61 protein-coding genes are annotated in these 55,393 nt (G+C 72.1%); 43 read left to right on the top strand and 18 right to left on the bottom strand.

Translation table 11 applies throughout. The annotated features are described in order from the left end of the window. Positions 1-121 precede the first annotated feature (121 nt). Together SM450_RS27710 and SM450_RS27705 are read left to right on the top strand one after the other, a co-directional pair. Positions 122-1,447, top strand: coding sequence for an AAA family ATPase (locus tag SM450_RS27710; protein WP_474622719.1), 1,326 nt, complete (start codon positions 122-124; stop codon positions 1,445-1,447). Next, a complete protein-coding gene (locus tag SM450_RS27705) occupies positions 1,434-2,084 on the top strand; it encodes an RloB family protein (protein WP_474622718.1) in 651 nt (216 codons plus the stop codon). The genes SM450_RS27710 and SM450_RS27705 overlap by 14 nt, the downstream gene beginning before the upstream one ends. A 184-nt stretch (positions 2,085-2,268) precedes the next feature. Here the strand turns inward: SM450_RS27705 and SM450_RS27700 are convergent, their stop codons facing one another. Together SM450_RS27700 and SM450_RS27695 are read right to left on the bottom strand one after the other, a co-directional pair. After that, the gene (locus SM450_RS27700; RefSeq protein ID WP_474622717.1) at positions 2,269-2,463 is read right to left on the bottom strand and encodes a DUF397 domain-containing protein; all 195 of its coding nucleotides are present in this window, start codon (positions 2,461-2,463) and stop codon (positions 2,269-2,271) included. A gap of 8 nt (positions 2,464-2,471) precedes the next feature. Next, positions 2,472-3,299 carry a helix-turn-helix domain-containing protein gene (locus SM450_RS27695; RefSeq protein WP_474622716.1) on the bottom strand — a complete coding sequence of 276 codons (828 nt, stop codon included), beginning with the start codon at positions 3,297-3,299 and terminating at the stop codon, positions 2,472-2,474. A 217-nt stretch (positions 3,300-3,516) separates the two neighbouring features. Here SM450_RS27695 and SM450_RS27690 point away from each other — a divergent pair, with 217 nt between their 5' ends. From SM450_RS27690 to SM450_RS27680, 3 genes are read left to right on the top strand one after another with little or no spacing between them, the layout of a single operon-like run. Next, positions 3,517-3,687 (top strand): hypothetical protein, encoded by a 171-nt coding sequence (locus SM450_RS27690; protein WP_474622715.1) that lies wholly within the window; start codon positions 3,517-3,519, stop codon positions 3,685-3,687. After that, entirely contained in the window at positions 3,674-4,846 is a 1,173-nt protein-coding gene (locus tag SM450_RS27685; protein ID WP_474622714.1) for a helix-turn-helix domain-containing protein, read from the top strand. The genes SM450_RS27690 and SM450_RS27685 overlap by 14 nt, the downstream gene beginning before the upstream one ends. 2 nt (positions 4,847-4,848) lie before the next feature. Continuing rightward, the gene (locus tag SM450_RS27680) at positions 4,849-5,034 is read left to right on the top strand and encodes a hypothetical protein (RefSeq protein WP_474622713.1); all 186 of its coding nucleotides are present in this window, start codon (positions 4,849-4,851) and stop codon (positions 5,032-5,034) included. Between the two features lie 81 nt (positions 5,035-5,115). On the opposite strand, the gene SM450_RS27675 is transcribed toward SM450_RS27680, so the two are convergent. After that, positions 5,116-6,366, bottom strand: a complete 1,251-nt coding sequence (locus tag SM450_RS27675; RefSeq protein ID WP_474622712.1) for a glycosyltransferase — start codon at positions 6,364-6,366, stop codon at positions 5,116-5,118. Between the two features lie 24 nt (positions 6,367-6,390). On the opposite strand from SM450_RS27675, the gene SM450_RS27670 reads away from it, so the two are divergent. The 5 genes from SM450_RS27670 to SM450_RS27650 all read left to right on the top strand — a co-directional run bounded on the left by SM450_RS27670 (position 6,391) and on the right by SM450_RS27650 (position 11,745). After that, on the top strand, positions 6,391-7,251 hold the full coding sequence (locus SM450_RS27670) for an Fpg/Nei family DNA glycosylase (protein WP_474622711.1): 861 nt from the start codon (positions 6,391-6,393) through the stop codon (positions 7,249-7,251). A 281-nt stretch (positions 7,252-7,532) separates the two neighbouring features. After that, on the top strand, positions 7,533-9,041 hold the full coding sequence (locus tag SM450_RS27665; protein ID WP_474622710.1) for a sugar transferase: 1,509 nt from the start codon (positions 7,533-7,535) through the stop codon (positions 9,039-9,041). Positions 9,042-9,050: 9 nt separating this feature from the next. Further along, entirely contained in the window at positions 9,051-10,274 is a 1,224-nt protein-coding gene (locus SM450_RS27660) for a sensor histidine kinase (protein WP_474622709.1), read from the top strand. A 2-nt stretch (positions 10,275-10,276) separates the two neighbouring features. Then, positions 10,277-11,032: a LytR/AlgR family response regulator transcription factor gene (locus SM450_RS27655; protein WP_474622764.1), complete on the top strand. Its 756-nt coding sequence runs from the start codon at positions 10,277-10,279 to the stop codon at positions 11,030-11,032. 50 nt (positions 11,033-11,082) lie between these two features. After that, entirely contained in the window at positions 11,083-11,745 is a 663-nt protein-coding gene (locus SM450_RS27650; protein ID WP_474622708.1) for a DUF5701 family protein, read from the top strand. Positions 11,746-11,789: 44 nt separating this feature from the next. Here the strand turns inward: SM450_RS27650 and SM450_RS27645 are convergent, their stop codons facing one another. Next, positions 11,790-13,004, bottom strand: a complete 1,215-nt coding sequence (locus tag SM450_RS27645) for a sialidase family protein (RefSeq protein WP_474622707.1) — start codon at positions 13,002-13,004, stop codon at positions 11,790-11,792. Next, complete coding sequence (locus SM450_RS27640) at positions 12,991-13,530, bottom strand: RNA polymerase sigma factor (protein WP_474622706.1); 540 nt, start codon at positions 13,528-13,530, stop codon at positions 12,991-12,993. Before SM450_RS27640 ends, SM450_RS27645 begins: the two co-directional genes overlap by 14 nt. Before the next feature lie 200 nt (positions 13,531-13,730). Here SM450_RS27640 and SM450_RS27635 point away from each other — a divergent pair, with 200 nt between their 5' ends. From SM450_RS27635 to SM450_RS27615, 5 genes are read left to right on the top strand one after another with little or no spacing between them, the layout of a single operon-like run. Continuing rightward, on the top strand, positions 13,731-14,168 hold the full coding sequence (locus tag SM450_RS27635; protein ID WP_474622705.1) for a hypothetical protein: 438 nt from the start codon (positions 13,731-13,733) through the stop codon (positions 14,166-14,168). Next, the gene (locus tag SM450_RS27630; RefSeq protein ID WP_474622704.1) at positions 14,168-15,808 is read left to right on the top strand and encodes a sodium/solute symporter; all 1,641 of its coding nucleotides are present in this window, start codon (positions 14,168-14,170) and stop codon (positions 15,806-15,808) included. The genes SM450_RS27635 and SM450_RS27630 overlap by 1 nt, the downstream gene beginning before the upstream one ends. 31 nt (positions 15,809-15,839) lie before the next feature. Next, positions 15,840-16,604: an ABC transporter ATP-binding protein gene (locus tag SM450_RS27625; RefSeq protein WP_474622703.1), complete on the top strand. Its 765-nt coding sequence runs from the start codon at positions 15,840-15,842 to the stop codon at positions 16,602-16,604. After that, entirely contained in the window at positions 16,589-18,283 is a 1,695-nt protein-coding gene (locus tag SM450_RS27620) for an ABC transporter permease (protein WP_474622702.1), read from the top strand. Before SM450_RS27625 ends, SM450_RS27620 begins: the two co-directional genes overlap by 16 nt. Further along, positions 18,283-18,771: a type II toxin-antitoxin system RatA family toxin gene (locus SM450_RS27615; RefSeq protein WP_474622701.1), complete on the top strand. Its 489-nt coding sequence runs from the start codon at positions 18,283-18,285 to the stop codon at positions 18,769-18,771. Before SM450_RS27620 ends, SM450_RS27615 begins: the two co-directional genes overlap by 1 nt. A gap of 61 nt (positions 18,772-18,832) precedes the next feature. On the opposite strand, the gene SM450_RS27610 is transcribed toward SM450_RS27615, so the two are convergent. The 3 genes from SM450_RS27610 to SM450_RS27600 are packed head-to-tail and all read right to left on the bottom strand — an operon-like array spanning position 18,833 to position 20,080. Continuing rightward, positions 18,833-19,090: a hypothetical protein gene (locus SM450_RS27610; protein WP_281585885.1), complete on the bottom strand. Its 258-nt coding sequence runs from the start codon at positions 19,088-19,090 to the stop codon at positions 18,833-18,835. 19 nt (positions 19,091-19,109) lie between these two features. Beyond that, on the bottom strand, positions 19,110-19,298 hold the full coding sequence (locus SM450_RS27605; protein WP_474622700.1) for a DUF397 domain-containing protein: 189 nt from the start codon (positions 19,296-19,298) through the stop codon (positions 19,110-19,112). After that, positions 19,295-20,080: a helix-turn-helix domain-containing protein gene (locus SM450_RS27600; protein WP_474622699.1), complete on the bottom strand. Its 786-nt coding sequence runs from the start codon at positions 20,078-20,080 to the stop codon at positions 19,295-19,297. The genes SM450_RS27605 and SM450_RS27600 overlap by 4 nt, the downstream gene beginning before the upstream one ends. A gap of 304 nt (positions 20,081-20,384) precedes the next feature. Here SM450_RS27600 and SM450_RS27595 point away from each other — a divergent pair, with 304 nt between their 5' ends. The 12 genes from SM450_RS27595 (at position 20,385) to SM450_RS27540 (ending at position 32,414) form a co-directional block, all read left to right on the top strand. Further along, positions 20,385-21,125: a flavin reductase family protein gene (locus tag SM450_RS27595; RefSeq protein WP_474622763.1), complete on the top strand. Its 741-nt coding sequence runs from the start codon at positions 20,385-20,387 to the stop codon at positions 21,123-21,125. 242 nt (positions 21,126-21,367) lie between these two features. Beyond that, positions 21,368-21,736, top strand: a complete 369-nt coding sequence (locus SM450_RS27590; RefSeq protein ID WP_474622698.1) for a DUF485 domain-containing protein — start codon at positions 21,368-21,370, stop codon at positions 21,734-21,736. Then, the gene (locus tag SM450_RS27585; protein ID WP_474622697.1) at positions 21,714-23,387 is read left to right on the top strand and encodes a solute symporter family protein; all 1,674 of its coding nucleotides are present in this window, start codon (positions 21,714-21,716) and stop codon (positions 23,385-23,387) included. The genes SM450_RS27590 and SM450_RS27585 overlap by 23 nt, the downstream gene beginning before the upstream one ends. 81 nt (positions 23,388-23,468) lie before the next feature. Continuing rightward, complete coding sequence (locus SM450_RS27580) at positions 23,469-24,449, top strand: NAD-dependent epimerase/dehydratase family protein (RefSeq protein WP_474622696.1); 981 nt, start codon at positions 23,469-23,471, stop codon at positions 24,447-24,449. A gap of 74 nt (positions 24,450-24,523) precedes the next feature. Continuing rightward, positions 24,524-25,774 carry an LCP family protein gene (locus SM450_RS27575; protein ID WP_474622695.1) on the top strand — a complete coding sequence of 417 codons (1,251 nt, stop codon included), beginning with the start codon at positions 24,524-24,526 and terminating at the stop codon, positions 25,772-25,774. Positions 25,775-25,938: 164 nt separating this feature from the next. Beyond that, positions 25,939-27,198 carry an LCP family protein gene (locus SM450_RS27570; protein ID WP_474622694.1) on the top strand — a complete coding sequence of 420 codons (1,260 nt, stop codon included), beginning with the start codon at positions 25,939-25,941 and terminating at the stop codon, positions 27,196-27,198. 184 nt (positions 27,199-27,382) lie between these two features. After that, positions 27,383-28,300: an LCP family protein gene (locus SM450_RS27565; protein ID WP_474622693.1), complete on the top strand. Its 918-nt coding sequence runs from the start codon at positions 27,383-27,385 to the stop codon at positions 28,298-28,300. Between the two features lie 26 nt (positions 28,301-28,326). Next, positions 28,327-28,662, top strand: coding sequence for a rhodanese-like domain-containing protein (locus SM450_RS27560; protein ID WP_474622692.1), 336 nt, complete (start codon positions 28,327-28,329; stop codon positions 28,660-28,662). Between the two features lie 14 nt (positions 28,663-28,676). After that, positions 28,677-29,456: a glycerophosphodiester phosphodiesterase gene (locus SM450_RS27555; protein ID WP_474622691.1), complete on the top strand. Its 780-nt coding sequence runs from the start codon at positions 28,677-28,679 to the stop codon at positions 29,454-29,456. Positions 29,457-29,532: 76 nt separating this feature from the next. Next, positions 29,533-30,987: a sensor histidine kinase gene (locus tag SM450_RS27550; protein ID WP_474622690.1), complete on the top strand. Its 1,455-nt coding sequence runs from the start codon at positions 29,533-29,535 to the stop codon at positions 30,985-30,987. A gap of 64 nt (positions 30,988-31,051) precedes the next feature. Further along, complete coding sequence (locus SM450_RS27545; RefSeq protein ID WP_474622762.1) at positions 31,052-31,468, top strand: ATP-binding protein; 417 nt, start codon at positions 31,052-31,054, stop codon at positions 31,466-31,468. Between the two features lie 61 nt (positions 31,469-31,529). Beyond that, entirely contained in the window at positions 31,530-32,414 is an 885-nt protein-coding gene (locus SM450_RS27540) for a DUF5926 family protein (RefSeq protein WP_474622689.1), read from the top strand. Positions 32,415-32,485: 71 nt separating this feature from the next. Here the strand turns inward: SM450_RS27540 and SM450_RS27535 are convergent, their stop codons facing one another. Further along, positions 32,486-33,700, bottom strand: coding sequence for an arginine deiminase (locus SM450_RS27535; RefSeq protein ID WP_474622688.1), 1,215 nt, complete (start codon positions 33,698-33,700; stop codon positions 32,486-32,488). 162 nt (positions 33,701-33,862) lie between these two features. Here SM450_RS27535 and SM450_RS27530 point away from each other — a divergent pair, with 162 nt between their 5' ends. From SM450_RS27530 to pheA, 4 genes are all read left to right on the top strand, one after another. Next, complete coding sequence (locus SM450_RS27530) at positions 33,863-34,597, top strand: hypothetical protein (RefSeq protein ID WP_474622687.1); 735 nt, start codon at positions 33,863-33,865, stop codon at positions 34,595-34,597. Between the two features lie 233 nt (positions 34,598-34,830). Further along, the gene (locus SM450_RS27525) at positions 34,831-35,286 is read left to right on the top strand and encodes a hypothetical protein (protein ID WP_474622686.1); all 456 of its coding nucleotides are present in this window, start codon (positions 34,831-34,833) and stop codon (positions 35,284-35,286) included. An 84-nt stretch (positions 35,287-35,370) separates the two neighbouring features. Next, a complete protein-coding gene (locus tag SM450_RS27520; protein ID WP_474622761.1) occupies positions 35,371-35,916 on the top strand; it encodes a hypothetical protein in 546 nt (181 codons plus the stop codon). A gap of 10 nt (positions 35,917-35,926) precedes the next feature. Beyond that, complete coding sequence (gene pheA, locus SM450_RS27515; protein ID WP_474622685.1) at positions 35,927-36,883, top strand: prephenate dehydratase; 957 nt, start codon at positions 35,927-35,929, stop codon at positions 36,881-36,883. Between the two features lie 42 nt (positions 36,884-36,925). Here pheA and SM450_RS27510 read toward each other — a convergent pair whose 3' ends face one another. The 3 genes from SM450_RS27510 to SM450_RS27500 all read right to left on the bottom strand — a co-directional run bounded on the left by SM450_RS27510 (position 36,926) and on the right by SM450_RS27500 (position 38,658). After that, complete coding sequence (locus SM450_RS27510; protein WP_281585866.1) at positions 36,926-37,651, bottom strand: AIM24 family protein; 726 nt, start codon at positions 37,649-37,651, stop codon at positions 36,926-36,928. Positions 37,652-37,750: 99 nt separating this feature from the next. Continuing rightward, the gene (locus SM450_RS27505) at positions 37,751-38,095 is read right to left on the bottom strand and encodes a metallopeptidase family protein (protein WP_474622760.1); all 345 of its coding nucleotides are present in this window, start codon (positions 38,093-38,095) and stop codon (positions 37,751-37,753) included. Between the two features lie 134 nt (positions 38,096-38,229). Next, positions 38,230-38,658, bottom strand: a complete 429-nt coding sequence (locus SM450_RS27500) for an OsmC family protein (RefSeq protein ID WP_474622684.1) — start codon at positions 38,656-38,658, stop codon at positions 38,230-38,232. 119 nt (positions 38,659-38,777) lie between these two features. Here SM450_RS27500 and SM450_RS27495 point away from each other — a divergent pair, with 119 nt between their 5' ends. The 3 genes from SM450_RS27495 (at position 38,778) to SM450_RS27485 (ending at position 41,307) form a co-directional block, all read left to right on the top strand. Further along, complete coding sequence (locus SM450_RS27495; RefSeq protein WP_474622683.1) at positions 38,778-39,515, top strand: hypothetical protein; 738 nt, start codon at positions 38,778-38,780, stop codon at positions 39,513-39,515. 158 nt (positions 39,516-39,673) lie between these two features. Then, the gene (locus SM450_RS27490) at positions 39,674-40,495 is read left to right on the top strand and encodes an HAD family hydrolase (RefSeq protein ID WP_474622682.1); all 822 of its coding nucleotides are present in this window, start codon (positions 39,674-39,676) and stop codon (positions 40,493-40,495) included. Beyond that, a complete protein-coding gene (locus tag SM450_RS27485) occupies positions 40,495-41,307 on the top strand; it encodes an HAD family hydrolase (RefSeq protein WP_474622681.1) in 813 nt (270 codons plus the stop codon). Before SM450_RS27490 ends, SM450_RS27485 begins: the two co-directional genes overlap by 1 nt. Before the next feature lie 35 nt (positions 41,308-41,342). On the opposite strand, the gene SM450_RS27480 is transcribed toward SM450_RS27485, so the two are convergent. Beyond that, the gene (locus SM450_RS27480; RefSeq protein ID WP_474622680.1) at positions 41,343-41,936 is read right to left on the bottom strand and encodes a bacterial proteasome activator family protein; all 594 of its coding nucleotides are present in this window, start codon (positions 41,934-41,936) and stop codon (positions 41,343-41,345) included. Positions 41,937-41,993: 57 nt separating this feature from the next. Here SM450_RS27480 and SM450_RS27475 point away from each other — a divergent pair, with 57 nt between their 5' ends. Together SM450_RS27475 and SM450_RS27470 are read left to right on the top strand one after the other, a co-directional pair. Further along, the gene (locus SM450_RS27475) at positions 41,994-42,785 is read left to right on the top strand and encodes an alpha/beta hydrolase family protein (RefSeq protein WP_474622679.1); all 792 of its coding nucleotides are present in this window, start codon (positions 41,994-41,996) and stop codon (positions 42,783-42,785) included. Between the two features lie 88 nt (positions 42,786-42,873). Next, entirely contained in the window at positions 42,874-44,097 is a 1,224-nt protein-coding gene (locus SM450_RS27470; protein WP_474622678.1) for an ABC transporter substrate-binding protein, read from the top strand. Positions 44,098-44,152: 55 nt separating this feature from the next. Here SM450_RS27470 and ddaH read toward each other — a convergent pair whose 3' ends face one another. Then, positions 44,153-44,986: a dimethylargininase gene (gene ddaH, locus SM450_RS27465; protein ID WP_474622677.1), complete on the bottom strand. Its 834-nt coding sequence runs from the start codon at positions 44,984-44,986 to the stop codon at positions 44,153-44,155. Between the two features lie 59 nt (positions 44,987-45,045). On the opposite strand from ddaH, the gene SM450_RS27460 reads away from it, so the two are divergent. Then, entirely contained in the window at positions 45,046-45,504 is a 459-nt protein-coding gene (locus tag SM450_RS27460) for an Lrp/AsnC family transcriptional regulator (RefSeq protein WP_474622676.1), read from the top strand. A gap of 56 nt (positions 45,505-45,560) precedes the next feature. Beyond that, positions 45,561-46,517: a zinc-binding dehydrogenase gene (locus SM450_RS27455; protein ID WP_474622675.1), complete on the top strand. Its 957-nt coding sequence runs from the start codon at positions 45,561-45,563 to the stop codon at positions 46,515-46,517. 52 nt (positions 46,518-46,569) lie between these two features. Here the strand turns inward: SM450_RS27455 and SM450_RS27450 are convergent, their stop codons facing one another. Genes SM450_RS27450 through mobA form a run of 3 tightly spaced genes read right to left on the bottom strand, consistent with a single transcriptional unit; the run spans position 46,570 to position 48,687 of the window. Beyond that, on the bottom strand, positions 46,570-47,670 hold the full coding sequence (locus SM450_RS27450) for a T3SS (YopN, CesT) and YbjN peptide-binding chaperone 1 (RefSeq protein WP_474622674.1): 1,101 nt from the start codon (positions 47,668-47,670) through the stop codon (positions 46,570-46,572). 55 nt (positions 47,671-47,725) lie between these two features. After that, positions 47,726-47,983 carry a DUF6457 domain-containing protein gene (locus SM450_RS27445; protein WP_474622673.1) on the bottom strand — a complete coding sequence of 86 codons (258 nt, stop codon included), beginning with the start codon at positions 47,981-47,983 and terminating at the stop codon, positions 47,726-47,728. After that, positions 47,980-48,687, bottom strand: coding sequence for a molybdenum cofactor guanylyltransferase (mobA, locus tag SM450_RS27440; protein WP_474622759.1), 708 nt, complete (start codon positions 48,685-48,687; stop codon positions 47,980-47,982). Before mobA ends, SM450_RS27445 begins: the two co-directional genes overlap by 4 nt. Before the next feature lie 676 nt (positions 48,688-49,363). Between mobA and fdhD the strand changes: the two genes are divergently transcribed. Next, positions 49,364-50,218 carry a formate dehydrogenase accessory sulfurtransferase FdhD gene (gene fdhD, locus SM450_RS27435; RefSeq protein ID WP_474622672.1) on the top strand — a complete coding sequence of 285 codons (855 nt, stop codon included), beginning with the start codon at positions 49,364-49,366 and terminating at the stop codon, positions 50,216-50,218. A gap of 106 nt (positions 50,219-50,324) precedes the next feature. Here the strand turns inward: fdhD and SM450_RS27430 are convergent, their stop codons facing one another. Continuing rightward, entirely contained in the window at positions 50,325-51,488 is a 1,164-nt protein-coding gene (locus tag SM450_RS27430; protein WP_474622671.1) for a DUF4192 domain-containing protein, read from the bottom strand. A gap of 163 nt (positions 51,489-51,651) precedes the next feature. Here SM450_RS27430 and SM450_RS27425 point away from each other — a divergent pair, with 163 nt between their 5' ends. From SM450_RS27425 to SM450_RS27410, 4 genes are read left to right on the top strand one after another with little or no spacing between them, the layout of a single operon-like run. Further along, entirely contained in the window at positions 51,652-52,566 is a 915-nt protein-coding gene (locus SM450_RS27425) for a fructosamine kinase family protein (protein WP_474622670.1), read from the top strand. Further along, positions 52,563-53,579: a GTP 3',8-cyclase MoaA gene (gene moaA, locus SM450_RS27420; RefSeq protein WP_474622669.1), complete on the top strand. Its 1,017-nt coding sequence runs from the start codon at positions 52,563-52,565 to the stop codon at positions 53,577-53,579. The genes SM450_RS27425 and moaA overlap by 4 nt, the downstream gene beginning before the upstream one ends. Beyond that, complete coding sequence (locus SM450_RS27415; RefSeq protein ID WP_474622668.1) at positions 53,576-53,827, top strand: MoaD/ThiS family protein; 252 nt, start codon at positions 53,576-53,578, stop codon at positions 53,825-53,827. The genes moaA and SM450_RS27415 overlap by 4 nt, the downstream gene beginning before the upstream one ends. Before the next feature lie 11 nt (positions 53,828-53,838). Then, positions 53,839-55,281 carry a metallophosphoesterase gene (locus SM450_RS27410; RefSeq protein WP_474622667.1) on the top strand — a complete coding sequence of 481 codons (1,443 nt, stop codon included), beginning with the start codon at positions 53,839-53,841 and terminating at the stop codon, positions 55,279-55,281. The last annotated feature ends 112 nt before the right edge of the window (positions 55,282-55,393 follow it).

Raw genomic sequence — 55,393 nt, 5'->3', positions numbered from 1 at the left:
CCGACGATCGTTCGTCAGGTTGCAACTCAGACGTCGTTGGTGCACCCTCACGGCTCTTCGCGCATACTTTGGTTGTGAAAGCGGCTGAAGGCGCAGCAGGTACGCCAGCTCAGGAGGCAGCATGCTGATCACCTTCCGCGCGGAGAACTACCGATCGCTCCGCGATCTAGCCGAAGTGTCCGCTGTCGTCCCGTCCTGGGTGGAAGCCGACGACGTCACCACTCCGATGGCCGGACACGGCGACATCCGGCTGGGCTCGATCGCCGCCGTCTACGGGTCGAACGCGTCCGGAAAGACCAACGTGCTGCGGGCGATGTGGTCGATGGCGAGCATGGTTTCCAACTCCCATCAGTCATGGAAGCCGTCGTCCAAGATCCCCTACTCGCCCTTCTTCGCCAGCCCGCACAACTCCTTGCCGGTGATGTTCGAGGCGGAGGTCCTACTCGACGGCGAACGACACCAGTACGGCTTCAGATTCGATCACGACAGAATCATCGAGGAATGGCTCTATGTTTTTCCCAAGGGCCGACCCCGGCTGTTGTTCGATCGCGACGTCAACAGAGAGAAGGAGTTCCGGTTCGGTCGCGCGCTACGCGGCCGGCCCCAACTCATCGCGGACCTGACCCGGGGCAACAGCCTCTTCCTCTCCGCCGCAGCCGCCAACAACAGCCAACAACTGACCGAGCTGGCCAACTGGTTCGACACCAAAGTCGAGAGGGCCACCCCCGGCGACCGTGAGGCACACGTCAGGTACACGGTCGCGCAGGTGCGGAACGAACAGAAGAAGGCCGCGATCCTCGACCTTCTGCGTTTCGCAGACCTGGGCATCTCTGATCTACGGATCGTCAGCCATGAGGTCGACGAGGAGCTGAAGAGCCGGTTCAAGACACTCGTGCAGGCGTTGAACCCGGATGCCGAGCCGGATGAGGTCGACTGGTCGGAGATCGCTCAGGGGACTCAGCTTGCCCACCGCATCGGAGACGGCGAGGCGGCGTTCCTCGATCTCGATGACGAGTCGATGGGGACCAGGGCGTGGCTCGGGCTGATCGGCCCCATCATGCGAGCCCTCGAAAGAGGGACGCTGCTCCTGGTGGACGAGTTGGATGCCAGTCTGCACCCGCGGCTCAGCGGCGAGGTGATCCGCATCTTCCACGACCCGCGCCTGAACACACAGGGCGCCCAGCTCATCTTCAACACCCACGACCCCTCTCTCATGGGATCCCTCCTGGGCGATGCGCCACTGCGACGCCACGAGGTGTGGCTGACGGAGAAGGGAAAGGACGGGGCGACCCGCCTGTATCCGCTGACGGAGTTCCGGCCTCGCAAGTCGGAGAACCTGGAACGCGGATACCTCCAGGGGCGTTACGGAGCGGTCCCGTTCGTCGACCGCGACCTGGCCCGATCCGCACTCGTCCGGCCGGAAGGCGAAGCGCTTGCCTCCGCGTAGGCCAACGTCGGCATACAGCCTCCAGAGACGCAGAGGAAACCGCGAGGTCAGGCAGCGCTTCCTTCTGCTCTGCGAGGGAGATGTCACCGAGCGGGAGTACTTCGAACACCTACGCAAGGAGTTGCGCGGCACACTGGTGACGATCGAGATCTCCCGAGACTCGGGCGAGCCGCTCAACCTCGTCAGGGAAGCGTGCCGCATGCTGCGGGATTCCTCACGGCAGGCCAAACGAGCCGGCGATGACTGGTTGCGCTACGACTCGGTCTGGTGCATCTGCGACGTCGACGAGCATCGCCGGCTGGAGGCCGCCATCGAACTCGCCATGCGCGAAGGAGTGAACATGGCGATCTCCAACCCCTGCTTCGAGATCTGGCCCGCGCTCCACTTCGATCCCTGCACGCGCTACATGAGCGCGGGCGACCTCAGGTCGATCATTCGCCAGCACCAGCCCGGGTACGACAAGAGCCTGGATTGCAAAAAGCTGCACGGTCGCCAGGCGGATGCGATCCACCGAGCGATGGCACTCGACAAGCAGCATGAAAGAAACGGGAGCCCGCCATCGTCGAACCCGTCGACCGGCGTGTGGAAGCTCGTACAGAAGCTGACGGAGTCGGCGGGATCACCAGCGGTCAGGTAGCCGTGCGCCGTGCTTGGGCAGCCGGGGACAGGATTATGCCGAGACCGCTACAAACTTGATGTCGCCAACGACTCACCTCGCGCGGGCCGGTCGATCGGGATCCTGGTGAGCCAACAGCGACGCCCCGGCTCCGAGACGGGAGCCGGGACGTTTTGCTGCCTCATCCAGTTACGGAGAGGCAGCGCTAGTTAGTCTTGAGGGAGTCGATGAAGGTACGCCATCCCCGGGCGTCGAAGTCCAGCGTTGGGCCGGTCTTGTCCTTGCTGTCTCGAACGGCCACCCCGTCGCGGAGGTCGGCCACCTCGACGCATGCGCCGCCGTTGGAGTCGCTGCGGGTGGACTTGCGCCACACCACGCTGGCGAGGTCCGGGTTCGACATGTCAGCCTCTACTTCATCTCGTCCGCGATCCGCAGAATGAGCCGGCGGGACTCCGCCGGCCCGAGGGCCGCAGCTTGAAGGCGGCCCCACAGCCGATTGTAGGACCGGAGCGATTCGGGACTGTCGAGGTAATCCGCGTCGGTGAACGTCTCCAGGTAGACGACATCAGAGGCGACCTCTTCCCCGAAGCGGAGGAGGATAAAGTTGTACGAGGCTGTCACGTACGTCTCGGCATCCAGTGTAAAGACCTGGATTGTCACGTTTGGAAGGTTGGCAAGAGCAGCGATATGGGATAGCTGCTCCCGCATTGCTCCCCGATCACCGAGGTCGCGCCGCAGCGCCGACTCGCTCAGGATGAAGCTGAGCTCCGGCCCGTCCGGGCGATCAATGACCTTTTGTCGTTCGAGGCGCACTGCGGTCTGCGCCCCAACGTCCTCGCCTTCGATGATCGCTCGGATGTAGGGCTCGATCTGGAGGATGCCGGGGATGACCTCGGATTGGTACCAGCGGATCTCCGCCGCGTCCGCCTCCAGGTCGAGGTACTGCCGGAACCAGTCCGGCACGACATTCCGGTACCCGCTCCACCGCCCCCGCTGCCGTCCGGCGCGGGCAAGGTCCCGTAGCGGCTCAGCCTCCTCGCCTGTCACGCCGTAGTAGTCGAGCAGCAGCTTCAAGTCGGTCAGCCGGATCCCGGACTGACCCAACTCCAGCCGACTGACCTTGCTCGACGCCGAATCGATGACTTCGGCGGCCTCTTCCTGGGTCTTGCCTGCCGCCTCGCGGGCCCGTTTGAGGGCGTTGCCGAGACGACGCCTCTGGATCGTCGGGGTGACCATGCGGCGAGTATGCCGCTCCTCCGACCGCCGATCGGACGACACGCCGTGAGTTCCCAAATCAGGAACATTTCGCTAGCCTACTTTTCTGGACTTCTAATTTAGGTAACCGGAGTAACCTTCAAGGAGGGTCCATGGCTCGACACGGAATGACCCCGATGCGCCCCGGCCTGCTGCGCTCCCTGCCCCTCGCTGGGCAGCAGCGCGCGGAGGGCTGGTCGTGACGAGGCGGCGGAAGTCCGAGCGCGAGGACCGGGGCGAGCAGATTCAGGCAGCGGAACGGGAGGCCGCACGACAGCGGCTTCTCGCCCAGGCCGAGGCGGAGCGGATACCCGCCGAGGAAACCACTCGGGCGGTCCCGGACCGGCGGTGGCAGCGTGACCAGAAGTGAGCTGCTGCCGATCGGCCGGCGCGTGGCCTACTGGCGGGGGCGACGAAAGTTGTCGCAGCAGGTGTTCGCCGATCGGCTCGGGCGGTCGAAGTCCTGGGTCGACAAGGTCGAGCGGGGTGTCAGGTCCCTGGACAAGGTGTCGACGTTGCGGGACATCGCCGCCGTCCTGAGGATCGACACCGCCGTGTTGCTCGGCCGGGATGCGCAACCTGCTGCGATCACCGAGCGGGCCGAGGGCGTGGAGCGGATCCGGGCGGCCCTTTCGGCGTACGACATCGGGCCGTTGGGTCGCCGCCCGGTGCTGCCGGCGGACCGGTTGGCCCGGGACGTCGAGCATGCCTGGGTGATGTTTCAGCATGCCCGGTATCCGCAGGTGATCGCCGCCCTGCCGGGGGTGCTGGCCGGCGTGCGGCATGTCGACGGGTGGGGGCATCCGCTGCTGGTGGAGGTGTACCGGCTCACCTCCTCACTGCTGGTGAAGCTCGGCGAGGTCGAGTTGGGCTGGCTGGCCGCGGACCGCGCCATGGCTGCCGCGACCGGCGATCCGGTCTTGGTGGCCGCAGCCGCGGTGCAGCTCGGGCAGGTGTTCCGCGCGTCGGGGCGGGCGCGGGAGGCGCAGTCCGCCACGTTGGCGGCGGCATACCGGATCGCCCCCGAGGACGGCTCCCCTGGCGGGTTGTCGTTGTGCGGCACGTTGCTCGTGCAGGCCGCGCTCGCGGCGGCCCGCCGGGGCGACGACCGGGCCGCCGCCGACCTCATCGACGAGGCCGCCGGCATGGCCGCACAGGTCGGCGAGGGACACGACCATCACCGGACCGCGTTCGGGCCGACGGCGGTCGACCTGGCCCGTGGTGTCGCAGCGCTCGACCTGGGCGACGCGAGGGAGGCAATCCTCTGGCACGAGCGGACGACCGAGCGGGACGCTTGGCGGTGGCTACCGCTGGAGCACCGCGCGGCACATCTGGTCGACGCGGCCCGCGCCTACCTCCAGGCCGACGACCCGGCCGGCGCCGGCCGGGTGCTTGTCGACGCGGATCGGATGGCACCCGCTGAGGTACGCCACCGGCCCGCCGCCCGGGAGGTGCTCGCCCAGGTGGCCCGCGACCCGCGTGCTCCCGCCACGATCATCCGACTCGCCGCCGCCCTCGGGGTGAGCTGAGCATGACCGGGCCGTTCCTGTCGTTGGCTCAGATCCGCAACCGGCTGATCCTCACCGCCCGAGCGATCCTCCGTGACCACCGGTCCGACTCGGACGGCCGCTGCCGGGTCTGCCGGATCGCGGACTGTGCGGTGGCGACCGCAGCCCGCAACGTCATCCGCACCGCCAAACAATCCGGCGGTTCGTGAACGACAGCAGCTCTTCAACCGCTAGCTGGTCGGGGTCCAGCGGGCGGCAAACCTCGCAGGCTGGCACCGCGCGGGCGAGGGTCAGGTGAGGGAGGCGTACACGTCCAGCAGGCGCTTGGTGATCACGTCGGGGTGGAACGTGCGCTCGTAGCGGGTGCGGGCCGCGCCAGCCAATACCGCCGCCTCAGCGCCGGCCAGCGGCAGTGCGGCGGCAAGCGCCTCGACCTCCGGCGCCACCACCCAGCCGGCCTCGCCGCGCTGCACGCCGGTCGGCAGCGGGACCCGACCGTCGCCGGGCGCGGCGGTGGCCACCTCGGCCGGGCCGGTGCCGGCGGGCTCGCGGGGGGTGTCCGCGCCGACCAGGTACGGGATGCCGCCGAGCGCGGTGCCGAGCACCGGCCGGCCGGCGGCAAGCGCCTCGATGATCACGGTGGGCAGCACGTCGTGCCAGGTCGAGGTGGCAAGCACCACGGCGCTGTCGGCGAGCGCGGCGCGTACCCCGGGCCGGTCGAGCTGGCCCAGGTAGAGCACGTCGGGCCGCTCGGCGGCGGCTGCCTCGGCAAGCGGGCGCAGCTCGCCGTCGCCGGCGATGCGCAGCGGGCCGAGCGCGCCCACCGGGTGCCGTCGCCACGCCGAGAGCAGCAGGTCCAGCCCCTTTTCCGGGCTGAGCCGGCCCATGAACAGGAAGCCGTTGCCGGGCGGCGCGGGCGTGCCCGGGTCCGGCACCGCGTTGGGCTTGACCACGATCCGCTCGTCCGGGATGCCGTAGTCCCGCAGGTGGTCGGCGACCGCCGTGGTGAGCGCGATGTAGCGGTCCACCGACCGCCAGGTGGGGCGGTGCACGGCGAGGGTGGTGGCCATCAGCGCGCTCTGTGCCCGGGAGTCGCGGTAGCACCTGTGCACGATCGCCGGCACGCCGAACGCGCGACCTCGGCAGTCCTGGCAGATCACGCCGTCGCGGAAGTAGAGGCCGGAGGAGCAGACCTGCCGGTAGTTGTGCACCGTCTGCACCACCGGCACGCCCCGCTTGTGCGCGGTCCGCACCACCCAGGGCGAGAGCAGAGGGTACGGGTTGTGCAGGTGCAGCGCGTCCGGCCGGTGCTCGGCGAGCAGGCGGTCGAGGTCGTGCTGGGCCTTCGGGGCCCAGATCGGCGAGATCGGCAGCAGCGCCTTGGCCGCCTTGGACATCGAGGGGATCTCGTCGGAGCTGCGCAGGAACGGCAGCACCTCCACGCCCGCGGCGGTGAGCTGGGCGATCTCCGCGTCGACGATGGTGTTCTCACCGGAGGGCTGCGCTTCCCGGTACCGGTTGTGTGCCACCACGATTCTCACGGGAAAGAAGGCTACCGTTGTCCCGTGCCTGAACTACCGGAGGTGGAAGCGCTCGCCGGTTACCTGCGTGAGCGGGCGGTGGGCCGGCGGGTCGAGCGGTTCGAGGTGGCCGCGATCAACGCGCTGAAGACGTACGATCCGCCGCCGGGCGCGGTCGCGGGCCGGACGGTCACCGGCGCGGGCCGGCACGGGAAGTTCCTGGATGTCCGGTTCGGTGACGACCTGCACCTGGTGGTCCACCTGGCCCGGGCGGGCTGGCTGCACTACCGGGAGGCGTTTCCCGCCACGGTCCCGCTGCGGCCCGGCAAGGGTCCGATCGCGGTGCGGGTACGCCTCGACGACGGCTCCGGCTTCGACCTGACCGAGGCCGGCACCCAGAAGAAGCTTGCCGCCTACCTGGTCACCGACCCGACCCAGGTGCCCGGCGTGTCGAAGCTGGGCCCGGATGCGCTGGCGGCCGACCTGCCCACCTTCTGCGAGCGGCTGCGCAGTCGCCGGGGTCAGGTCAAGGGCGTGTTGACCGACCAGGCGGTGCTGGCAGGGGTCGGCAACGCCTACTCGGACGAGATCCTGCACGCGGCGCGGCTCTCCCCGTTCGCGATCACCGACCGGCTCACCGACGACCAGCTCGCCGGCCTGCACGCGGCGACCCGGACGGTGCTCGGCGACGCGGTCCGGCGGTCGATGGGGCAGCGGGCCGCGGAGCTGAAGGGCGAGAAGCGTTCGGGCTTGAAGGTGCACGCCCGGAAGGGCCTGCCCTGTCCGGTCTGCGGCGACACGGTGCGTGAGGTCTCGTTCGCCGATTCGAGCCTGCAATACTGCCCGACCTGTCAGACCGGTGGTAAGCCGCTGGCTGACCGAAGGTTATCCCGCCTCGTACGCTGAGTAACCAACCTCGTCGGTTACTGAGCGGAATCGTCCGGGGATCGCGGAAGGTCCCATCCCGCGGCTCTACCCGAGCCGTCATCCATCGGTATAGTGGCTCGGTCCCCGGCTTCACATCTGACGCGGAGCCGGCCAGATCTTCGGCGAGCGCGTGGGAGACTGGGACGGTGAGCGACCCGGTTCCTCACGGCGAGTGAGGGCACGGGTCATGCGGGAGGACATGGGTTGAGGTGACGACAAGCCTCCAGCGCCCGGTAACCGATACAGGCCGGAGCAAGAGCGTGCGGCACGTCGACAGCTTTGAGATCCAGCCGCCGACTCCGCCGTCGCACAACGGCGTACCCCGGTCGGCGTGGGCCCGCGCCCGGCGCCGGGTCTCCCGCTGGCACCGTCCCTACATCGCGCTGCTGCTGCTGCTCGACTTCGGCGCGGCGGCGCTCGCGAGCTTCCTGGCCGTGCAGATCTTCGAGCAGGCCGACTCCGGGTTCCGCAATTCGCCCGAGGTGTGGTTCTACACCGTGGCGTTCGTGCTGATGCCGCTCGGCTGGATGCTGTTCCTGTGGGGCAACCGGGCCTACGACCGGCGCTACCTCGGTCTCGGGCCGGACGAGTTCAAGCGGGTGATCCGCGCCGGCGTGGCGGTCACCGCCACCGTCTCCTTCATCGCCTTCGCCACCAAGACCTACTCGTTGTCCCGATGGACCGTCGGTTTCGCGCTGCTCGGCGCCATGATGCTGATCCTGCTCGGCCGGATGATCGCCCGGGGCGCCCTGCACGCGCTGCGCCGCCGGATCGGGCAGGCCGGGCACCGGATGGTGCTTGTCGGCACGCTGCCGGAGTGCCTGGAGGTCTACACCACCGTCACCCGCAACCCCGGCGTCGGTCTGGTGCCGGTGGCGATCCACCTCACCGACGGGTACGCCGCCGCCCGCGGCCTCCAGACCCCGGTGCCGGTGTACGCCGGCCGCGACGTGCTGGCGCTCGTCCGCGAGGTCGGCGGCGACACCATCGCGGTCTGCGGCTCGGCGAGCGCCGAGCCGGGCGAGTTGCGCCGGCTGGCCTGGCAACTGGAGGGCTCCGGCGTCGACCTGGTGGTCGCGCCGCAGCTCACCGACATCGCCGGTCCCCGGGTGCACATCCGCCCGATCGAGGGCCTGCCGCTGCTGCACGTCGAGGAGCCGACGCTCTCCGGGCCGGCGTTGCTGGCCAAGAGCCTGATGGACCGGGCCGCCGCCGGTCTGGGGCTGCTGCTGCTCACTCCGCTCTTCGCCGCGGTCGCGCTCGCCATCCGGATCTCCGACCCCGGGCCGGTGTTCTTCCGGCAGCCCCGGGTGGGGCACGAGGGGCGCACGTTCCGGGTGTGGAAGTTCCGCACCATGTATGTGGACGCCGAGGAACGACTCGCCGGCCTGGTGGATCGGAACGAGACCGACGGCATGCTGTTCAAGATGAAGCAGGATCCCCGGGTCTTCCCGGTGGGTCGCTTCCTGCGGGCGTCGTCGCTTGACGAGCTGCCCCAGTTGATCAACGTGCTCTGGGGCGAGATGTCGCTTGTCGGGCCGCGCCCGCTGCCCGCCGACGACGGCGACTTCCTGGGCGACGTGCGACGCCGGCTGCTGGTGCGCCCGGGCATGACCGGGCTGTGGCAGGTTTCCGGCCGGTCCGACCTGTCCTGGGACGAGGCGGTCCGGCTCGACCTCTACTACGTCGACAACTGGTCACTGACGTACGACCTGAGCATCCTGTGGCGGACCGTCGGGGTGGTGCTGGCGCGCAAGGGCGCGTACTAACCTTCCGGGGTGGGTGGCAACCTCTCGGCGGTCTTCGCCGTCGTCTCGCTGGTCACCGCGTTGGCCGCGGCGCTCTGGGCGGTGCTGCGGCTGCGTGCCAGGCGGGGCATCGCCACCGCGACGCAGCGGGCCACCTACGAGGTGCTGCACACCGCCGGCCTGGCCGCCGAGCCGCTGCGCGCCGGCCTGAGCGCGGCGGACGCGGCGAAGGCCGTACGCCATCTGCGCGCCCTGGTGGGCGCGGTCGGCCTGGCGCTGACGGACCGGGACGCGCTGCTGGCCATCGACGGGCGCGGCGCGCACCACGGCGACCAGTTCGTCGCGGCGGCCCGGCGGGTGGTCGACAGCGGGCGTTCCACCGTGCTGCACGAGTCGGAGTTGCACTGCGACCTGGTCGACTGCCCGGTCCGGGGCGCGGTGGTGGCGCCGTTGGGCGCGGACGGCCGGGTGGTGGGCGCGTTGGTGGCGGTGGCCGACGAGCGGCCGGCGCCGGGCCTGGTGCAGGCGACGCTTGAGACCGCGCACTGGGCGGGTGACCAGCTCGCCCTGGCCGAGCTGGACTCGTCGCGGGAGCGGCTGGCCCGCGCCGAGGTGCGCGCGTTGCGCGCCCAGATCAGCCCGCACTTCATCTACAACGCGCTCACCGCGATCGGCTCGTTCGTCCGGACCGACCCCGACCGGGCGCGGGAGTTGATCCTGGAGTTCGCGGAGTTCACCAGGTACTCGTTCCGCTCGCACGGGGAGTTCACCACGCTTGCCGAGGAGTTGCGGTCGATCGACCGCTACCTGACCATCGAGCGGGCCCGCTTCGGCGAACGTCTCCAGGTGCGCCTCCAGATCGCGCCCGAGGTGTTGCCTGTGACGTTGCCGTTCCTCTGCCTCCAGCCGCTCGTGGAGAACGCGGTCCGGCACGGGTTGTCCCGCAAGCCGGGCACCGGCATGGTGAGCATCGAGGCCCGGGACGCGGGCGCCGAGTGTCACATCACGGTTGAGGACGACGGGGTGGGGATGGATCCGACGACGCTTACCGCGGGTATCGCCGAGGTGTCCGGCGCCGGCAGCGACCCGGCCGAGGACCCGGGGCAGCATGTCGGCCTCTCCAACGTCGACGAGCGGCTGCGGTCGGCCTTCGGGGACCGGTTCGGCCTGGTCGTCGAGACCGGCCTGGGCTCGGGTACGAAGGTCAGCATGCGGGTGCCGAAGTTCCACCCCGGCGTCCGGGTGTCCGGGTGAGCGTGACCGGTTTCCTCCGGGTGCTGGCGGTGGACGACGAGCCGCCGGCCCTCGACGAGTTGGCCTACCACCTGCGCGCCGATCCCCGGGTGGCCCGGCTGCACACGGCCGGCGACGCGACCGAGGCGCTGCGGGTGCTGCGGGACGACGACGTGGACGTGGTGTTCCTCGACATCCGGATGCCCGGGTTGGACGGCATGGAGCTGGCGCGGGTGCTGCGCCGGTTCGCCCGGCCGCCGGCGATCGTGTTCGTCACCGCGTACGACGACGGCGCGGCGGACGCGTTCGACCTGGGCGCCACGGACTACGTCCGCAAGCCGGTGCGGGCCGAGCGGCTGGCCGAGTCGCTGCGCCGGGTGATCGGTTCGCGGGTGGTGCCGTCGCATCCGGCCGCGCTGGCCCGGGCGGAGGAGGATCCGACCATCCCGATCGAGTTGGCCGGCACCACCCGGATGCTGCCCCGCTCGTCGGTGCGCTGGGTGGAGGCGCAGGGCGACTACGCCCGGCTGCACACCGCGGAGGGGTCGCACCTGGTCCGGGTCTCGCTTGCGACGCTCGCGGAGCGGTGGGCGGACGCCGGGTTCGTCCGGGTCCACCGCTCGTACCTGGTGCAGTTGCGGCTGATCGCCGAGCTGCGGCTGGTCAACTCCGGCTACGTGGTGGTGATCGACGAGTCCGAGCTGCCGGTGAGCCGGCGGCACACCCGGGAGTTGAAGGACAAGTTGGTCCGGGCGGCCAAGCAGGACTGGAGCCGCTGACCCGGCGGCGTACAATGTACGGCAGACCGTACGACAGGGTGGAGGACCACATGTCCGACGACCAGTTCGACGCCGCCGCCGAATTCGACCGCCAGCTCGACCGCCTGGCGCACCTCGGTTACCCCGCCCTCGCCGGCCTGGCCGAGGAGGCGTTCCGCGCCCGGCTCACGCCGCTGCGCGACGCGGCGGTCAGCGGAGCCGCCGGCCTGGCCGGCCCCACCGACGCCCGGGTGCCGCTCCTGCTGGTGACCACGCGGGAGCTGGTGCCCGTCCCGGAGCGGATCGCGCTCACCACGCTCGCCGGCAGACGCAAGCCCGGCGTGCTCGACCGCAACTTCCCCGCCGACGACCTGCCCACCTTCCACCCGATCAAGGAGCTGGAGGTGCCGGCCGGTCCGGCGTACCTGCTCTTCGAGGTCGATCGCGGCGAGGAATACCGGAACGTGACGCCGTCCGCCGCGCTCGCCGACATGACCACGCGGGACCGGCTCCCGATCACCATCGACGAGGGCCTGGCCTTCGTCACGCTGCGCCCGGAGGCGCTTGCCAGCAACAGGTGCTTCTCGCTCGTCGGCTCCCGCTGCGGCGACCTGCGGGTGCCGGCGCTGTGGATCAGTCAGGGGGCGCCCAAGCTTGGCTGGTGCTGGTTCGGCAACCCGCACACCTGGCTCGGCTCCGCCACCGCCCACCCGATCCGGGTCGGCCTCGACTGAGGGTGCCGGGGCGGGACACCCTCGTGCCCCGCCCCGACCGGCGGTCACCCCGCGCCCGACAGCCGGGTGGTCGTCCGTCCGTCGGTGGTCAGCACCGCGCCGTCCGCATCCGCGAACAGCACCTGTCCCGGCACCCAACTGAGCACCCCACCACCGGTGGTCACCCACTCCCGGGTGAAGTGCCGGCCCTGGTCGTGGCTGACCCACAGGAACGCCCTGCCGTCGGCGTCCCAGTCGCCGATCAGCAGGCTGCCGTCCCCGCCCACCACCAGGTGGCGATCACCGTTCGTGCCCGCCGGCAGATCGGTCGCGACCGACTGCCAGGAGCGCCCGCCGTCACCGGTTCGCATGATCGAGACGGTGCTGCCGGCCGACGCCGGCCCACCCGTCGGCGAGTACGGCTCCGCCAGCAGGTAGCCGACCTGCCCGCTCCCGGCCGCCACGGATGCCACCGCGCCGCCGGTCGGGGCCGACACCGTCGCCCAGGTGGCGCCGCGGTCGGAGCTGCGGGCCAGCACTGCGGGCTCACCCACGTCCGAAGGTCGGAAGCTGGCCCACAGCACCCCGTCCGGACTCGCGTACAGGCTGTTCATCGGGGAGTCGGTAGGCATCTTGGACCGCAGCCGGTAGGCGGCGCCGGTGTCGGGGTCGACGGCCATCGGCTCGGGCAGCCCGCCCGGGGCCCCCGCGAACGAGACCGGCTGCGCGTGGGCCGGGAAGGCATCCACCGCGACGATGGCGTCGGCGCCGTCCCGCCACGTCCGTCCCTCGTCGGTGGAGAGCCACGACCGCCCGTCGACGCTCACCAGATAGGTACGCGCGCTGAGCGGGACGTATCGAGCCGTCGACCGGACCCGGTCGTTCCCCGCCCGGCACGCCCCGTCGTCGTAGCGCGCCCGGCGGTACGGTGACCAGTTCCGCCCGAGGTCCCGGGTGTTGGTGAAGTCGATCCGGCAGCCGAGATCGGTGACCCGGACGCCGACCACCGACCGGTCCGCCACGAGAAAGAGCTGAGCCCTGGCCTGCGGCGCCGGTCCTCCGGCCGGCTGATCCGAGGGCCGGCCGCCGAGCCCTCCGGCGACCGGGGTCAGCGCCGTACCGGCCAGTGCCGCCACCACCCCCAGCACCAACGCGCCGCGCTGCCGGCGCCGGGACCGCACGCGGGCGCGAGCCCTGGACCGGAGTTCTTCGAGCGGCGGCTGGCGAACGGCCTGGCTGACGGTGCCGACGTCGAAGCCGGACAGGTCATGCTCCGACATTGATCCTCCCGAGGCTGGTGACTGTGACATCTGGCGCGGCGTCGCTCAGGTCGACGTCGACGAGCAGCCGGGCGAGGGCCCGCCGGCCGCGGGAGAGCCGGGACTTGACCGTGCCGGGGGACACCCCGAGCGTGGTGGCGACCTCCTCGACCGGCAGGTCGGCCAGGTAACGCAGGGCCAACGCGTGCCGCTGCCCCGGAGGCAGCTTCCGGAGCGCGGCGAGCAGGGCGAGGTGTTCGGGTGCTCGGTCCGCGACCTCGGGCGGCGGGCCGAGGCGGTGGAGCAGTGTGTCCAGGAGCCGGCGGCGCCGATACCTGCTCCGGGCCACGTTCACCGCCACTCTTCGCAGCCATGCCTCCGGTTTGTCCAGGCCGGCCAACCGCCCGGGCCTCATCAGCGCGCGGGTGAACGCCTCCTGGACCACCTCCTGCGCCTCGTGCAGGTCACCTGTCACCGCGTACAGCTGAACGACGAGCCGGCGGAAGCTGCCGGCGTACAGCTCGGCAATCACATCATCGTCGGGCACCGTCACCTCCTCTCTCTTCACCTGTCCCACTCGTGGGCCGGGAGAAAGGTTCCGGGCGGCACCGAGGAAGCCGAGTTTCCACAACCACACCGCGCTCATCCACCGCGTTGTCCACAGGCACGCGATGTTATCCACAGGTTGTGCACAGGGCTGCCCCCACTGCGCTTGACATTCGCGCCGAGCAGGCGAGACTGCCGGAGATGACCGCAGCCGAGGAACCGCAGCCGGCCGGACGGCCCGTCGAGGCGGCCCCCGTCCCCGGCCCCCGCGCGCCGCAGCGGACCCGGATCGTGCTGGCCGAGGTCTCCCGGACGAGCAGCCGGGCCGACCGCACCCGCTCCGAGCTGGCCCAGCAGACCCGGGTCGGCGAGACGCTCGTGCAGGGCCTGATGCGCGCCCAGCTCTCGCTCGCGCTGCGGCTGAGCCTGCTGGTGCTGATCGGCCTGGGCGGGCTGCCGTGGCTGTTCGCCATCGCGCCGACGGTCGGGCGGGTCACCGTGCTCGGGGTCAACCTGCCGTGGCTGCTGCTCGGGGTGGCCGCCTTCCCGTTCCTGATCGTGGTCGGCTGGGCGTACGTGCGGCTGGCGGAACGCAACGAGCAGGACTTCGTCGACCTGGTCCAGCGGCCGGAGCGCTGATGACCAACGGGTACGTGGTCCCGGCGATCGTGGCGGTCACCCTGGTCACCGTCGGCATCGGCTTCTACGGGCTGCGACTGGCCCGGACCACCTCCGACTTCCTGGTCGCCTCCCGGGCGGTCAGCCCGACCTGGAACGCGGCGGCGATCGGCGGGGAATACCTGTCGGCGGCGAGTTTCCTGGGCGTGGCCGGGCTGATCCTCAAGTACGGCGTGGACGTGCTCTGGTATCCGGTCGGCTTCGCCGCCGGCTACCTGGCGTTGCTGCTGTTCGTGGCCGCCCCGCTGCGCCGCTCCGGCGCGTTCACCCTGCCGGACTTCTGCGAGGTGCGGCTCGGGTCGCGCCGGCTCCGCACGCTCGCCACCGTCTTCGTGATCTTCATCGGCTGGCTCTACCTGGTGCCGCAGTTGCAGGGGGCCGGGCTGACGCTCGCCACGCTCACCGGCTCGCCCTACCCGGTCGGCGCGCTGCTTGTCGCCGTGGTGGTGACCGCGAACGTGGCGCTCGGCGGCATGCGGGCGATCACCTTCGTGCAGGCGTTCCAATACTGGCTGAAGCTCACCGCGCTCGCCGTACCGGCGATCTTCCTGGCGTTGCAGTGGCAGGCCGACGCCCGCCCGGCGGTGACGCCGCCCGACGGGCCGGCGTTCCGGACCGCGACCACAGTGGTGGTCGAGCACCGCGCGACCCTCACCCTCCCCGACGGCCACATCCGGGAGGTACGCCCCGGCGACCGCCTCGACTTCGCCGCCGGTGACCCGGTGCCGGAGGTGTCCGGCGCGGCGATCGGCGCCACCGAGTGGCTGCTGCCGGACACCGCGGGCGACGACGACCGCAGCCTGTTCGGGACATACTCGCTGATCCTGGCCACGTTCCTGGGCACCATGGGGTTGCCGCACGTGCTTGTGCGCTTCTACACCAACCCCGACGGCGCCGCCGCCAGGCGCACCACGCTCGTGGTGCTGGCCCTGGTCGGCGTCTTCTACCTGCTGCCCACGATCTACGGCGTGCTGGGCCGGATCTATACGCCGCAACTGCTTGTCACAGGTCAGACCGACGCCGTGGTGGTGCTGCTGCCCGGCGCGGCGCTCGGCGACGGCACCACCGGCCGGCTGCTCGCCGCGCTCGTCGCCGCCGGGGCGTTCGCGGCCTTCCTGTCCACCTCGTCCGGCCTGCTCACAAGCGTGGCCGGGGTGATCTCCACGGACGTGCTCGGCCGCGGCTCGGTACGCGGTTTCCGGCTCGCCACGGTGATCGCCGGCGCGGTGCCGGCGGTGCTCGCGTTGAACGTCTCCGGGCTCGACGTGTCGCAGGTGGTGGGGTTGGCGTTCGCGGTCGCCGCGTCCAGCTTCTGCCCGCTGCTGGTGCTCGGCATCTGGTGGCGCGGCCTGACCGACCTGGGCGCCGCCGCCGGGGTGCTCGTAGGCGGCGGCGCGGCGATCGGCGCGGTGCTGCTCACCGTGCTCGGTCCGCCGCTAACCGGCTGGCCGGCGACGCTCACCACCCAGCCGGCCGCGTGGACGGTCCCGCTGGCGTTCACCGTGATGGTAGTGGTGTCGGTGGCCAGCCGGCGACGCCTGCCCCGCGACGTCGGCACCACCATGCTCCGCCTGCACACCCCCGAATCGCTCCGACTTTAAGGAGGTGGTCGGAGCGGGCTACCGTCGGACCATGACCGATCAGCACCCGGCCCTGCATCTCCGTGGCCTGGCCAAGCGCTTCGACACCAAGGTCGCGGTGGCCGGCGTCGACCTGGCCGTGCCGACCGGCTCGTTCTACGGCCTGCTCGGCCCGAACGGGGCCGGCAAGACCACGACCCTCTCCATGGCCGTCGGCCTGCTGCGGCCCGACGCCGGCGAGGCCCGGGTGCTCGGGTACGACGTGTGGGCCGATCCGGTGCGCGCGAAGAGCCTGCTCGGCGTGATGCCGGACGGCGTACGCCTCTTCGACCGGCTGAGCGGCGCGGAGCTGCTGGCGTACCACGGTCTGCTGCGCGGCATGGACCCGGCGGTGGTCGACAAGCGGGCGGCGGAGCTGCTCGACGTGCTGGCGCTCACCGACGCCGGCCGTACCCTGGTGGTCGACTACTCGGCCGGCATGAAGAAGAAGATCGGCCTGGCCTGCGCGCTGCTGCACGGCCCGCGCCTGCTTGTGCTCGACGAGCCGTTCGAGGCGGTCGACCCGGTCTCGGCGGCGCTGATCCGGGACATCCTGCACCGGTACGTGACAGGCGGCGGCACGGTGGTCTTCTCCAGTCACGTGATGGAGGTGGTCGAGCGGATCTGCTCGCACGTGGCGATCCTGGCCGACGGCACGATCAAGCGGGTGGGCACGCTTACCGAGGTGCGCGGCGACAGGTCGCTGGAGGAGGTCTTCGTCGAGGTCGTCGGCGGCCGGACCGCGACCGGCGAGGAGTTGTCGTGGCTGTCCCGGTGACCGCGCCGGAGCGGCCGGTCCGGACCGTCTCGCCCTGGCACTTCGTCCGGCTCAAGTTGCGGGTGCTCGGCAACAACTTCCGCGGCCAGGCGTGGCGGGTCGCGTTGTTCGTGGTGGGTGTGCTGTTCGCGCTCTGGTTCGCCGGGACCGGGTTCTTCCTGCTCGCCGCGCCGGGCCTGACCGGCGAGGACCGGTACGCGCTGATGGCCGCCGCGTTCGGCGGGGGCGTGCTGACGCTCGGCTGGCTGCTGCTCCCGCTTGTCTTCTTCGGCGTGGACGAGACGCTTGATCCGGCCCGGTTCGCGTTGCTGCCGCTCTCCCGCCGCACCCTGGTCACCGGCCTGCTCACCGCCGCCCTGGTGAGCGTCCCGGCGCTGGCCACGATGCTCACGGTGGCCGGGCTGGTGGTCACCGCCGGCGTGCTGGGCGGCTGGCCGGCCGCGCTTGTCGGCGCGGTCGGGGTGGCCGTCGGGGTGCTCGTGTGCGTGGCCGGGGCCCGCGCGTTGACAAGCGCGTTCGCCACCATGCTGCGCTCCCGCCGGGTACGCGACCTGGCCGCCGTACTGCTCGCGGTGCTGGCCGCCATGCTCGGGCCGTTGCAGTTGTTCGTGGTCGCGGCCGTGCAGCAGGCCGACTGGGACCGGCTGACCGGGGTGGCCCGGGTGATCGGCTGGACGCCGTTCGGCGCGCCGTGGACGGCCGGCGTCGACGTGGCCGAGGGCCGGGCCGGGGCGGCGGTGGTGAAGCTGCTGATCGGCGTGGCGACGATCGGCGTACTCCTGCTCTGGTGGTCGCGGTCGCTGGAGTCGGCGATGGTCGGCGCGGCAAGCGCCGGGCCGGCACGCACCCCGCGCGGCGTGGTCGGCGGCGCGGTCGCGCAGCTCTTCCCCCGCGCGGTCGGCTGGACCCGGCGGGACCGGTTCGGCGCGCTTGTCGCCCGGGAGTGCCGCTACTGGTGGCGGGACGCCCGGCGGCGGGCCAACCTGATCACGGTCGCCGTGGTGGGCGTGTTCGTGCCGGTGATGGTCAACCTCGGTGGCGCCGGGTTCGTCGTGGAGGGCGGGGCGGCGTTCGGCGAGGCCACCGCCGACGCCTCCCCGGTGCTGGTCAGCACTTCCATGATCGTCGTCGGGGTGCTCGCGTCGGTGACGCTCGCGAACCAGTTCGGCTTCGACGGCAGCGCGTACGCGGCGAACGTGGTCGCGGGCGTGCCGGGGCGGGTGGAGTTGCGCGCCCGGATGGTGGCGTTCTCGCTCTACGTGGTGCCGATCCTCCTCGTGGTCGCGGTCGTGCTGGCGCTTGCGCTCGGCCGGCCCGAATGGCTCGGCGTGATGGCCGGCGGGCTGTTCGGCGCGTACGGCTGCGGGCTGGCGATCAACGGGTTCATCTCGGTGCTCGGCGCCTACTCGCTGCCGGAGACGAGCAACCCGTTCGCCATGAACACCGGGTCGGGGATCGCGAAGAGCCTGCTCGCGCTGCTCTCCATGGTGTCGTCGACGCTTGTCGCGGTGCCGTTGGTGGTGGCCGCGGCCCTGCTCGACGACGTGTGGCTCTGGCTGGCGCTGCCGGTCGGCCTGGCATACGGCGTGGGTGCGGCGATGCTCGGCGCGTACCTGGCCGGGGACGCGCTCGACCGCCGGCAGCCGGAGCTGCTGTCGATGGTCACCCCGAGGCGCTGATGCCTGTCGTCGAGGCGGTCACCACGGTCCCGGTCCCACCGGAGGTGGCCTTCGCCGTCTCCCAGACCGTCGCCCCGGTGCGCTACCGCTGGGACCCGTTCGTCCGCGAGCAGCACTTCCTCGACGGCGCGACCAGGCCGGGCCGGGGCGTGCAGACCTTCACCCGCTCCCGGCACGGCCTGGCGATGGTGAGCGAGTACGTCTCCTGGGCGCCGCCGACGAACGTGGGCATGAAGATGGTGCGCGGGCCGTGGTTCTTCGAGCGGTTCGGCGGCGGCTGGCGCTTCGCGCCCGGCCCGGAGCCGGGCACCACGGTCGCGACCTGGCGGTACAACTTCCGCTGCCGGCCGGCCCTGCTGCGCCCGGTGGCCGAGCGGGTCGGCATCTGGCTGCTCGGCCGGGACATCCGCCGCCGGATCGCCGGTTACGCGGCCGGCTGCGCCGACCCCGAGGTGTTGGCCGCCGCCCGCCGCTCGCTCTCTTCCTGACGGCCGTCAGGCCGTGCGGGCGGCCGTGCCCGTGCGGGCGGCCGTGCCCGTGCGGCGGCCGTCAGGCCGTGCGGCGCATGGCCGCGTAGACGTGGTGGCCGTCGCCGACGCTCAGCACGTTCACCAGCTCCCAGCCGTAGTTCGACAGGTGCTCGACCGCCTCCATGAGCGGCGGGAAGCCGCTGCTGCCCCACTTGTGCCGAGCGATGATCATCAGGTGCCGGTGCGGGTAGGCGCGCAGGTCGACCTGACCGCCGAGGATGGCGTCCGCGGTGATCACGCGGTCCTGGGCGAGCTTCTGCGGGGGTACGAGAGCCATGCCCCGCAGGGTAGGCGGATCAGTCGAGCGACGCCCGGTGGAGGTGCGCGACCAGGGAGCGCCAGGCGTCCGGGGTGAAGGCGAGGGCCGGGCCGGACGGGTCCTTGCTGTCCCGCACCAGCACCACCCCGGGCAGGTTGCCCGCCACCTCGACACAGTTGCCGGCGTTGTCGGACCGCGTCGACTTGCGCCATTCGGGTTGACTCATGGGGTCACCTTCACCTTGTGGATGAGATCGAGCGAGGCACGCTCCGGTAGCGCCTCCCCGAGCAGGATCTCCCACTTCCGCAGCATCACCCGAATCCACTCCGGATGGTCGGCGATCTGTCCTCGGGCCGGATTGTCGAGGCAGAGCATGTGCTCGCCGTCCGGCAACTCGGCGATGGCGAAACCGCCGCCCAACGAGAGGTGCGCGCCGATGTCGAGCGGCAGGACGTGCAGGCGCACCCGCGCATGCTCGGCCACTTCGAGCAACCGGCCGAACTGACCGTTCATGACCGCCGGCCCGCCGATGGACCGCTGCAACGCGCTCTCGTCGATGATGAAGACGCACTCCGGCGGAGCGGCCTTCTCCAGCACCTTCTGACGTGCCATCCGCAGCGCCAGCAACTCCTCCACTCGATCCTGCCGGTACAGGCGGCCCGCCTCGAAGATCGCTCGGGCGTAAGCCTCGGTTTGAAGCAGGCCGGGGACGGCGCAGGGCTCGAAATTCCGCAGCAGCACGGCCTGGTCCTCATATCCCTGCCAGGGCAGGAACCAGGACGGGGAGCGGTTGCCGTCGTGCTCCTTGAGCAGGCTGGCCAGGAGGCCGCCGGTGCGGAGCGCCTGGTCGGCGGCGATCGCGAACTCCATCGTGGGCCGGCGGCGGCCGGTCTCGATGGCGGCGACCGTCGACGGGCTCCACCTGATGGTGGCCGCCAGCGCCTCCTGCGAGACGTCCGCGCCGGCGCGGGCGGCCTTCAGCGCCCGGATCCACACCTCGACGTCCATCCTCACCCCACCGGTAAGTACGCGACCGCGCTCCGTAGTAACCCCTGGCATCCTCCCCTGCCGGCGCGACCACGTCCAGGGTGGAGGCACGCGGCCCGGCCGGTGGAGGCCACGACCCGGCGGTCGGTCCTGCGACGGGTCGCCCCGGCCATCCCCCGGCCGGGGCGACCCCCTTCTCCCCAGGAGGCACCCGATGCGGAGCGAACGAACAGATCTTGGAAGGAAAATGCCCCTGGAGGGGCCCAAATCTTCCAAGATCTGGCCGGGACAGGCGCACCTCCGGCCGGGGCGGGCGCACCTGCCGATGCGGCCGGCGTGGCGGTGTCGGGTGTGCGGGGCACACTGGCCGTGTCAGCCGGCCCGGCTCGGGCTGCTGCGTGAGTTCCGGGAGGATCGGACGGCGTTGCTGTTCCACCTCGGCACACTGCTGGCCGAGGCGAACACGCAGCTCAACGACGCCACGAACCTGCACGAGCGCTTCCTCGGCTGGGCCCGGACCGCAGGCGGCACAATGTTTCACGTGAATCATGAGCCGGGAGCCGAGATCCACCACACCGATCCGTTCGCGGTGCCGGCCGGGCATCGCTCGCCGGTACGCCGCCTGCGCGGCCGGCTGGCCGCCCCGGTGACGCTCTGGACCGCGCCCGGCCCGGCCGGGCTCACCGTGTCCTCCACGCTCGTGGCCGAGGGGGAGCCGGCCCGGCTGCTCGGCCTGGTCGACCCGGAGTCGGAGCTGTGGGCGGCGGTCGAGGAGGCCGGGCGGTTCGCGGTCGCCCCGCTGGGCCCGCGCCACCGGCAGCTCGCCGACCGCTTCGCCGGCATGTTTCCCTCGCCCGGCGGCCTGTTCGCCCTGGACGCCTGGACCGGGACACCCTACGGCCCGGTGCCGACGGACGCGGGCGGCTGGGCCGGATGCCGCCTCGACACCGCCCGAGAGTACGGCTGGGGCCTGCTCGTGGAGGCCATCATCGAGACGGTCGACCTAACCGAGGACGTCACGCCCCTGCTGCACTACCGAGGCCGCTACCACGACCTGACCGACTAGCCCGCACGCTCAGCGCGCGTGATCATGAAGTTGACGGTGCCCGTGGTCCGATTTGTCGCCGCCAAGTTCATGATCATCGCGGGTGGGTGGACCGGTTAGCGGAGTGATCTGGGTCACTGGGCGCAGCGGGGGCGCCGTTGGGCGCACCGGGTGACCGGGATCCGTCCGGGTCTTTCGCGGCGGGTTGTGCACTCCTAACGTGCGCGGAAATCCCCCACGCCTGCGAAGGTGGTGATCCACAGATGTCCACGGACACACCCGCGTCCGCACCCGCCGAGTCGACCGCGGAACGGTATCTAGCCGTCCAGCGGTCCGACGAGTTCGCCGGGTTGCGGCGCACGCTGCGCGGCTTCATCTTCCCGATGACCGTCGCGTTCTTCCTGTGGTACGCGCTCTACGTCATCCTCTCCGCGTACGCGCGGGGTTTCATGGGCACGAAGCTGATCGGCAACATCAACGTCGCCCTGGTCTTCGGTCTGCTCCAGTTCGTCTCGACGTTCGTCATCGCCTGGCTCTACTCGCGGTTCGCCAACCGGCGGATCGACCCGGTCGCCGACCGGATCCGCGCCGAGATGGGGGAGGTGAACCATGAACACGATTCTCGCGGCTGAGGCGGGCAGCACCACCGCCCGGAACCTCACCATCACGCTGTTCCTGATCTTCGTGGCGATCACGCTGGCGATCACCGTGTGGGCCAGCCGGCAGACCAAGACCGCCACCGACTTCTACGCCGGTGGCCGCTCCTTCTCCGGCTTCCAGAACGGCATGGCGATCGGCGGCGACTACATGTCGGCGGCGTCCTTCCTGGGCATCGCCGGCATCATCGCCCTCTACGGGTACGACGGCTTCCTGTACTCGATCGGCTTCCTGGTCGCCTGGCTGGTGGCGCTGCTGCTCGTCGCCGAACTGCTGCGCAACTCCGGCCGGTACACGATGGCGGACGTGCTGGCGTTCCGGATGCGGCAGCGGCCGGTCCGGACCGCGGCGGCGGTCTCCACCATCACCGTGTCGATCTTCTACCTGCTGGCCCAGATGGTCGGCGCCGGCGCCCTGGTGGCGCTGCTGCTCGGCATCAAGCCGGGGACCACGTTCCTCGGCATGGACGCCGACACCGCCAAGGTGGCCACCATCATCCTGGTCGGCGCGCTGATGATCATCTACGTGACGGTCGGCGGCATGAAGGGCACCACGTACGTCCAGATCGTCAAGGCGTTCCTGCTGATGACCGGCGCGCTGGTGATGACGCTGCTGGTGCTCGCCAAGTACAAGTTCAACCTGTCCTCGCTGCTCGGCGACGCGGCCGACGCCTCGGGCAAGGGAGCGGCCTTCCTCGAACCCGGGTTGCGCTACGGCGTGGAGACACCCGGCGACGCGCTGAAGACGTTCTACAGCAAGATGGACCTGCTCTCGCTCGGCATCGCGTTGGTGCTCGGCACCGCCGGCCTGCCGCACATCCTGATCCGCTTCTACACCGTGCCGACCGCCCGGGCGGCCCGTAAGAGCGTGCTCTGGGCGATCGGCATCATCGGCGCGTTCTACCTGCTCACCCTCGCCCTCGGCTTCGGCGCGGCGGCGATCGTGGGCGGGCAGGCAATCACCGCGCAGGACAAGGCCGGCAACACGGCCGCGCCGCAGCTCGCCGAGGCGCTCGGGTTGGACTTCTTCGGCGGGAGCCTGGGCGGGGCGACACTACTGGCGATCATCGCAGCGGTCGCGTTCGCCACGATCCTCGCGGTGGTGGCCGGCTTGACGCTGGCGTCGTCGTCGAGCCTGGCGCACGACTTCTACGCCAACGTCGTCAAGAAGGGGCAGACGTCGGAGCGGCAGGAGGTGAACGTCGCCCGGATCTCCGCGCTGGGGATCGGCGCCGTCTCCATCGTACTGTCGATCTTCGCGCAAAACCTGAACGTGGCGTTCCTGGTCGCGTTGGCGTTCGCGGTGGCCGCGTCCGGCAACCTGCCGGCGATCCTCTACAGCCTGTTCTGGAAGCGGTTCAACACCTCGGGCGCGGTCTGGGCGATCTACGGCGGCCTGATCTCCGCCGTGGCGCTTGTCTTCTTCTCCCCGGTCGTCTCCGGGGCGCCGACGGCCATGTTCCCCGACCACGACTGGCACTGGTTCCCGCTGTCGAACCCGGGCATCATCTCGATCCCGATCGGCTTCCTGTGCGGCTGGCTCGGCACGATCCTGTCCAAGGAGAGCGACGACGAGAAGTACGCCGAACTGGAGGTGCGCTCGCTCACCGGTGCGGGCGCGCACTGACGGGTAGCTGTTAAGCGGGGCCCCCGCCTCTACCGGAGGCGTTAACAGGGGGCCCCGCCTTACCTGTATAGGGTGGCGGGTATGAACGTCGCTCCCCGGTTCGGGTCCGGGCACCGCATCCTTGTCACCGGCGGCGCCGGCTTCGTCCCGTCCCACCTGGTCGACCGGCTCGTCGAGCGCGGCTGCACGGTGGTGGTGCTCGACAACTTCGTCACCGGTTCCAAGGACAACGTGGCCCACCTGCTCGACGAGCCGACGTTCACGCTCGTCGAGGCGGACATCTCCGACGGCCTGCCCACCCACCACCCGGCCATGACCGAGCGGTTCGACGCGATCCTGCACATGGCGTCCCCGGCCAGCCCGACCGACTTCGAGAAGCTGCCGGTGGAGATCCTCCGGGTGGGCTCGGTGGCGACGCTGGCCCTGCTGGAGCGCGCCACCGACGACGGCGCGCGGTTCCTGATGGCCTCCACCTCGGAGGCGTACGGGGACCCGAAGGAGCACCCGCAGCGCGAGACCTACTGGGGCAACGTCAACCCGATCGGTATCCGGAGCGTCTACGACGAGGCGAAGCGTTTCTCCGAGGCCGCCACCATGGCCTACCACCGCAGCCGCGGCACGGACACCGCGATCGTGCGGATCTTCAACACGTACGGCCCGCGGATGCGTCCGGACGACGGCCGGGCCATCCCGACCTTCATCTCGCAGGCGCTGCGCGGCGAGCCGATCACCGTACACGGCACCGGCAACCAGACCCGGTCGATCTGCTACGTCGACGATCTGGTGCGGGGCATCCTGTTGCTGCTCGACTCGACCCAGACCGGCCCGATCAACTGCGGCACCGAGCACGAGCTGTCGATGCGGCAACTGGCTGAGACGATCGTGTCACTCACCGGAAGCACGTCCGAGGTGAGCTACATCACTCGCGCCTCGGACGACCCGGAGATGCGGCGCCCCGACCTGACCCTCGCCCGCGAACTGCTGGGATACGAGCCGACCGTGGCGCCCGAAGACGGCCTCCGACGCACGATCGAGTACTTCCGCGAGCGGCTAGGGTACTGATCCCCGCTGTCCGCCGGCTGAATACCGTGCGCGCCTGAGGACGGCGGTGGACCCGCCGACCTACCCTCGATGACATGTCAGCGACCTCGTCTGCCGGCGCACCCCTGGACCGCCCCCTGCACCGGAGCGCGGGCCGCGCCCAGGTTCCCGGCTCCGGCCGTGGCGCACCCGCGCGTGCCCGCGCCACGGAAACCCGCTGGTACCCGTCGTACGACGAGGCACCCCGCTCGGGCGGACGCGGCGGGCCGGGCGGACCGGGCGGGCCGACCGACCCCGGCGGCCCGGGTGGCGGTTCCGGCGGGCCGGGTCGCCGCCCCCGGCCGCGCTGGAAGCGCATCGGCCTGGTGACCGGCGTCGTGGTGCTCGTGCTGGCGTTGCTCGGCGGCGTCGGCGGCTGGCTCTACGCCCGTAACCTCGACGGCGACCTGGCCCGCACCGATCCGTTCTCGGCGATCACCGGCGGTCGGCCGGCCAAGACTGTCGACGGCGCGTTCAACATCCTGCTCGTGGGCAGTGACTCGCGGGATCCGGACGCCCAGGTCGACAGCGCCGGCAAGTGGCGGGCGGACACCGTGATCGTCATGCACATCCCGGCCGACCACAAGAGCGCCTACCTGGTCTCCATCCCGCGTGACCTGTACGTGCCGATCCCGGAGGGGGCGGGCGCCTCCTGCGACTCCGGCTCGCGCAACAAGATCAACGCGGCGTTCGCGTTCGGCGGGCTCCCGCTCGCGGTGAAGACCGTGGAGTGCTTCACCGACGTCCGCATCGACCATGTCATGGCCATCGACTTCGGAGGCTTCAAGGACGTCACCGACGCGCTTGGCGGGGTCGACCTCAAGGTGGATCGGACCATCAAGTCGATCCACAAGCCGTACCGGACGTTCACCAAGGGTGTGAACCACATGGACGGCGCCGAGGCGCTGGACTGGGTCCGGCAGCGCAAGCAGTTCCCCGAGGGCGACTTCGCCCGGATGCGCCACCAGCAGGAGTTCCTGAAGGCGCTGATGGACAAGGCGGCAAGCACCGGGACGCTGAGCAACCCGAAGAAGCTGAACGACTTCCTCAAGGCGCTGACCGCCGCCGTCACGGTCGACCAGGGCTTCTCGTTGACTGATATGGCGGTGCAGTTCCGCAGCCTGCGCGGCGAGAACCTGACGTTCGTCACCAGCCCGAACCTGGGCGGTCAGACCATCGACGGTCAGTCGGTGGTGGTCTCCGACCGGGAGAAGGCGCTGGCGATGTACCAGGCCATCGCCGGCGACAGGATGGCCGACTGGGTCGGCGCCAACCAGAAGGGGTCGGGCGACAGCGCCGGCGGCTGACGGCACCGGGAGCCAGCCGCCGACCGGGCGCTCAGCCTCGCCCGTTCGGGCACATCTCGAAAACATTGGCCGGGATTGACGGTATTACCCCGCCTCAGAAGGTCGCGAGAACGGGAACAGATCCGTAGAGTGGTCCCGCCCCCGATCACCGAGCTGGAGCACGAATGTCGGTCCAGACCAGTCGTCGCCCGCACTCCCCGGCGCCCGGATCACCCGGGCGGGTCCCCCCGGTCATCCCCACGCAGCCCGGCCCCGGTGGTCGCGGTCCCGGTGGTCGCGGTCCCGGCGGCAGTGGCCCCGGCGGCAGTGGCCCCGGTGGCGGGAAAAAGAAGCGCACCAAGCGCAAGGACCCGCTCTGGGCGAAGCTCACGCTGGTCCTCGGCGCGGTGCTGATGGTGACAAGCGGCGTGGCGATCGTCGGCAGTAAGGCCGTGATCGGCCAGGCGACGAACAACATCGCCCAGCGCAACCTGCTCGGCGACGCCGGCAAGAGCGAGGCCGAGGGCGGCAACAGCCTGGACGGCCCGATCGACATGCTGCTGCTCGGTGTGGACGCCCGCGAGCGCTGGGCCGCCGACGACGTCCGCTCGGACACGATCATCATCCTGCACATCCCGGCCAGCCACGACCAGGCATACCTCGTCTCGATCCCCCGGGACACCGAAGCGCACATTCCGGCGTCCGAGAAGGCTGGCTGGAAGGGCGGCACCGACAAGATCAACGCCGCTTTCCAGGTCGGTGCCCGCAACGGCGGCGGCTGGGAGGGTGGCGCCCAGCTGATGGCCAAGACGATCAAGTCGATGACCGGGATCAGCTTCGACGGCGCGGCGATCATCAACTTCGGCGGTTTCAAGAACGTCATCGACGCGCTCGGCACGGTGCGGATCTGCGTCAGCCACGAGGTCCCCTCCCACCACATGTCGATGGTCGAGGGCAAGCCGATGTGGAACGCGGACGCGAAGAAGACCGGCAAGCCCTACAAGACGGTGGTGCACAAGAAGGGCTGCAAGGAGATGGAGGGCTGGGAGGCGCTCGACTACTCCCGCCAGCGCTACGGCCTGCCCAACAGCGACTACGACCGGCAGCAGAACCAGCAGCAGTTGATCAAGGCGATGGCCAAGAAGGCCACCGAGGGCGGCATGCTCACCAACCCGATCAAGCTGAACGGGTTGATGAAGGCCGCCGGCAAGGCCTTCGTGCTGGACACCGGCGGCGTGCCGATCGCCGACTTCATCTTCACCCTCAAGAACCTCAACGGGAACGACCTGGTCACCCTCCGCACCAACGGCGGGACGTTCGCCGGCAACGCCAACGGCCGGGAGACGTTCAACGAGACGACGATGGAGATGTTCCGGGCCGTCAAGAACGACAAGCTGGCCGACTTCATCGTGGCCAATCCGGCCGTGCTCTCCACCCGTAAGTGACGGAAGCCGGCACCTGCCGGCCGATCCCCCCGTAGCCTGATGTGAGCGGGTCTCATGTCGTCGCGACGGGGGGATCGTCACGTCCAGGCCAGCACGGAACCGACGCGGGCGGGCCCGACCGGCCCGCTGGCCCCGGTTCCTGCTCGGCGCCGGGCTCGCCCTGGTCCTGCTCGCCACGCTCGGCGTGACCGGGCTGCACTGGCTCACCCACAGGTACGACCGCACGGTGACGAAGGAACAACTGCTCGACCCCACCGCCCGGAAAAAGCGGACGGACCTGGACGGGGCACTCAACTACCTGCTGATCGGCTCCGACCACCGGCCCGGCGCGAACCCCGACGACCAGCGCTCGGACACCATCCTGATCGTGCACGTGCCGGCCGGGATGCGGCAGGCGTACCTGATCTCCGTGCCGCGCGACCTGCTGGTGGCCATCCCGGCGGCGGCCGGCTTCCCCGGCGGCCAGGACAAGGTCAACGCGGCGTACGAGCACGGCGGCGGCGGCGAGAGCGGGGCGCGGCTGCTCAGTGCCACCCTCACCCGGCTCACCGGGGTCCGCTTCGACGGCGCGGCGCTCGTCGACTTCTCCGGCTTCACGTCGGTGATCGACCAGCTCGGCGGCATCCGGATGTGTGTGGACACGCCGGTCCGCTCGATCCACACCGGGACCCGGTTCGAGCCCGGCTGCCAGCAGATGGACGGGGCCCGGACGCTCGACTACGTGCGTCAGCGCTACGACCTGCCCGGGGGCGACTACGACCGGCAGCGGCACCAGCAGCAGATGCTCCGGGCGGTGCTCGACCGGGCCGGCGACACGCACCTGCGCGGCGACCCGGTGAAACTGGACCGGGTGCTGCGCTCGGTCGGCGGGGCGATGACCGTCGACACCAACGGCGTACCCCTGGACGAGCTTGTCTTCGCGCTCCGCGCGCTGCCCGCGGACGCCCTGCGCGGGGTCCGGGTGCCCTCCTACCCGCAGACCATCGACCAGGTGTCGTACGTGGTGTTGGACACCGGCGGCGGCGATCTGTTCACCGCCCTGCGGGACGCCCGGGTGCCGGCGTGGGCCGACGCCAACCCCGGCTGGGTCAACCGGCTCTGAGCCCGGCGGGCGACTAGGCTTTCACCGTGTTCGGAGCCCACCTTCCCAGCGTGCCCGCGTCGGCCGTGCCCGACGACGTCTACCTGCTCGACGTCCGCGAGGACGACGAGTGGGCCGCCGGCCATGCGCCGGCCGCCCACCACCTGCCGATGACCGAGCTGCCGGCCCGGCTCGCCGAGGTGCCCGACGACCGCGAGGTGGCGGTGATCTGCCGCTCGGGCGGTCGTTCCGGGCAGGTGGTCGGCTACCTGCTGCGCAACGGTTGGGACGAGGTGCGCAACGTCGAGGGCGGGATGGGCGGGTGGGCCGCCGCCGGTCGTCCGGTGGTCACCGACGACGGGCAGCCGGGTCGGGTCCTCTGAGGCACGTCCCGACCATGACCGCGCCCCTGGTCTTCGCCCACCGAGGGTCCTCGTACGACCTGCCGGAGCACACCCTCGCCGCCTACCTGCGTGCCCTGGACGAGGGCGCGGACGGGCTGGAGTGCGACGTCCGGCTCACCCGCGACGGGCACCTGGTCTGCGTGCACGACCGCCGGCTGGATCGGACCAGCAACGGTCACGGGCTGGTCAGCGCGCGTACGCTCGCCGAACTGGAGGCGCTCGACTTCGGCTCCTGGCACCCGGCCGCGGGCGCCGCGCGGCTGGACGACTCGCACACCCGACTGCTCACGCTGGCCCGGCTGCTCGACGCGGTGCTGGCCGCCGGGCGGCCGGTCCGGCTGCTGATCGAGACGAAGCACCCGTCGCGTTACCGGGGCGACGTTGAGCGCCGCCTGGTCGACCTGCTGCGCCGGCACGGCCTCGCCGAGCCCGGTCCGGACGACCCGGTCCAGGTGACCGTGATGTCCTTTTCACCGCTTGCCGTACGCCGGATCCGCGCGCTCGCGCCAGCGCTGCCCACGGTGCTGCTGCTGGAGGTGCTGCCACCCGGGCTGCCGCTCGGCCGGCTGCCCTTCGGCTGCCGGATCGCCGGGCCGGGGGTGGATCTGGTGCGGGCCCGTCCGCACCTCGTCCCCGCGTTGCGTGCGGCCGGCAACGCGGTCTACGTCTGGACCGTGAACGAGCCGGAGGACCTGGAACTCGTGCTTGCCGCCGAGGTGGACGGCGTGATCACGGACCGGCCCGCCCGCGCGTTGACCCGATTGGGCCGATGATGCCCGTCGATCCGCCTACCGCCCGGTCGACCGGCCGGGGGTGTCCCCGGCGCGGCCGGCGGGGCACACTCGGGACATGCCGGAGCGAACCGACTACCCCGCCCTCATCGCCGGCCACACGACCGCGATCAAGATGATCAACTCGGGCGAATCCGGTCTCGACGTGCTGACCCGCCTGCTCCGCGAGGTCGAACCGGCGGTCGGTGCCACCGGACTGGTCTTCGTGGAGTTCACCCCGGCGGGCGGGCGGGTGATCGCGGCGACCGGCAGCGCCGACTTCGTGATCGGCCGCCCGCTGCCGGCCACCGACCCGGCCACCGTCTGCCTGCTGGCCGGTCCGCCGGTGCGGGAGGTCCGGATCGACACGATCCCGGGCGTGCTCGCCGACGAGGTCGCCGGCCGCGGGCTGCGCCGGATGATCGTGGCGCGGGCCGAGATCGGTGGGCTGACCGTCGGCAGCCTCCACGCCCTCTACCCGACGGACGAGCCGCTCGACGCCTCGCAGCGCGCCGTCGTCGGCTACGTGGCCGCCTGCATCGCGCACATGTACGGCGACCAGACCGGCCTCCCGGTGCACGGCGACGGTCCGGTCGTGGCCGCGCTCGCCGACGGCCTGGCGGTGGTGGACCGGGACAACCGGATCCGGCTCTGGAACCCGGCCGCCGCCCAGGTGACCGGCCGGCCGGCGGACGAGGCGCTGAGCCGGTCGATGCCGTTCCCACTGCCCCCGTCCGGGCAGGTGCTCGACCACCGGCTGCCGGACGGCCGTTGGCTCCGGATCACCTCCGGCGAGCTGCCCGGCCCGAACGCGCTCCGGGTGGTGACCTTCCGCGACATCACCGACCAGCACCGACGCGACCACGACCGGGACCTCTTCGTCGCGGTCACCAGCCACGAACTGCGCACCCCGGTCACCGTGATCAAGGGCTACGCGGACACGCTCACCGACCACTGGGAATCACTGAGCGACCACGACCGGCGGGAGGCCGCCCGGATCATCGGGCAGCGCGCCAACGAACTGGCCCGCCTGGTCGACCGACTGCTCACCGCCGCCACCGAGAACCGTCCCGGCGGGGAACCGGCCGCCCCGTTCGACCTGGTCGACGCGCTCCGGGCGGCGGTGGCCGACCTGCCTGCCGACATCCGGCACCGGATCGTGCTCAACCTCCCCGCCGACCTGCCGAAAGCCGTCGGCGACCGGCACAGCCTGGCCACCGTGCTCACCGAACTGGGCACCAACGCCGGGAAATACTCGCTGCCCGACACACCTATCGAGATCGGCGCCGACGCGAACGAGCGGACCGTCACGTTCCGCGTCTCCGACCGGGGCATCGGCATCCGGCCGGAGCACGTGGAGCGGGCCTTCGACCGGTTCTGGCAGGGCGAGTCCGGCGACCGCCGCCGCTATCCCGGCGCCGGGCTGGGCCTCTACCTCGTCCGGCAGATCGTTGAACAGCAGAATGGATGGGTATCCCTCCGACCGAGATCCGGTGGAGGTACGGTCGCGGAGGTGCGGCTGCCCCGGGGGTGAACCGGGCGTCCACGACTGTGGAAGGAACGACGTGTCGACGGGACCGGCCGAACGGTCGTGGTGCGTGGTGGTGCCCCACCATGCGACAGGCGCGCGCGTGGCGCGGCACCGGCTCGCCGACGAGCTGACCGGCGTCGTACCCCCGGTCCTGCTGGCCGACCTGGTGGCGGTCCTCGCCGAGCTGGTCGGCAACGCGGTCCGGCACGCCGAGGCCCTGCCCGGCGACGTGGTCCGGGTGGCCTGGCGGCTACGCGCGACGGACCGGGGGCCAGGCGTCCAGCTCCGGGTCACCGACGGCGGTTCCGGCGCCGGCCCGCGGATGCGGGTCGCCCCGCCCGACGCGGTGGACGGGCGCGGCCTGCACATCGTCGCCGGCCTCTCCAGCCGTTGGGGCGTCGAGCGGGACGGCCTGGGCCAGAGCGTGTGGGCGGAGTTCGACCCCGCCGGGTCACCCCGGCCGGACCTGGTCGCCACCGGCTGACCCGGCCGGCAGGGCGGGTCCGGCCCCCGGGTGCCCCCGCGGGCATCTAGGCTTTCTCGCCGTGAGCAAGCGTCGAAAGAACCAACGGACCGTCGAAGCCACCCCGAAGCGGGAGAAGGTGCGTGACATCTTCGTCCCCCGACCGTTCGAGGGCCTGGTCGACGAGCCGGAGTGGATCGCCCTGCGCGAGCTGGTGCCGGCCGCGTCCGCGCCGCTGCGGCTGATCCCCGAGCTGGTCGAGGAGTACGGCGACCGGCCGGTCGTCCTGGCCACCGTCCTGCCGATGGCCGCTCCGGCGGTGGCCAAGCCGGACGGGCGGGTCCTCATCGGCCTGCAACGGCACCAGCAGTCCGGCGACGTCTCCCGGGACCTGGCCGACGCGCTGCTCTGCGCGCTGCGCACCGAGCCGGGCGGTCAGGTGAGCGTGCCGCCGCTGCCCGGGGCCGGCCCCCGCCTTCAGGACATCCTGGTGGACGGGCCGCTGGAGATCAGCATGCACGAGGGGTTCGACTTCTGGCTCGACCCGGGCGCCACCGACGACCCGAACGTGCAGGCGTCCCTGGAGCGGGCGAACGCGGCGATCTACCCGACGGTCAAGCTGGACGCGGCGCGGGCGGCGTACTGGTGCCAGGTGCCGGAGAAGGCGCACGTGCGCTGGGTGCTGCCGGACGACGAGGACGCCGCGCTGAACGCCCTGGCCCGGCTGGGCGCGGCCGGTTCGCTGACGCTCGGCGACGACACGAAGTTCGCCGGCATGTTCCGCGCGCACGGCCGCCTGGCGCCGGTCTGGGACCTGCCTGAGGACACCCCGGCCGCCGAGTGGGAGGGCCCGGTCGCCGAGTTCGCCAAGCGCTACGCGGAGGCGCTCGCGGACCAGGATGCGCTGGACGGGGATGCCCGCCGCGCCCGCCAGGGCCTCGTCGGCCGCCAGCTCACCCTGCGCTGACCGCCCGGTGTTAGGCGGGGGCCTTTCTTAACGTTGTGCGTTAAGAAGGGCCCCCGCCTCTACCGAAAGCGTTAAGCGGGGCCCCCGCCTTTCTCGCGGACGAGGGGGCAGGACATGCAGCGGGGGCCGCCCCGGCCGGAGCCCAACTCCGAGCCGGCGATGGCGATCACCTCGATGCCGGCGCGCTCCAACTGCGCGTTGGTCTCCACGTTGCGTTCGTAGCCCACGCAGAGGCGCGGCGCGAGGGCGAGCGTGTTGTTGCCGTCGTCCCACTGCTCGCGCTCGGCGGTGACCGGGTCCAGGCCGGTGTCGATCACCCGGAGTTGGTCGAGGTCCATCGCGTCGGCGGCGGCCCGCAGGAACGGCGCCGGGCCGTCGACCCGCGGCTCGCCGTCCGCGCCGGCGACGACGGTGTACGCGGACAGCTCGCTGGCGATGTTGGGATACATGAGCACGGCGTCCACGTCGACCATGGTGCAGACCGTGTCCAGGTGCATGGTGGCGCGTTCCTGGGCGATCGGGACCACCAGGATGGTGTGCGCCAACCCGGCGGCGAAGACCTGCCGGGCCAGCCGCTCGGCGCCGGCCGGGGTGGTGCGTTCGCCGACGCCGACGGCGAGCACGCCCGGGGCGAGCAGCAGCACGTCGCCGCCCTCCAGGTGCTCCAGCCCGGGGTGGTAGACGAACTCCGTGCCGGCGAAGCGCGGGTGGTAACGGTAGATCGCGTCGGTCAGGGTGGTCTCCCGCCGCCGCGCCGGCATGGCCAGGCTTGTGACGCCGACCCGGTCGCCGATCCACACCGACGAGTCGCGGGTGAAGAGAAGATTCGGTAACGGGTCGATGACGAAGTCGTGCCGGTCCATCAGGGTCCAGACCAGACCGCCGGGCCGCTCGGCGCCGATCCGCAGCTCCTCGTGGGCGAGCCCGGCGATGAACACGTCGGCGAGGGCGGCCGGATCGAGGTACGCCAGGTGGTCGGCGACCCGGGCGCGCAGGGTGTCGCCGAGGCGGCGGGACCGCAGCACCCGCCCGGTCATCTCGGCCCGGGCGTCCGGCACGGCGAGCGTCTCGGCCAGCAGGTCGGCCAGGTAGAGCACCTCGACTCCGCGCGAGCGCAGGGCCGCCGCGAAGGCGTCGTGCTCCTCCTGCGCACGTCCCACCCATGGGATAGCGTCGAAGAGGAGGGAGTCGTTGTTGCGTGGGGTGAGGCGGGCAAGCTCGGGTCCGGGGCGGTGCAGCAGCACCGTGCCGAGTCGGGCCACTTCGCTGTCCACGTAGTGCGTCACCCCCGCAGCCTAGGGCAGGCTTCCGCACCATCCGGAAAAGAAGTGTGAATGAATATGGCATTCATCCACAGTCATTCCGGCGGTCCAACTTGCCGAGCCCCCGGGTGTGCAACGTAGGGTAGTGGAGACATAACTTCGAGAGACCTTTTGCCGGAGGTCGCGATGACTGTCTTTCCCGCTCGTCGAGCCGTACCGAGCCGGGCACTGCCGCCCCGCGCGGCACATCCCCGGGTCGAGGCCGCCCCTGCGCTCGAGCCGGCGCGTCCCACTCCACTGGAGTGGGCCCGCCGCCGTCGCGCCGACCGTGGGGCCCGCCGGTTGGAAGCCGCCGGGGCCCGCGCCCTGGGCCAACTCGACCACCTCGGGCCCGCCTGGCACGTCATCGAGTGGCCACGAACAGACCTGGCCGAGGCGCTGCTCGACCGCGGCCAGGACGACCGGGCCGGGTTCCTCGCGATCGGGCCGAGCGGGCTCTTCGCGGTCACCATCGCCGACCACGGCCGGGCGCGGGTGCTTGTCGCCGGCGACGTCGTGCAGATCAACGGCAAGCGTCCGCCCTATGTGGCCGAGGCGCGCCGCGATGCCAAGCGGGCCAGCAAGGCGCTCTCCGACGCGGTCGGCCTGCCGATCCCGGTGACGCCGGTGCTGACCTTCGTCGGCTCCGGGGTGATCAGCGTCTACGGCCTCCCGAAGGACTGTCTCATGGCCACCCACCGGGAGCTGGACCGGCTGCTCGTGGCCGCCGGCAACCGGATCAGCCCGGCCACCGCCGAGAAGCTGTCCCGAGTCGCCCAGGCGCCGTCGACGTGGCTGAACGGCACTTACCGTCCATCCGCCGACTACCGGTGGTATGACGAGGGCCGAACGGCCGCTGACAAGCGGGCCGCCCGCCGGTAACGTCTCGGACGACGCCACGCGGTCCGCGGCACCGCCCCGACCGGTTCCGTCGTTCCGCGTCGTCGCCGGCCGCCCGCCCCCCGGGGCTCCCGTCGCACCGACGCATGTCCCTCGGTCCCTGCGCCGCCCAGCCTCACGGGTGAGCACCGGTGGCCGGGAGGCGCAGCGCGGCCGGATGGTCGCTGTGCCGACCGGCTAGCGTGGACAGACCGTCGGTGTATATAGGAGGCGCGGTGGCCCACGTCGAGCTCTCACTCTCGGAAGTGTTCGCGTCCCCGACCGAGACACCCACCGAGCAGGAGTCCGACAATTTCGCGCAGTGGTCCGGGACGGTTTCCCGGGCCGCCGAGCCGTGCCTGTTGATCGACGCCGACACCACAGTGGTGGCGATCTCCTCGTCCGGCTGCGACCTGCTCTGCCTGGGCGCGCCGGAGGACGTGGTCGGCCGCCCGCTGCTTGAGGGTGGCCTGCGCCTGGTCGACTTCACCGCCAGCCCGAGCGAACTCACCGAGCAGGAGACCGACAAGATCCCGCCGCTGCTCGCGCTGCTCTCCGGTCGGCTCGCCCGCGGGCTGCTCCGGGTGCAGGGGCCCGGCTCCGACGCCGGGACGACGGTGGACGCCATCTCCACGCCGGTGCTCACCGGCGCCGCGGTGGCCGGCTCGCTCACCTTCTTCTGCGTGCTCTGACCCGCCCGGGGGCAATCCGTCGCGCACCCGGCTTCACCCGAGCGGGCGCGCCTCCTACGATGGGCTCGGCCCCCGGCCGTGATGATGCCCCTCGATGTCGAGGACTGCGCCGTGCCCCGCACCCCACCCCACCGCCGTCCCCTCCTGGCGACGCTGCTGCTCGCGCTGCTCGCGCTCGCCGCCTGCGGGCAACCGCCCGAACTGCGCGAGCCGCCCGCCACCGAGGCCGGCAGCCCGTCCGCCTCGGCGTCGGCGACGCCCACCCCGACCCCGTCTGCGCCGGGCACCCCCGCCACGCCGACCCGGCCCACCCCGGCGCCCGACCCGGTCGCCACCCCCTGCCGGGGCAGACCGTCCGGCGACCGGATCGTCGCCATGCTGCGCGGCTCCGCCGGGGTGCTGCCGCGAGCGGTACGGGTCACGGTCCGGACCGGTCCGCTCTGCGCGGAGGGCTGGCAGTACACCGTGCTGGCGGTCACCGGGCACGAGGAACTCCAGGTGGTCACGCGGGGCCGGTCCGGCACGCCGAAACTGGTGACCGCCGGCACGGACGTGTGCGGCGTCGAGGTTCGCGCCACCGCGCCCACAGGCATCCGTACCCTGGCCTGCGACGGCGCCCCGGGTGCGTAGTGTGGTCGCCATGCCGGGAACACCACCGACCCGCTTCGTCTACCTCGGGCCCGAGGGCACCTTCGCCGAGCAGGCGCTGCGTAGCCTGCCCGCCGCCGAACGGGGGGACCGGACGCCGGCCCGCAGCGTCGGCGAGGCGCTCGACGCCGTCCGGGCCGGGGAGGCGGACGCCGCCCTGGTGCCGCTGGAGAACTCCATCGGCGGCGCGGTCGGGGTGACGCTCGACGAACTGGCCGAGGGTGACCCGTTGATGATCACCCGGGAGGTGGTCCTGTCGGTGGAGTTCGTGCTCGCCGGCCGCCCCGGCGTCACCCCGGACGCCGTGCGCAGCGTGGCCGCCCACCCGCAGGCGTCCACCCAGTGCCGCGGCTGGCTCCGCGACCACCTGCCCGACGCCACAGTGGTCGACGTGCTCTCCAACGGCGCCGCCGCGGCCGGTGCGGCGACAGGCGAGTACGACGCCGCCGTCTGCGCCCCGATCGGCGCCGCCCGGCACCGGCTGACCGTGTTCGCCGACAAGATCGCCGACCACCCCGACGCGGTGACCCGGTTCGCGCTTGTGTCCCGCCCGGGGCCGCCCCCGCCACCGACCGGCGACGACCTCACCTCGCTTGCGGTCTACATCGCGCACGACCGGGTGGGCGCGCTGCTGTCCGTGCTCATGGAGCTGGCCGTGCGCGGGGTGAACCTGACCCGGATCGAGTCCCGCCCCACAGGCGAGGCGCTCGGGCGTTACGTGTTCTTCCTCGACTGCACCGGGCACGTCGCCGACGTCCGTCTCGGCGAGGCGTTGCGCGGGCTGCGTCGGGTCTGCGCCGACGTCCGCTTCCTCGGCTCGTACCCCCGGCACCGCTGGAGCACGGCGGCGGGTGACCTGCCGACGCCCGCGCCGGCCGGTCTCTCCGACGCCGACTACGCCGACGCGGCGGCCTGGCTGGCCCGGCTGCGCGCCGGCGAGCTGACCTGACCGGGCCGGGTGCGTTCCCCAGGAACGCACCCGGCCCGGAGCTCACTGCAGCAGGCCGCCGAGCAGGCCGCCCTGCTGTTGCTGCTGGGCGCCGCTGCCGGCCACCGGCGGCTCCTCCGAGGGCTGGACCACGACGAAGCCCTGACCGGCGAAGCTCATCGTGAACGCCTCGCCGGTGCTGCGCCCGAGCAGCGTGCCGAGGCCGAGCTGTTCGGCCCGGTGGTAGCCGGTCTGGAGATTGGCCGACCAGCAGACCGCCGCCTGCGGGTCGACGTACGTCGGCGCGTCCACGTTCAGCACCACCGGGGTGCCCTTGGTGGTGATGGCGATCCGGCCGTGCCCGCTGAAGACGCAGTTGAACAGGCCCGACGAGGACGCCATGCCCATGCCGCTCACCATTTTGATGTCGTACTGGAGGGTGGAGTCGAAGGCGAGCACGCTGGAGCCGTTGATGGACAGGGCGTCGCCGGGCTCCAGGTCGATGATGTGCACGTCCTTGGCCAGCTCGGCGAGGAACACGTCGCCGCGCCCGGAGAGCTTCATCAGCGGCACGCCCTCGCCGGTGAGCCGCTGCTTGATGAACTTGCCGATGCCGCCCGAGCCGAGCGCCTGGAACTGCACCTGACCCTGGTAGGCGACCATCGATCCGACGCGGGCCATCGCCTCGCCGTTCAGCTCGATCTTCAGCATCTTGGAGTTCTGCAGCCGCATGCCCGGCTGCTGGGACTCCTTCTCAAGGTTCTCCGCGGAGAAGAGGGCGCTGCGCATGGGGTTGTTTCCTCCTGCATCAGAATGTTCCTGATTCCGGAGGTTAGGGGACGGACGCAACCGCGGGGATCGGCCGAGCGGGGGCGGGCCGGGGCCCGGTCAGCCCCACCCGAGGGCGTGGAGGCGCTCGTCGTCGATGCCGAAGTGATGGGCGATCTCGTGCACCACTGTCACCGCGACCTCCTCGACGACGTCGTCGTCGGTGTCGCAGATCGCCAGGATCGGATTGCGGTAGATCAGGATGCGGTCCGGCAGCACGCCTGAGTAGTCCCAGCCGCGCGAGGTGAGCGCATGCCCCTCGTAGAGCCCGAGCAGGTTCTCGCCGGGCGGCGGGTCGTCCTCCACCAGGATGACCACGTTGCTCATCAGCCCGAGCAACTCCTCGGGAACCTCGTCGAGCGCCTCGCCGACAAGTTCCTCGAACCGGTCCCGGCTCATCTCCACGGCCACGCCGACCATCCTCCCCGCTGCCGCCACCCGTCGACCAGCCGCGCACTTTCCCGGAAAGCGTGGCCATCGGCGCTTCGATGGGCCCTCTTTCCGGGAAAGTGCGGGCAGGAGGCGTGGTAAGGGCGTGGTCAGGCCAGGCGGGCGGTAAGCGTGATCTGCGCGCCGGGGGAGAGCAGCCGGGAGATCGGGCAGTTCTCCTTGGCGGCCTCGGCCAGCTTGGTGAACCCGGCCTCGTCGAGCCCGGGGGCCTGGCCGACGGTCTCCAGGTCGATGCGGGTCACGGTCATGCCCGCGTCGGTCTTGTCGAAGTGCACCTTGGCGGTGGTCTCCACCGACGTGTCGGTGGCGCCCGAGTCGGCGAGCTGCTTGGAGAGGGCCATCGAGAAGCAGCTCGCGTGCGCGGCGCCGATCAGCTCCTCGGGGTTCGTGCCCTCGCCCTCCTCGAAGCGCGACGTGAAGGAGTAGTTGCCGGACAGGCCGCCCTTGCCGGTGCGGACGGTGCCGGACCCCTCGGTGAGGTTGCCCTGCCAACGAGCGGATGCGGTACGGATAGGCATGGCACCGACGCTAACCGAAAGCGCGCCGCCCCGCACCGCCCCTCCCGCTCCGCGGCCCCGATTGACGGCACCGTCTGTGCCATGATTCGACGCAGGCCCACGAACGGGAAGGGTGGCCGATGTCGCAGGATCTCCCCATTCCCAGGCAGGACAGCCGCTCCGACGGCACCACGATCGTCGAGTGGGGCGACACCGACGCCGGGTCGGCACCGTCCGGGCGGTTCGGCCGGTCGCTTGCCGGCCTGGGCCGGGACCACCGCCTGCCCCCGGTGCTCGCCGGCCTCGGCGCGGTCGCCGCGCTCGCCTCGCTGATCGGCGAGTGGGTGGTGATCGTCATCCCCGAAGGGGCCCGGGAGGAGAACGCGCCGAACCTGCTGGCCAGCGGCATCTCCGAAACCGGTGGCTTCGGGGTGGCGTACCTGGTGGGCCTGCTCGGGCTGTCGGTCGCCACGGCGCTGGCGCTGCGCGGCGCTCCCCAGGTGCGGCAGCACGCCCGGATCGCCGGGTTGGGCCTCGCCGCCGCCCTGTTCGGCGTGCTTGTCGCGACCGCCTCCTCGCTCCAGCAGATCGCCAAGCGCATTCTCTTCTTCCCGGTCGAGCAGAGCATCCAGGTGGAGCACGGCCGAGGGCTGATCACCGCCTTCCTCGCCGTCGTGCTGCTGGCGGCCACGCTGCACCTGGCCGGGCGCGTCGGGGAAGGGGCCACCGACCCGGCGGACGACGCGCCGACCCACGGTCCGGCCGGCCGGCCCGCCCGGCGGCGGGGGCGGGCGCTCGACGACGACGTGCCACCGGCCCCGGCCGACCTGACGGTGGAGCCGACGGTGCCGTTCGCCGGCCCCGACCGCTCCCGCTGAGCGGGTCACCCGATCGCCGCCGGGGATTCGCGGTCGATTCGCCGGAATGCCATGGATGGCCCCTGCGCGGCGAGATACGGTTGCTGCCCGCCGTCCCATGGTCACGGCACGAAGGACCTGGTCAGCAGGCGTGACGGCGGCGGGGCGAAGGAGGAGCCATGACCCGCCCGGGCCTGCCCAAGCTGATCGCCACCGACCTCGACGGCACGCTCGTCCGCAGCGACGACACCGTGTCCGCGTACACCCACGGGGTGCTGGACCGGGTGCGGGCCGCCGGAATCCCGGTGGTCGGCGCCACCGGGCGCGGACCTCGGCTGGCCGAGCTGAGCCGCAACGACATCCGTGCCGCCGACTTCCTGGTGATGGCCGGCGGTGGTTGGGTGGTCGACCAGAGCGACCCCGCCGGCCCGCTGGTGCTGCGTGACGAGCGTCTCCCCGGCGAGGTGCTCACCCGTCTCCTCACCGACCTGGAGGCCGCCGTCGGCCCGCTCACCGTGATGGTGGAGGCGTCCGGCGAGCACGACACGCCGCTCTGGGGCGACTACCACCCGAGCTGGCCCTATCCGGAGCGGTTCGAGGCGCGCAGCCGGGCGGAATGTCTCGCCTGCGACGTGGTCAAGGCGTTCGTCCGGACCGAGGACCACCACGTCGACGAGCTGCTGGCCGAGGCCCGCCGGATCGTCTCGCCGGACACGGCCACGCTCACCCAGGCCGGGCTCGGCTTCGTCGAGATCTGCCCGCCCGGGGTGGACAAGGCCACCGGGCTGAGCGTGGTCGCCGACCGGCTCGGCGTGGACCCGGCGGACGTGCTCGTCTTCGGCGACCAACCCAACGACCTGCCGATGTTCGGCTGGGCCGGCTGGGCGCGGGTGGCGGTGGCGAACGCCCACCCCGAGCTGCGCGCCGCCGCGGACGAGATCACCCTGCGCAACGACGACGACGGCGTCGCGGTCTACCTGGACCGACTACTCTCCCGGTGATGGGAGAGCCACCTCGACTCGTCGCCACCGACATCGACGGCACGCTGCTGCGGGACGACCGGACGCTCAGCCCGCGTACCGCCGCGGTGCTGACCCGGATCGCCGCCGCCGGCACGCCTGTCGTGCTTGTCACCGGCCGTCCGATCCGCTGGCTCCAACTCGTGTACGACCAGCTCCCCGAGCCGCTGCCGGCGATCTGCGCCAACGGGGCGGTGGTGTACGACCCGGTCGCCGACGAGGTGCTACGCGCCGACCCGCTCGCCCCGGAGCTGCTGGCCGAGGTGGCCCGGCGGCTCCGGGCCGAGGTGCCCGGGGTGAGCTTCGCGGTGGAGATCGTGGACAGCCGGCAGATGCGGCACGAGGCGCACTACCCGCTGCGCTGGGACGCCGACGCGGACGCCATCCGGGCCGTCGAGTCGCCGGCGGAGCTGCTCGCCGCGCCCGCGGTGAAGCTGCTGGCCCGGGCCGGGGAACAGGACCCGGACGTGTTCGTACGGGTGGTGGCCGGCGCGCTGGAAGGGCTGGCCGAGGCCACCCACTCGTCCTACAGCGGCCTGATCGAGATCTCCGCCGCCGGTGTGACGAAGGCGGCCGGCCTGGCCTGGTACGCGGCCCGGCTGGGCATCGACGAACGGGACGTGCTGGCCTTCGGCGACATGCCGAACGACGTGCCGATGCTGACCTGGGCCGGTCGGGCGGTGGCGGTCGCCAACGCCCACCCGGCCGTGCGGGAGATCGCGGACGAGGTGACCGGGGCGAACACCGCCGACGGCGTCGCCGCGTACCTGGAGAAGGTCTTCGGGGTGGACTGACCGGCCGGGGCGCGTCGCGCGCCCCGGCCGGCGCGTCACAGGTACTGGCCGGGAGCGTGGCCCTCGGTGCCGGGCATGCCGGGCATGCCGGGGATCACCCCGCCCGGACCGCCCGGACCGCTCGGTAGCGCCTGCCGGCCGGAGCGCATCTGCTCCAGTTGGACGCGGGCGGCCATCTGCTGGGCGACAAGCGCGGCCTGGATGCCGTGGAACAGCCCTTCCAACCAGCCGACCAGTTGGGCGTGGGCGATGCGCAGCTCACCCTCGCTCGGCGCCTGCTGCTCGGTGAACGGCAGCGAGATCCGCTCCAGCTCCTCGCGCAGCTCCGGGGCGAGCCCCTCCTTCAGCTCGACGATCGAGCGTTCGTGGATCTCACGCATCCGGTGCCGGCTGGCGTCGTCGAGCGGAGCGGACTTCACCTCCTCCAACAACTGCTTGATCATGCTGCCGATCCGCATCACCTTGGCCGGCTGCTCGACCAGACGGGTCGGGTCCTCACCCTTGCCCTCGTCGGTCTGCACCGTGCCGACCGGTCGGCCGTCCGGCCCGACCACCACCACGGTGCCGGGGATGCCATCGTTGCCCTGTTCGTCGTGTCCGCCGGGGTGTGCTTCGGTCATGGCACCCATCTTTACCCACGCCGACCACGCGCACGCGCGCAGGACCGCGCAGGCTACCGTCCCCGCATGCCAAGCGACCCGCGTGACGTGCTGACCCGGCCGGCTCCGCCGCCGGACGCCACGGTCGCCTACGGCGACCACCCGGACCAGTGCGCCGACCTGCGCCGCCCGGCCGGTGACGGCCCGGCCCGGCCACTTGTGGTCGTCGTGCACGGCGGCTTCTGGCGGGCGGAGTACGACCGCGCCCACACCGGCCCGATGGCCACGGCACTGGCCGCGCTCGGTCATCCGGTGGCCCAGCTCGAATACCGCCGGACCGGCCAGCCGGGCGGCGGCTGGCCGAACACGCTCACCGACGTACGCGCCGGGGTCGCCGCGCTGCCGGGGCTGGCCGCCGCCGCGCTGCCCGGCCGGGTGGCGCCCGCCCCACCGATCCTGGTCGGTCACTCGGCCGGCGGTCACCTGGCGCTGTACGTGGCCGCGCACGCCCCGGACACCGTCGGCGGCGTGCTCTCGCTGGCCCCGATCGCGGACCTCGCCGAGGCGTACCGGCTGGACCTGGACGGCGGGGCGGTGGCCGCGCTGCTCGGCGGCGGACCGGCGGACGTCCCGGACCGGTACGCGGCCACGGATCCGTCGGCGCTGGTACCGGTCCAGCCACGCACGGTAGTGATGCACGGAACGCTCGACAAGCAGGTTCCGGTGTCGACGAGCCGCTCCTGGGTGGCCGCCGATCGGGCGGCCGGTGGCACCGCCATACTGGTTGAGCTGGCGGGATGCGAGCACTTCGGGTTGATCGCGCCGGATTCGGCGGCTTGGCCCCGGGTGGTCGAGGAATTGCGGTCCCTTTCACCGTGATCGTCCGGGCATTGACGCAGCGTCGACGACCAGGTAGAACGCCGATGGGGTGTGCACCATGGCCACCCCCGGCGGGGAGGAATTTTCGGTGGCACAGATGAACCGCAGGCGGGCCCTGCAACTGCTGGGCGCGCTCGGCGCCACCGGGTTCGCGGCCGGCTGCGGCGGCTCCGGCGACGACTCCACGGAGGAACCCGCGGCCGGCAGCCCGATCAAGATCGGGTTGATCGCGCCCGGCAGCGGCCCGAACAAGGCCATCGGCGACGACGTCACCAACGGCTTCCAGCTCTTCCTCAGCACGCACGGGCAGCAGCTCGGCGGGCACCCGGTCACGGTGGTGCCGGCCGAGGAGGGTGACACCGCCGCCACCGGCAAGGCCGCCGTCGACCGCCTCCTGAAGGAGGGTGTGCTCGCGCTCACCGGCGTGGTCAGCCCGACCGTCATGACCGGCATCCGGGATGCCGTGGAGGCGGCCCGCGTGCCGCTGATCGGCTCCAACGCCTCCCCCTCCGCGCTCAAGGGCGTCCTCTACATCTGGCGCACCTCGTACGTGCTCGACGAGCCCGGTGTGGCACTCGGCGAATACCTGCGCCGGACCCTGGACCCGTCGAGCCGGATCGCCATCTTCGCCACCCAGGGCTCCGGCGGCCGGGACGTCGTCGACGGGCTGCGGCGCGGCTACGAGGTGGGTCGCCGGCTCAGCGATGAGCCGATCTACACCCCCGACTACGCCAATCCGGGCAAGTCCGTCTACGCCGGGCCGATCAGCAAGGCGCTGGGCCGCAACCCGGACGCGGTCTTCTGCCACTACACCGGCCCGCAGGCCGTGCAGTTCGTCAAGCAGCTCTACGACGGTGGCTACCGGGGGCCGATCTACGCGCCCGGGTTCCTCACCGAGGGCACCGTCCTCGACCAGCTCGACGACGGCGAGAAGGGCCGGGACCGGCGGCTGATCGAGGAGCACGGCATCGAGACCGCGCTCAACTACTCGGCCGACCTGAACAACACCGCGAACCGGGTGTTCGCCTCCGCGTACCGCAAGACGTTCAACACCTCGCCGACCACCTACGCGATGGCCTCGTACGACGCCGCGCAGGTGCTGGACAAGGCGATCCGGCTGATCGACGGGGACCCGAACCCGACGCAGGTCAACCTGGCGCTCGGCAAGATCGGCCAGATCGACAGCCCGCGCGGCTCCTGGCAGTTCAACCAGCCGCGTACCCCGCAGCAGAAGTGGTACCTGCGCAAGGTTCAGCTCGACGGCCGGATGCTCTCCAACGTGGTGATCAACGAGCTGGCCACGCTCGGCTGACGCGACGAGGGGCGGTCTCCCCGCCGGGAGACCGCCCCTCGCTTCGTACCGCGCGTCAGTGCCGCAGCTCGGCGACACAGCACTTCACGCTGCCGCCGCCCTTCTTCAGCTCGGCCAGCTCCACCGGGACCGGCTGGTAGCCGGCCGCCCTCAACGTGCCGGCCAGCCGGGTGGCCTCGTTGTTCAGCACCACGTTGAGCCCGTCGCTGACCAGGTTCAGGCCGAACGCCAGGGCGTCCTCGTCGTCCGCCACGACCGCGTCCGGGAAGAGCTGGTGCAACACCCGCTGGCTGGCCGCGGAGAAGGCCCCCGGGTAGTAGGCGATGTTCCCGTCGTCGATCGAGGCGAGCGCCACGTCCAGGTGGTAGAAGCGCGGGTCGACCAGGCGCAGCGAGACCACCGGCCGGCCGAGCGCCTCCTGCGCCTCGGCGTGCGCGGCCCGCTCGGTACGGAAGCCGTGGCCGGCGAGGATCAGCCCACCGTGCGCCTCCGGCAGGTACGCGAAGTCGCCCTCACCCTCGTTGGTCTCGCTCGGCGCGAGGAACCGCCAGCCCTGCCCCTCGTAGAACTCCCGGTGCGCGGCGGCCTCGGCGGCCCGCTGCTCGTGCTTGAACCGGGCGCCGTAGGCGGTGCCGTCGACCACGAAGGCCCCGTTCGCCGCGAAGACCATGTCCGGCAGGCCCGCCCCGGGGGTCAGCAGGTGCACCTCGTGGCCGAGCCCGAGCAGCGTCTCGCGGAGCCGGTCCCACTGCTTGACCGCCAGGTCGGCGTCGACCGGGGTGGTGACGTCCATCCACGGGTTGATCGCGTACTCGACCGCGAAGTGCTCGGGCGAGCACATGAGATATGTCCGCTTTCGCGAGACTCGCTGCTGGTTCACGGTCACCAAGAGTAGGTACGTTAGAACTTTGGTAACAGCCACAACCATTGCTTCCCAAAGGCGGAACGTTGCAGATAGACGCGGTAGACCAGCGAATCATTGCGTTACTCGTGGCGGACGCCCGCGCCTCGTACGCGGACATCGGCACCCGGGTGTCACTCTCCGCCCCGGCGGTCAAGCGACGCGTCGACCGGCTACGCGCGACCGGGGTGATCCGCGGCTTCACCGCGGTCGTCGACCCGGCCGCCGTGGGATGGACCACCGAGGCGTTCGTCGAACTGTTCTGCGCCGGACGCACCACGCCGGCCCAGATCGGCGTCGCGGCCCGCCGGCACCCCGAGGTGGTCGGCGCCTACACCGTCTCCGGCGAGGCGGACGCGCTCGTACACCTACGCGCCGCCGACATCTCCCACCTGGAGGACGCGCTGGAACGGCTGCGGGCCGAATCGTTCGTCACGTCCTCCCGCAGCACCATCGTGCTGTCCCGGCTCGTCGAATCCCCAGGCGTCGGGCCGTCCACGGCTTGACCTGAACCCCGCTTCACGTCGTTGACTCCACAGAAGCGACAGGCTGAGGGGGCGCGATGCGTGCGGTGTGGCTGCGGCAGTTCGGCGGACCGGAGGTGCTCGTACCGGGCCCGGCGCCCGACCCGGCACCCGGGCCGGGCCAGGTGCTCGTCGAGGTCGCGCACGCCAACATCACCTTCGTCGAGACGATGTTCCGGGCCACCGGATTCGGGCCGTTCACCGCCGACCCGCCGCTGATCCCCGGCAACGGCGTCGGCGGCACCATCACCGCCGTCGGCCCCGGTGTCGATCCGGCGCTCGTCGGCCGGTCCGTCGTCACCGCCACCGGCGGCACCGGCGGGTACGCCGAGCGCGTCGTCGTCGACCAGGACGCGCCCATCCCCGTACCCCCGGGGTTGCCGCTGGACGCGGCGGTGGCGGTCATGGCCGACGGCCGGACCGCCCTGATGCTGGTCCGGGCGGCGGAGCTGCGGCCGGGCGACCGGGTCCTGGTCGAGGCGGCAGCCGGCGGCGTCGGCACGCTGCTTGTGCAGGAGGTGATGCGGGCCGGCGCCACGGTCGTGGCCGCCGCCGGCGGTCCCGAGAAGGTCACCATGCTCCGCGCCGGCATGCTCGACGTGGTGGTCGACTACCGGGAGCCCGGCTGGACCGACCAGGTCCGGGCCGCCGTGGGCGGCGTCGACGTGGTCTTCGACGGCATCGGCGGGCCGCTCGCCCGGGAGGCGTTCGACCTGCTCGATCGCCGCGGGCGGATGCTCAGCTTCGGGCTGGCCGGCGGCGCCTGGGCGGACGTCCCGGCCGACCTCGCCGCCGACCGTGGGGTGGCCCTGCTGCGCCCCCGACCCCGGCCGGAAGAACTGCGCCAACTCACCGAGGAGGCGCTCGCCATGGCCGCCGCCGGCCGGCTCCGGCCGCTGATCGCCCAGCGCTACCCGCTGGAGCGGGCCGCTGACGCACACGCCGCCATCGAGGCCCGGTCCACGGTCGGCAAGACCCTGCTCGACCTCCATTGACCTGGGCTTGCCGTCGTCGGTGGCGGGCATCGTCGCCGGCGGCGGCCCGGCGTCAGAGGTACATGCCGGTGCGGTGCTCCTGCGCCCGGGCCGGCTTGTCGCCCTCACCGAAGAAACGCTTGCCGCCGAACTCGCCGTGCAACCGGTCGTCGAGCTCGTCGGCGAGACCGGTCATCACCTGCACCGCGAGCATCAGATGGGTGGCCTGGAAGTTGCGGCCGAAGACCGGGATGGACGCCCAGACCGTGTCGTCGGCGCAGTAGAGCCGCCCGATCGGCATCCGGTTGGTCAGCTCGGAGAGCTTCACGTAGAGCCGCTCGGTCGGCTCGACCTCGGTCAACACCGGCGAGAAGACGTCGACGAGCGGCGGATTGTCACGGACCCGCACGAACACCATGGCCGAGCCGGCCCGGATGTTGATGTCACCGTCGGAGTCGACCTGCACCTGGTCGGAACTCGACTTCAACATCGTCGAGACGACCGTGCGGACCCGCTCCTCCAGCGCCAGCACGTCGTTCTCGTCCGCCTGGGCTGCCGCCGCGGCGGCCAACGCCTCGTCGAGGTCGGCCTCGGAGCCCCCATCCTGGCCGAACTCGCCCCGGGCGGTGCCGAGCGGTTCCACCGCCAGCGGCTCACCGTCGGCGTCCTGCACCAGGTAGACCAGGAACGCGGGATGCGGGGCACCGTAGACGTCGCGCAGCGTCCGGGAGAGCACGGCCGACAACCGGGTGGCCTCGTCGCCGCCGCAGTCCAGGCCGAACTGCTCGCCGGAGCCCGGCACCACGCCGGGCGGCGACCAGCCCAGCGCCACCATGTCCGCCACCGCCCCCCGGTCCAGCCGGAACCCCGGCGGGAGCGTGGCGTTGCCGACCGCCCGGGCCGACAGGCGACCGCCCTCGGCGGCGTCGGCGCTCACCGAATAGACGGCGTCCCCGGTGCCGGAGGCGGTCGGGTCGAGCGTCACCTCCAGGTGCCCACCGGCCGGCAGCCCGCGCAGCCGGTCGGCGAGCGCCCGGGCGAACTCCCGCCAGGCCTCCGTCACCTTGGCTCGCAGATCGGCCGTGGTCGGCTCGTCGAGCAGGATCGACTCGTGCTGCTCCGGCATGCCGCCGGCAGGCTTGTCGACCGGCGCCGAGGGGTGGTCTGCCGTCATGATCGCCTCCGTCCGTTCCCGCCACCCTACCCAGAGGTACCTTCACCGGACCGGGCTACTTCGCCCCCGTGGTCCCGTCCAACTCCACCGGCCAGGAACCCGCGAGCGCGCTGAGCCGGGCAGCCGCCGCGGTCGGATCCGCGCCGCGCCCCACAGCCACCCCCAGGAGGTACGCGCTGACCGGCGCACCCGGCCGGAGCACCTGGTGTGCCACGTCCCGGGCCACGTCGAGCACCGCCGACACCGGCACCTCGGCCGGGTCCAGCTCCAGCTCGGCACAGGCCGCGGTGACCCAGTCGTCCAACAGCGTCATCTCGTCCACCCCTCGGCCCGGCGTACGTCCTCGTCAGTGTCGCAGTCGAACCACGGTGGCGGCCCGGTGCCGGACCACGTCACCTCGCGGACCGTGACGCCGGCAAGCAACCCGCGGACCGGCGCACCGGCGACCGTCCCACCCCGCTCCGCCGCCAGCCGGTCGAGGGCCGTACGCAGCGCCGCCAACCGCCACACCCCGCAGAGCTGCTGCCGGCGACCGTCGTCGTCCACGTAACAGGCCACCCCCGCGGTCGACCCGTCGAGCGCCAGTCGCAACTCGGTCACCGCCGCTGAGTTGAGCAGCGGCAGGTCGGCGGCGAGCAGGGCAACCGTGGTCGTACCGGGAGGCACCAGGGCCAGTCCCGCCGCGGTGGCGGCCACCGGACCTCCACCGGGCGGTTCCTCACGGGTCACCCGCACTCCCGTCGGCAACGGGCCGGGGCCTCCGGACGGGTCGGAGCCTTCCGGCGGGCCGGACGGGTCGGAGCCTTCCGGCGGGCCGGACGGGTCGGAGCCTCCCGGCGGGCAGGACGGGTCGGAGCCTCCCGGCGGGCCGGAACTGCCGGGCGGGCCGACCACGATTCGCTCACTCGCGTCGGCCACCGCGGCCAGCACCCGATGCAGCATCGGCTGGCCGCCGACCGTCCGGGCGGGCTTGTCCACCCCGCCCATTCGTCGGGCCGCACCGCCGGCGAGCAGCACCGCCGCGTACCCGGTCATCACCTCACCCTACCCACGGCCCCGTCCAGTGACCGGGTAGCTGGCCCTCCACCACCGATCTTGATCGACCCCTTTCGCCGAGGTGGCGCGCCGACCCGCGCGTTGATCGACTCCATTCCGCCGGAGTGGCGGTATCCCGAGGCTTGATCGACTCCATCTCGCCGAGGTGGCGGTATCCAGGACTGCCGGATAGCGCCACCTCGCCGAGCTGGCGTGGGTCGCCCCTGAGGCAGGGCGGACGGTGGAGCAGAACGGCAGGCACGGGACTCCGGCGTCGGAGTGATCTCTCAGGTCACCTAGCAGCGGCCGAGTGGAACGCCATGGGTGTCTCCGGCCGTCTTTGACACCCGCCGCGTTCCACTCGTCCCTCGTCTCGGTGAGATCTGCCTGGCTCAGGTGGCCACAGTTGCAGGGTGCACACGGCAGAGCGGCGTCGGAAGCCCTGGCACCGAGGCCAGAGCCCGGCGCACGGGCACGGGCACCGGGCCCGTGCCTCGGGCTGGGCCCGGCCCTGAGGCTGGGGCTGGGCACGGGGGCACCGGCCTGGGGCCGGGGGTGGGCACCCGGAGCCGAAGGGCGGACGGGGAAGCAGGCGGAAACGCGGCGGGGCGGACGGGTGAAGGTGCGGGCGGGATGACGTGCGGGAGAGGATGGCGGCATGGGACGGGCGACAGACCGGCGTAGCGTGCTGCGGATCGACCTCGGGGCGACGGACGACCGCCGGCTCCGGGTCCGTCGGCAGGACACCCTGTCGGTGGAGGAGCCGCTGGAGATCCGGGTCGGGCCGGCCGGCCCCGACCGGCGCCGACCGCTCGCCGTGACCATGCGGACCCCGGGTGACGACTTGGACCTGGCGATCGGCTTCCTGCTGACCGAAGGGCTGATCCGGTCCGCCGAGGACGTGCACACCGCGCAGCTCTGCGCCGGGGCGGAAACCCCGAACACCTACAACGTGGTCGACGTGGTGCTCTCCCCCGGCGTACCGGAGCCGGCCACCGATCCGGCGCGCAATTTCTACACCACCAGTTCGTGCGGGGTGTGCGGCAAGGCAAGCATCGAGTCGGTGCGCACCCGTTCACGGTTCGCCGTACGGGAAGATCCCCTGGAGGTCACCGCCGAGTTGCTGGCCGGGCTGCCCGACCGCCTACGCGCCGCGCAGCGCGCCTTTGATCGCACCGGCGGCCTGCACGCCGCCGGGCTCTTCAACGCCGACGGGGAACTGCTGGTGCTGCGCGAGGACGTGGGTCGGCACAACGCCGTGGACAAGGTGGTCGGGTGGGCCGCCCGGGCGGACCGGCTACCGCTGGCCGGGCACGTGCTGCTGGTGTCCGGACGGGCCAGCTTCGAGCTCACCCAGAAGGCGTGGATGGCGGGCGTGCCGCTGCTGGCAGCGGTCTCCGCGCCCAGCACACTCGCCGCCGAACTGGCCGAGGAAGCGGGTATGACGCTTGTCGGTTTCCTGCGCGGTCCGACCATGAACGTCTACACCGGGGCCCACCGCGTGCCCGCTTGACCGACGCCGGGCCAAGCGCGCGACACACGGCCGGCTCAGGGACGCGGGACACGGCCAGCCCAACGAGGCGGAAGGCGGCCAGCTCAAAACGCGGGAGACGGCGCGCTCAGCGACGCGGAGGGCGACGCCGTCGGCGGCGGAGCACTGATGTGCCGGCGATGCCGGGCCACCCGTCCAGCTCGGAAGGGGGCACCCCGCTGCGGAGCGTGTCGTCGAGGAACACCGCGAGCGGGTAGTCGGGGTGGTCGGCGAGCACTCGTTCCAGGGCGACCGCGGCCAGTGCGCCGTGCCCGGATCGCCACGCGGCGAACGCGAGCAGTGTGCCGGGCGCCGCGGTCAGGTCCGGCTCGGCCCGGCGCAGCACGTCGGTCCAGAGGCTGATGTCGGCGTCCCGGCCGTCGGTGCGGGACCACGCGTAGTCGCGTACCGCGAGGTCGGTGAGGAGCACGGTCAGCCAGGTCACCTCGTCGTCGTCGAGCCGCTCGCCGCGCCGCTGCCGCCGGAACGCGGACCGCACCGCCGCCGTCCCGGCCGAGCGGACGGCCCGCGACGCGCCGCCCCGGCCACCGCCGGCCGCCACACCGGACGGCTCGCTGCCGGCCGGAGCGCCACCGGGCGAGGCGCTGCCGGCCGGAGCGCTACCGGGCGAGGCGCTGCCGGCCGGAGCGCTACCGGGCGAGGCGCTGTCGATCGGCTCACCGGTGAGTGCGGCCAGTCGACGGCGCGCCCGTCCGGTGGCCCGGCGCAGGGCGAGCCGGACCGGGCCGTCGAACGGCGACACCTGCGCGGCCAGCGCGGCGCGGTCGGGCAGTGCGACCTGGCCGGCGAAGACCGCTGCCGCGCTGACCTGGCTGGCTGCCGGGTCGTAGGGGGTGCCCTCGGCCGGGCAGCAGGCGGGCTCGTCGCAGAGGTAGGACCACCAGCGACCGTCGGTGACCCGGAGGGCGTCGAGGACGATCAGCCCCGCCTCGTCCAGCGCCTCGCCGAGCGCGTCCACGGTGCCGGTGACCCGGGCGGCCGGGCCGTAGCCGATGACCGTCGCGGCGTCGACGTCCTGGCGCGTCACCACAAGCGCCAGGTGCCGGGCCGCCGGGCCGGGCTGGGCGCCCGGGGCGGGCAGGTCGCCCCGGGCGGCGAAGACCACGCGCCGGCCCCGCATCGCGACCACCACGACGCTGTCGGTGGGATGGAAGCCGAGCAGGTAGGGCACGGCGACGACGAGGTCGGCCGGCGAGCGGACGGAGAGGCGGGGGCGCTCGGTGGAGTTCATGCCGGGAGCGTGCGTGGTCGGTGGCGACCGCGTCCGACCCTGTGGACGACACGCGGTCCGTCCACAGATACGGAGCGTATTGGCGCAGGTGGGAGCCGATCGGCACCCCGTAGCGGCACGACAACACCCACGGGATGTCCCAGCCACCGGCTACCTTGCGCTCATGGACCTGGCATACCTGCGGGCACACCCGGAGCACCTGCCGACCTTCCTCACCCACCAGCGGATCCGGGAGACCCCGGTCTCCGGCGGCGACGTCTGCACCGCTTCCCGGCTCACCCTGGACGACGGGCACTCCGTCTTCGCCAAGAAGTGGCCGGAACGGGCGACGCTGCGGGTGCCCGACGGCTTCTTCGCCGCCGAGGCGGCCGGCCTGCATTGGCTGCGCGGGGCCGACGCGGTTCCGGTGCCGGAGGTGCTTGTCGCGCTGCCGGAGCTGCTGGCGCTCGACTGGGTGGAACCGGGCGAGCCGAGCCCGGAGGCGGCGGCGGAGTTCGGCCGCGGGCTGGCCGGGCTGCATCGAGCCGGCGCGCCCGCGTTCGGCGCGGAGTGGACCGGGTTCATCGGCGCGCTGCCACAGGACAACACCATCGACCCGGGGCCGTGGCCGGACTGGTTCGCCAGCCGCCGGCTCCTGCCTTACCTGCGGATGTCGGTCGACCGCGGCGCGCTCTCCGGGGAGGCGACAGCGCTTGTCGAACAGGTCGTCGACCGGATCGGCGAGTGCGGCGGCGACGAGCCGCCGGCCCGGGTGCACGGCGACCTCTGGCCCGGCAACCTGCTCTGGGGGGCCGACGGCCGGGTCTGGTTGGTCGATCCGGCCGCGCACGGCGGCCACCGCGAGACCGACCTGGCGCAGCTCGCGCTCTTCGGTGGCCCGCCGCTGCTGGATCGGATCCTGGCCGCCTACCGGGAGACCTGGCCGTTGGCCGACGGTTGGCGCGAGCGGGTGCCGCTGCACCAACTGCACCTGCTGCTGGTGCACACCGCGCTCTTCGGACCGGCGTACGCGGACGCGGTGGTCGCCGCCGCACGCGCCGCGCTGGGTGGCGTCCGACGCGCTACGGTCGGGGGATGACCGCCCCCCGGACGACGGCCGACGGGGTCCTCACCGACCGGTACGGCCGCGTCGCCCGGGACCTGCGGGTCTCGCTGACCGACAAGTGCAACCTGCGTTGCACCTACTGCATGCCGGCCGAGGGCCTGCCCTGGTTGGCCGGCCCGCAACTGCTGACCGACGACGAGATCGTCCGGCTGGTCGCCGTCGCGGTGCGTCGGCTCGGCATCACCGAGGTGCGGTTCACCGGCGGCGAGCCGCTGATCCGGCCCGGCCTGCCCGGGATCGTGACGGCCGTCGCCGCGTTGTCGCCCCGCCCGCGGATCTCGCTGACCACGAACGGCATCGGCCTGGCCCGGCTCGCGCCGGCGCTGCGCGCGGCCGGGGTAGACCGGGTCAACGTCTCGCTTGACACGCTGGACCGGGCCCGCTTCGCCACGTTGACCCGGCGCGACAGGCATGACGACGTGCTCGCCGGGTTGGCCGGCGCGGCGGCGGCCGGGCTGACCCCGGTGAAGATCAACACCGTGCTGATGCGCGGTGTCAACGACGACGAGGCGCCCAAGCTGCTCCGGTTCGCCCTGGCACACGACTACCAGCTCCGGTTCATCGAGCAGATGCCGCTTGACGCCCAGCACGGCTGGGACCGGTCGACCATGGTCACCGCCGACGAGATCCTGGCCGCCCTACGCGCCGAGTTCGAGTTGCGTGCCGACCCGGCCGAGCGGGGGGCCGCGCCGGCCGAGACCTGGCTGGTGGACGGCGGGCCGGCCCGGGTCGGGGTGATCGCCAGCGTGACCCGGCCGTTCTGCGGCGACTGCGACCGCACCCGGCTCACCGCCGACGGCCAGGTGCGAAACTGCCTCTTCGCCACCGACGAGTCCGATCTCCGGGCCGCGCTGCGGGCCGGTGCCGACGACGAGGAACTGGCCCGACGCTGGCGCACCGCGATGTGGGGCAAGCGGGCCGGGCACGGCATCGACGATCCAGCCTTCCTCCAGCCCGTTCGGCCGATGTCGGCGATCGGAGGGTGACGGTGGAGCTGACCGTCCGCTATTTCGCCGGCGCACGTGCCGCGGCAGGCCGCGCCGAGGAGACCGTGCCCGCGGGCCGGTCGCTGGACGAGCTTCTCGACGACCTGGCCAACCGGCACGGCGAGCGCCTGGCGGTGGTGCTCAGGGCGGCGAGTTTCCTGGTGGACGGCGTGTCCTGTCATGATCGTCGGGCATCGTTGCCGGCCGGGGTGACGGTGGACGTGCTGCCACCCTTCGCGGGCGGCTGAGGGAGGCCGACGTGCTGGCGATGGCGACATTCGTGGGTTTCGTCGTGCTCGTCATCGGCCTGATCCACTTCTACCTGTGGAAGCGGCTGGTCAAGGACACCACCCGTCCGGGGCGGTGGCGGCGGGTCGGGGCGTTGGCGGCGCTTCTGCTCGCGCTGCTGGTGCCGGCGACGCTTGCCGGCACGCGGAACGGCTGGTACTGGCTGGCCTGGCCGGGCTACCTCTGGCTGGCTCTGATGTTCTACCTGCTGGTGCTGCTGCTGGTGCTTGAGGTGCCGACCGCTGTGGTGCGGCTCGTCCTGCGCCGGCGCGCCCGGTCGGCCACCGCCGTGGGTCCGGAACCCGAGCCGGCGCTTGTGGGCGCCGGCAACGCCGCCGACGCGCCCTCCTCGACCGGCGACGGGCATCCCGCCGTGGACGCCGGCGACCGGCCGCCGGCCGCGGACGCCCATGGCGCGCGGTCCGCCGACGACCGGCCGCCGCCCGCGGACGCCCGCGACACGCGATCCGCCGACGACACCGACCACGCCCCGCCGGCCGGCGGCGTGGCGGCGACCGGCGGCGTGGCGGCGGCCGGCGGCGTGGCGGCGGCCGGCGGCGTGGCGGCGGGCCACGACCCTTCCCGCCGGCTGCTGCTCGCGCGCGGTGCGGCGATCTTCGCCGGGCTCACGGCCGCCGGCATCACCGGGTACGGCGTTCGTACCGCGATGGGCCCACCCCGGCTGGACCGGGTCCGGATCCCGCTCGCCAAGCTGCCCCGGAGCATGGACGGGCTACGGATCGCGACCGTCTCCGACATCCACCTCGGGCCGCTGCGTGGCAGGGCACACACCGAGCGCATCGTCGCCATGATCAACCGCCTGGACGCCGATCTGGTGGCGGTGGTCGGTGACCTGGTCGACGGCACGGTGGCCGAGCTGGGCGAGGCTGCCGAACCGCTGCGCGACCTGCGCTCCCGGTTCGGCAGCTTCTTCGTGACCGGAAACCACGAATACTATTCCGGAGTGGAGGAGTGGGTCCGCGAGGTGGACCGGCTCGGCCTGCGGGTGCTGCAGAACGAGCGGCAGGAGATCCGGGCCCGGGGTGGAGTGCTGGACCTGGCCGGGGTCAACGACGTGACCGCCGCCGGCACCGGGTTGGCCGCGCCGGCCGACTACGCCGCCGCCCTCGGCGACCGCGATCCGAGCCGCCCGGTGGTGCTGTTGGCGCACCAGCCGGTGGCCGCGCACGAGGCGGCGACGTTCGGCGTCGACCTCCAACTCTCCGGGCACACCCACGGCGGCCAGATGGTGCCGTTCAACCTGGCGGTGAAGCTCCAGCAGCCGGTGGTTTCCGGTCTGGGCGAGGTGGACGGCACCAAGGTCTACGTGACGAACGGAGCGGGCTTCTGGGGCCCGCCGGTGCGGGTCGGCGCCCCGCCGCAGGTGACCCTGGTCGAGCTGCGCACCCCGTAGCGCGAGCAGCGAGCCCTCTAGGGCCTGTGTCGAAGTCGGTGCGAGGGCTTGAGCTGTTGGGTGAGGATCTTGGCGTGTCGGTGTTCGAGATGTAGCGAGGTCTCCGGTATCT

It is taken from the genome of Micromonospora marincola (assembly GCF_056150385.1).
This window is presented reverse-complemented; position numbering and strand designations above follow the sequence as displayed.

Coding starts and splice junctions, on each gene's coding strand:
- SM450_RS27710 (WP_474622719.1), top strand. CDS start 122: ATGCTGATCACCTTCCGCGCGGAGAACTACCGATCGCTCCGCGATCTA.
- SM450_RS27700 (WP_474622717.1), bottom strand. CDS start 2,463: ATGTCGAACCCGGACCTCGCCAGCGTGGTGTGGCGCAAGTCCACCCGC.
- SM450_RS27695 (WP_474622716.1), bottom strand. CDS start 3,299: ATGGTCACCCCGACGATCCAGAGGCGTCGTCTCGGCAACGCCCTCAAA.
- SM450_RS27680 (WP_474622713.1), top strand. CDS start 4,849: ATGACCGGGCCGTTCCTGTCGTTGGCTCAGATCCGCAACCGGCTGATC.
- SM450_RS27650 (WP_474622708.1), top strand. CDS start 11,083: ATGTCCGACGACCAGTTCGACGCCGCCGCCGAATTCGACCGCCAGCTC.
- SM450_RS27645 (WP_474622707.1), bottom strand. CDS start 13,004: ATGTCGGAGCATGACCTGTCCGGCTTCGACGTCGGCACCGTCAGCCAG.
- SM450_RS27635 (WP_474622705.1), top strand. CDS start 13,731: ATGACCGCAGCCGAGGAACCGCAGCCGGCCGGACGGCCCGTCGAGGCG.
- SM450_RS27630 (WP_474622704.1), top strand. CDS start 14,168: ATGACCAACGGGTACGTGGTCCCGGCGATCGTGGCGGTCACCCTGGTC.
- SM450_RS27625 (WP_474622703.1), top strand. CDS start 15,840: ATGACCGATCAGCACCCGGCCCTGCATCTCCGTGGCCTGGCCAAGCGC.
- SM450_RS27615 (WP_474622701.1), top strand. CDS start 18,283: ATGCCTGTCGTCGAGGCGGTCACCACGGTCCCGGTCCCACCGGAGGTG.
- SM450_RS27610 (WP_281585885.1), bottom strand. CDS start 19,090: ATGGCTCTCGTACCCCCGCAGAAGCTCGCCCAGGACCGCGTGATCACC.
- SM450_RS27605 (WP_474622700.1), bottom strand. CDS start 19,298: ATGAGTCAACCCGAATGGCGCAAGTCGACGCGGTCCGACAACGCCGGC.
- SM450_RS27600 (WP_474622699.1), bottom strand. CDS start 20,080: ATGGACGTCGAGGTGTGGATCCGGGCGCTGAAGGCCGCCCGCGCCGGC.
- SM450_RS27595 (WP_474622763.1), top strand. CDS start 20,385: ATGCGGCCGGCGTGGCGGTGTCGGGTGTGCGGGGCACACTGGCCGTGT.
- SM450_RS27590 (WP_474622698.1), top strand. CDS start 21,368: ATGTCCACGGACACACCCGCGTCCGCACCCGCCGAGTCGACCGCGGAA.
- SM450_RS27585 (WP_474622697.1), top strand. CDS start 21,714: ATGAACACGATTCTCGCGGCTGAGGCGGGCAGCACCACCGCCCGGAAC.
- SM450_RS27580 (WP_474622696.1), top strand. CDS start 23,469: ATGAACGTCGCTCCCCGGTTCGGGTCCGGGCACCGCATCCTTGTCACC.
- SM450_RS27575 (WP_474622695.1), top strand. CDS start 24,524: ATGTCAGCGACCTCGTCTGCCGGCGCACCCCTGGACCGCCCCCTGCAC.
- SM450_RS27570 (WP_474622694.1), top strand. CDS start 25,939: ATGTCGGTCCAGACCAGTCGTCGCCCGCACTCCCCGGCGCCCGGATCA.
- SM450_RS27555 (WP_474622691.1), top strand. CDS start 28,677: ATGACCGCGCCCCTGGTCTTCGCCCACCGAGGGTCCTCGTACGACCTG.
- SM450_RS27550 (WP_474622690.1), top strand. CDS start 29,533: ATGCCGGAGCGAACCGACTACCCCGCCCTCATCGCCGGCCACACGACC.
- SM450_RS27530 (WP_474622687.1), top strand. CDS start 33,863: ATGACTGTCTTTCCCGCTCGTCGAGCCGTACCGAGCCGGGCACTGCCG.
- SM450_RS27520 (WP_474622761.1), top strand. CDS start 35,371: ATGCCCCTCGATGTCGAGGACTGCGCCGTGCCCCGCACCCCACCCCAC.
- pheA (WP_474622685.1), top strand. CDS start 35,927: ATGCCGGGAACACCACCGACCCGCTTCGTCTACCTCGGGCCCGAGGGC.
- SM450_RS27510 (WP_281585866.1), bottom strand. CDS start 37,651: ATGCGCAGCGCCCTCTTCTCCGCGGAGAACCTTGAGAAGGAGTCCCAG.
- SM450_RS27500 (WP_474622684.1), bottom strand. CDS start 38,658: ATGCCTATCCGTACCGCATCCGCTCGTTGGCAGGGCAACCTCACCGAG.
- SM450_RS27495 (WP_474622683.1), top strand. CDS start 38,778: ATGTCGCAGGATCTCCCCATTCCCAGGCAGGACAGCCGCTCCGACGGC.
- SM450_RS27490 (WP_474622682.1), top strand. CDS start 39,674: ATGACCCGCCCGGGCCTGCCCAAGCTGATCGCCACCGACCTCGACGGC.
- SM450_RS27485 (WP_474622681.1), top strand. CDS start 40,495: ATGGGAGAGCCACCTCGACTCGTCGCCACCGACATCGACGGCACGCTG.
- SM450_RS27480 (WP_474622680.1), bottom strand. CDS start 41,936: ATGGGTGCCATGACCGAAGCACACCCCGGCGGACACGACGAACAGGGC.
- SM450_RS27475 (WP_474622679.1), top strand. CDS start 41,994: ATGCCAAGCGACCCGCGTGACGTGCTGACCCGGCCGGCTCCGCCGCCG.
- SM450_RS27455 (WP_474622675.1), top strand. CDS start 45,561: ATGCGTGCGGTGTGGCTGCGGCAGTTCGGCGGACCGGAGGTGCTCGTA.
- SM450_RS27450 (WP_474622674.1), bottom strand. CDS start 47,670: ATGACGGCAGACCACCCCTCGGCGCCGGTCGACAAGCCTGCCGGCGGC.
- SM450_RS27445 (WP_474622673.1), bottom strand. CDS start 47,983: ATGACGCTGTTGGACGACTGGGTCACCGCGGCCTGTGCCGAGCTGGAG.
- fdhD (WP_474622672.1), top strand. CDS start 49,364: ATGGGACGGGCGACAGACCGGCGTAGCGTGCTGCGGATCGACCTCGGG.
- SM450_RS27430 (WP_474622671.1), bottom strand. CDS start 51,488: ATGAACTCCACCGAGCGCCCCCGCCTCTCCGTCCGCTCGCCGGCCGAC.
- SM450_RS27425 (WP_474622670.1), top strand. CDS start 51,652: ATGGACCTGGCATACCTGCGGGCACACCCGGAGCACCTGCCGACCTTC.
- moaA (WP_474622669.1), top strand. CDS start 52,563: ATGACCGCCCCCCGGACGACGGCCGACGGGGTCCTCACCGACCGGTAC.